Source organism: Microbacterium aurantiacum (genome assembly GCF_021654035.1).
GTDB classification, from domain to species: domain Bacteria; phylum Actinomycetota; class Actinomycetes; order Actinomycetales; family Microbacteriaceae; genus Microbacterium; species Microbacterium aurantiacum.
Genome location: NZ_JAJPDW010000004.1, coordinates 113,336 through 170,383, shown reverse-complemented (window position 1 = coordinate 170,383; position 57,048 = coordinate 113,336). Strand labels below are relative to the sequence as shown.

Below are 57,048 nucleotides of genomic sequence, written 5' to 3'. Positions count from 1 at the left end.
GCGAACTTCAGCCGCATGCCGAGGGGGATGCGCGCGCCCTCCTGAAGCAGGCGAGAGTGCTCGATCGCGGTGTGCGCCGCGGCCCGGAAGATCTTCCCCTTGCCGCCGGCCTCGGCCTTCTGCTCGGCGGAGTTGTAGACCTTCTCGAAGACGCGCGGGACGGCGAGGAGGTAAGTGGGCTTGAAGGAGCCGAGGGCCGGCAGTAGCTGCTTGGTATCGGGCTGGTGTCCGGTCTTCACGCCCGCGTGGACGTTGAGGATCGAGATGAACCGGGCGAACACATGCGCCGTGGTGATGAAGAGCAGCGTGGACGCGTCCGGCTCGGCGACGACCTCCTGCAGGGCCTTCCCGGAGTTGCGGGCGAGCTCGACGAAGTTGCTGTGGGTGAGGACGCAGCCCTTCGGGCGCCCGGTCGACCCGGACGTGTAGATGAGCGTGGCGATGTCGGAGCCGACGGCGATCTTCCGCCGACGTTCGATCTCGGCATCCGTCACGGCCGCACCCTGAGCGACGAGGGCGTCCAGGTCGCCCGCGTGCATCTCCCACACGGAGGTCACGAGGGGAACGTCCGAACGGACCTCGGCGAGCCGCGCGGAGTGGTCCGCGGACTCGGTGATGCAGGCCACGGCACCGGAGTCACTGAGGATCCATCCGATCTGTGCCGCAGAGCTGGTCTCGTAGATGGGGACCATGACCGCGCCGGCGAAGAACAGTGCGAAGTCGACCAGCGTCCAGTCGTACGTGGTGCGGGCGATGAAGCCGACCTTGTCGCCGGGCTGGATTCCCGCGGCGGCGAATCCCTTCGCGAGGGCGATCACCTGCGCGTGGAACTGCGCGGCGCTGATGTCGCGCCAGCCGTCTCCGTCGGGCACGGCGAACAGTGCACGCTGCGGGGTCTGGCTCACGCGGTCGACCAGCAGGTCGCTCACGTTCGCGGTGGGATCGGCGGGGACGATCGCGGGGACGTCGAATTGTGCCACGGCAGCTCCTTCGGTACCGGTACGGAATCTCGGGTTCGTTCGTACTGAGTCTAATCAGAGCATGAGCCGGGCGCACCGACGCCCGCTCGCGCGTGAGCGGGGACCGGCATGCCGCGGGGGCGATCTCGACGCGCCACTAGACTTCAAGGCGCCGTCGCGCGCGCGTCGGCGGAGAGGAGCGCGGTGCTCAAGGTCGGAATCGACATAGGCGGCACGAAGATCGCCGGCGGTGTGGTGGATGCCGAGGGGCGGATCGTGGAGAAGCTGCGCGTCGACACGCCCAAGGACACCGGTGCGCTCGCGCGGGCGGTCATCGACATGGCCGCCCACTTCCGGGCCGCACACGAGATCTCCGCGGTCGGTGTCGCCGCCGCCGGTTTCATCGACCGCGACCGCGCCGTCGTCATCCACGCCCCGAACATCGCCTGGCACAACGAGCCGCTCAAGGCGACCCTCGAGCAGGGCATCGGTCTGCCCGTGACCATCGAGAACGACGCCAACGCCGCGGGGTGGGCCGAGTTCCGGTTCGGGGCTGGACGCGACGTCGACCACATGGTGATGCTCACGATGGGCACCGGGGTCGGTGGAGCGGTCGTCCTCGACGGCGCGCTCTTCCGCGGCGGACACGGAATCGGCGGCGAACTCGGCCACACGCGGTTCGCACGGGACGGACGCGCCTGTGGCTGCGGTCAGAACGGATGCCTCGAACAGTACGCATCCGGGCGCGCGCTCCAGCGGGAGGCGAATGCGATCGCCGACGCCGGCGGCATCGGAGAAGCCCTCGCCCAGCTCCGCGAGGAGAGCGGAGTGATCAGCGGGCCGGCGGTATCGCGTCTGGTCCTCGCGGGTGATGCGGGTGCAATCGAAGCGCTGCGCCGGGTCGCGACGGCCCTCGGTGAGGCGTGCGGCGGCTTCCAAGCGGTCCTCGACCCCGAGCTCTTCGTCATCGGGGGTGGCGTCGCCCAGCTGGGGGATGATCTGCTGGAGCCCGTGCGCATCGCCTACGAGACCTCGCTGCCGGGCTACGGGGATCGCCCGGTGGCGCGCTTCGCCATCGCCCAGCTCGTCAACGACGCCGGCGTCATCGGCGTCGCCGACCTCGCGGGGGAGCAGGTCTAGTCCGATGTTCTATTGGCTGATGAAGTACGTGGTGATCGGGCCGATCGTGAAGGCGATCTTCCGACCCTGGATCGTCGGCCGCCGGAATGTCCCCGCCGAAGGCGGCGCGATCCTCGCCAGCAACCATCTCTCCTTCGTCGACTCGGTCTTCCTGCCACTGATGATCGACAGGCCGGTGGCGTTCCTCGCCAAGAGCGACTACTTCACCGGCAAGGGGCTGAAGGGCTGGGCCACCCGGGTCTTCTTCAAGGCGACCGGTCAGCTTCCGATCGACAGGTCCGGCGGCAAGGCGTCGGAGGCGTCCCTGAACACCGGTCTCCAGGTGCTCGGGAGAGGGGAGCTCCTCGGGATCTACCCGGAGGGCACCCGCAGCCCCGACGGCAAGCTCTACCGCGGCCGCACCGGCATCGCCCGGATGGCGCTCGAAGCGCGCGTCCCCGTCGTCCCCGTCGTGATGGTCGACACCGACACCATGATGCCGATCGGCACCCGCATCCCGCGCGTCGCCCGGGTCGGGGTGGTCATCGGCGAGCCGCTGGACTTCTCTCGCTTCGAGGGGATGGAGGGGGACCGCTACATCCTCCGTTCGATCACCGACGAGATCATGGTCGCGCTGCAGCGGCTCGGTGAGCAGGAGTACGAAGACGTCTACGCGTCGACGGTGAAAGACCGCCTCGTCACCCGCCCGCGCCGCCGCTGAAACGTGCATCTGCCCGCGCGTCTGCGCGGATAGACTGAGCGGATGCTCCAGCAGCTCGATCCCCTCGACCACTGGCGGACCCTGCCCATCAAGCAGCAGCCGTCGTGGCCCGACCCCGAAGCGGTCGCCGCGGTGTCCGCAGAACTGGCGACCCTCCCGCCGCTCGTCTTCGCCGGTGAAGTCGACAACCTTCGCGATCGGCTCGCGCGCGTGGCCTCAGGTCGCGCCTTCCTGCTCCAGGGCGGCGACTGCGCTGAGACGTTCGCCGGCGCGACGGCCGAGAAGATCCGCAACCGCATCAAGACCGTGCTCCAGATGGCCGTCGTGCTCACCTACGGCGCGTCGATGCCGGTCGTGAAGATGGGGCGGATGGCAGGGCAGTTCGCCAAGCCCCGCTCGAGCGATTCCGAAACGCGCGGCGATGTCACCCTGCCGGCCTACCGCGGTGACATCGTCAACGGGTACGACTTCACCGAGAACTCCCGTCAGGCCGACCCCGCCCGCCTGCTCAAGGGCTACCACACCGCGGCATCGACGCTGAACCTCATCCGGGCCTTCACCCAGGGCGGGTTCGCCGACCTCCGCGAGGTTCACTCGTGGAACAAGGGATTCGCGGAGAACCCGGCGAACCAGCGCTACGAGCGTCTCGCCACCGAGATCGACCGCGCCATCAAGTTCATGGAGGCGGCCGGAGCGAACTTCGACGAGCTCCGCGGGGTGGAGTTCTACACCGGCCATGAGGGTCTCCTCATGGATTACGAGCGCCCCATGACGCGCATCGATTCGCGCACCAGCACGCCGTACAACACCTCGGCCCACTTCCTGTGGGTGGGGGAGCGCACGCGCGAGCTCGACGGCGCGCACATCGACTACTTCTCCCGCATCCGCAACCCCATCGGCGTCAAGCTCGGACCGGCGACGTCACCAGACGTCGCTCTTCAGCTGATCGACAAGCTCGACCCGGAGCGCGAGCCCGGTCGTCTGACATTCATCACGCGCATGGGGGCCGGCAAGATCCGCGACGCGCTCCCGCCGCTGCTGGAAGCGGTCAAGGATGCCGGGGCCACGCCGGTCTGGGTCACCGACCCGATGCACGGCAACGGCATCACCACGCCCACCGGCTACAAGACGCGTCGCTTCGACGATGTGGTGGACGAGGTCCGTGGGTTCTTCGAGGCTCACCGCTCCGTCGGGACCTACCCCGGCGGCATCCACGTGGAGCTCACGGGCGACGACGTGACGGAGTGCCTCGGCGGCTCGGAGATGATCGACGAGGCGACCCTCGCCACACGCTACGAGTCGCTGTGCGACCCGCGTCTGAACCACATGCAGTCGCTGGAGCTCGCGTTCCTCGTCGCCGAGGAGCTCGAGAAGCGCTGATCGGCAGCGGCGGCGCCGACCCGGATCGCCGGGGACGGCGCCGTCAGCCGCTGACGGAGATCTCGATGTACACGCGCGTCCCCCGCAACAGCAGGGAGCCCGCGGCGGGGTTCGAGCTCGACACCCGCGTGATCGCGTCGGGGAACGGTGCCCACAGCGCCGAGTAGTCCACCTGGAAACCGGCGTCCTCGAGGGTTCCGATCGCCTGATCGCGCGTCTGCCCGACCACGTCGGGCACCTCGAACAGGGGGGGACCGGTGGAGACGATCAGGGAGATGGAGTCTCCGGGACGCCACCACCCGCCTCCTTCGCGATCGGTCGTTCCGACCACGAGCCCCGCTGCGATGTCCTCGCTGGACTGCTCGAGTGCACCCTCGGCCACCTCGAGCCCCGATGAGGTCAGGGTGGCGCGTGCATCCTCAGCGCTCATGCCACGCACGTTGGGGAGCGTTCCGAGCGAAACCCACAGCGTGGCGGCGTCGCCCTGGGTAGCGGTGCATCCGTCGCCGCACGGCACCTCTTCACCGCCCGCGCTCGGCCTGATCACGACGCCGACGACGCTGTCGCGTGCGGCGTCGGTGTAGAACCCGGACTCGCCGTCCGCGGTGATGTCCTGCTGGGCGAGGGCCTCGATGGCCTCGGTCTTGGACGTGCCGACGAGAGCGGGAACCTGCACCTGCGCGGGGCCGAGCGAGACGATGACCTCCACCGCGGCATCCTGCTCGAGGCGTGTTCCCGCTTCGGGATCTGTCCCGATCGCCTGGCCTGCGGGGACGTCGAGGCTGTGCTCACCTCGTTCCCGGGCTACCAGGCCTTCGTCGGCGAGTCGCTCGCTCGCCGTCTCGAAAGTGAGTCCGGCCACGTCGGGGACGGCGACCAGGCTTCCGGGGCCGGAACCGAACCACCACCCGGCGCCGGCGGCCGCCGTCGCGAGCAGGACGATGAGGAGGAAGACCCACCCGCCCACCGCACGCCGGCGCCGCGAGGCGCGACGCAGGCGCGCGGCGTTGTCGTTCCCCTCGGACGCGGCTGCCGGTGCGGTGCCGGTCGTGGCGGGAAGCACGGCGGTGAGGTCGCCCGAGGCGATTCCGTCGCCACGGGTCACCGAGATCGGGCCGGTCCGGGTGACGACGGGGGTGATGTCGAGGTGGCGCTCGATCTCGCGCAGACGGTCGAGCATCTCCTTCGCATCCGCCGGTCGGTCATCGGGGACCTTCTCGGTCGCCCACAGAACGAGCTCGTCGAGCGGTTCCGGCACGGCCGGGTTCTTCACACTGGGCCGGGGAACCGAGTCCGTCGCGTGCTGGAAGGCGATCTGCATCGGCTGCTCGCCCTTGTATGGCTGCTCGCCGACGAGCATCTCGTAGAGCATGATGCCGAGGGCGTAGATGTCACTGCGCGCATCCGCGGTCCCGCGCGTGACCAGCTCCGGGGCGAGGTAGGCGATGGTTCCGAGCAGTTGCGCCCCGGTCGCGGTGTTGGCCGTGGTCGCGCGCGCGAGGCCGAAGTCGCCGATCTTGATGCGACCGTCCTCGGCGAGCAGGACGTTCTCCGGCTTGACGTCGCGGTGGATGATGCCGGCCCGGTGCGCGGCCGCCAGGCCCGAGAGGATGGCGTCCATGATGGTCACCGCCTGAGGAACGGTCAGGCGTCGCTGGTCCCGGAGCAGGTCGCGCAGGGTGATCCCGGGCAGGTACTCCATGACGAGGTAGGCCATCTCGCCGTCCTGGCCCTGATCGAAGACGTTCACCACATGGGGGTCCGCCAGGCGGGCGGCGGAGCGGGCCTCCTGGATGAACCTGCTCTGGAACACGCTGTCGTCGCTCAGGTGGCCGTGCATCACCTTCAACGCCACGCGCCGTTCCAGCCGCAGGTCGGTCGCGACGTAGACCGTCGCCATGCCGCCACGGGCGATACGAGCACGCACCCGATACCGGCCGTCGACGAGACGGCCGATCAGCGGGTCGGTCTGCTGACTCGTGCTCACGCTCAGAGTCTACGGACGGCGAGCCGTGAGTCCGCGGAGCGGCTCACCCCAGAGCGGCCAGCCATTCGTACGCCGCGTGCTCCCAGGCTCCGTAGCGGTCGGGGTACGCCGAGATCTGCACGGCTTGGGCAGCTTCGGCGAACGACATCTGCTCCCACCCGGGGATGTCGAGCAGACCGCGCGTCGCGGAGCCGTTCGGGTCGGCCGGGCCGCCGTAGAAGACGCGGATCGCGTGATCGGGCGTACGGAGCTGAGCTTCCGTGCCCCAGCCGGTGCTCGGTCTCTGCTGGAAGAGCCCGAGGGAGTCGCGATCGCCCCAGTCGAGGTTCCGGATCCACGATTCCTGCATCGCTGCGCCCAGGGCGATCGCTATGCCGCGGTCGGGAACCCCGAGTTCGCGTCCCACCGCGATGATGTGACGGGCATGGGTGGACTGCTCGTCGTCCAACGGCACCGACAGGGCGATCGGGGCGGGCGTCGTCGCGGCCGCGGGCGTCGCTGCCAGCGGGAGCGCCAGAGTCTGACCCGGATAGATGATGGACGACCACTGGAGTCCGTTCGCCGCCAGGATGCTCTCCACGCTCACTTCGTGTCGCTCGGCGATGCCGCTGATGGTGTCGCCCGCGACGACGGTGTGCGATGCGGCGGGGGCGGGCGCGGGGGCGGTGGTCGGCGCGGCGGCGCGCACGACGAGCTCCTGTCCCGGGTGGATCACGGAGTCCCACGCGAGACCGTTGAGCGCGAGGACGTCCTCGGTGCGTACGCCGAATCGGGAGGCGATGCCGCTGACGGTGTCGCCGGCGACGACCGTGTGGCGGGTCTCGGCACGCGTCTCTGCGCTGCCGATCACCGATACCGCGGCCCGGTGGGCGTCGACGGGATTCGAGGCGCTCTTCGGGGAGGCGTGCGTCCGGAGGGTGTCCGCGTGTGACGGGGGAGCTGCGGAGAGGACGACGGCGAGCGAACCGACGACGGCGAGGGGGAGGGCGGGACCGCGGGTGGGAGCGGTGAGATGACGCATGGGGTCTCCTTCGTCGAGGGCACACGATGCGTGTCGCGCGCGGGCGTCCGGCTCTCCCATGTTAAAGGTGTGGCGAATGAGGTTCGTGAGGGCTGTGTGAGAGTTGGGTATCAGCGGTCGATTGCGGCAGTGAGATAGTTGACGGGTGACTGCCGATGCTTCCCCTCTCGCCACCGAGTGGCTGACGCTCCCTGATCTCGTCGAGGTCCTCGACGAACCGCTGGGTCGGGTGCGGCGCCTGCTCGACGATCACCACCTCGTCGGAACGCGACGCGACGGATCCCTGAAAGTCCCCGCGCTCTTCGTCGTGGACGGTGCACCGCTCCCGTCCCTCCGGGGCACGGTCATCGCCCTGCACGACGCGGGTTTCAGCGACGATGAGGCGATCGATTGGCTGCTCGCGGACGAGGACTCCATCGGCATGGCGCCGATCGAGGCGCTCCGCGCCGGCCGCAAGAGCGAGGTGCGCCGCGTGGCGCGAGCTCTGGCCTGACCGTCTTCTCCATCCGATCAGGCTCATCCCGTCGGGTCAGGTGACCCGGACGGTCGCTGCCCGTGCCAGCTCGCGCAGGTCTCCGACGGCCGCGTTGTCCAGGCGTGCGCCGGACAGCGCGCGCTCCGCCTGTCGGGCGTAGTCGGCGATCAGCTGCTCCACGCGCTCCAGAGCGCCGGCGTCGATGATCGTCTGCTGAAGGGAGGCGATCTGGGTGTCCTCGAGGGAGGGGTCGCCCAGCAGATCGTCCACGACACGCCGTGCGGGGAGGGGCAGAGCCTCGCGCGCGTACGCGATCAGAACGGTGCGCTTCCCCTCGCGCAGGTCGTCGCCGGACGGCTTGCCGGTCTCCTTCTCATCGCCGAAGACGCCGAGGACGTCGTCGCGGAGCTGGAAGGCCATGCCGAGCGGGTGCCCGAATGCCGCCAGCGCGGCGGTCTGCGCCTGGTCGGCCCCCGCGATCGCCGCCCCGATGACGAGCGGCTGCTGGATGCTGTATCGGGCCGACTTGAGTGACGCGACGCGCAGTGCGCGTTCGGCGTGACGCTCGTCCGGTTCGGCGCGGAAGGCGGACTCCTCCGCGACGTCCAGGAACTGGCCGATCGTGACTTCGCTCCGCATCTTGGCGTACTCGGCCCGCGCGGCGCGGGCGCGCGACGCGTCGACCGACCCGACAGCGTCTTCGAGGAGGTCGTCGCTCCACGCGACGAGCAGGTCGCCGAGGAGGATCGCCCCGGAACGACCGAAGGCCTCCGCGTCGCCCTGCCATTGCGCTGCGCGGTGCGCGGCCTCCAGTGCGCGGTGGGCGGAAGGGTGCCCTCGACGGGTGTCGGAGTTGTCGACGACGTCGTCGTGGACGAGGGCTGCGGCGTGGAAGACCTCGAGGGACGCGGCGACGCCGATCAGAGCGTCGGGGAAGTCGTCCACGGGTGAGCGCAGCGCCTCCACGGCACGCCATCCCGCGACGCAGAACCTGCCGCGCAGGCGCTTTCCGCCCGTCAGGGCGGTGACGGCTGCGTCGGTCAGAAGCCGCGCTTCGGGGCCGAACTCGGCCGTCGTCGCGCGCTGGAGACCCAGGAATGTGTCCAGACGCTGGGAAATGGCTTCGATCGGAGCGCGAGAGGGTGACACGGGCCTAGCCTAGTGATCTACGGGCCACGTAGAATCGACGAACCACAGCCTTTAGAGGGGGACGCATGCCACTCTCCGAACAGGAGCAGCGCCTGCTCGATGAGATGGAACGCCATCTCATGCGGAACGACGCCGATGTCGTCAGTGCGCCTCGCGACGGACGCACGCTCAGTTACCGGAACATCGTCTACGGCACGATCCTCGTGCTGCTGGGCCTCGGCGGACTCATCGTCGGCGTCTCGCAGCAGCTGATCGTGGTGGGCGTGATCGGGTTCGTCGTCATGCTGGGCGGCGTGATCTTCGCGGTCACTCCGGGCAAGGCATCCGGCAAGGCTCCGGCCGAGCCCGACGTGTCTCGAGCCCGGGCGCCGAAGCAGAGTTCCGCTTCCTTCATGGATCGCATGAACGACCGTTGGGACAAGCGTCAAGAAGGACGCTGACCCTCCTCTCTCCAACAAAAAGAGCACCGACCTTCGGGTCGGTGCTCTTTTTCGTGCGCCGTGGGGGAGGAGGGGGGATCCGGGGTGCGAATGGGTATCGAAGTGGAGGAAAGTGGAGTAAAGTGGCGTGAAACTTCGGGGCCGGACGAAGGGGGTGGGATGAGCCGATGCTGCTGGGCACGCACACTCCCAAACTCGACGACAAGGGTCGCGTCATCCTTCCGGCGAAGTTCCGCGACGACCTCGGGGACGGCGTCGTGGTGACCCGCGGGCAGGACCGCTGCCTGTACGTCTTCTCCACGGCCGAGTTCGAGCGCGTGCACGAGCGCATCCGCGAGGCCCCCCTCGCGAACAAGCAGGCGCGGGACTTCCTGCGCATGTTCCTCTCCGGCGCCAGCGCGGAGAAGCCGGACGGGCAGAACCGCATCACGATCCCCGTGCCCCTCCGTGCGTACGCGGGTCTCGGAAAGGACCTCGTCGTGACGGGCGTCGGTGCGCACGCGGAGATCTGGGACGCAGAGGCCTGGAACGCCTACGCCGAAGCGAACGAAGAGACGTTCGCCGAGCTGGAGCAGGAGGTGATCCCGGGACTCTTCTGAACCCTCGACCGTGACTCCCAGCCGCTTCGCCCTGACGCACTTCCCCGGCGCCAGGTCAGAGCGGATGGGGATCAGGGCCGAGGAACGGAACCCCCTTCATCATGAATCTCCGCGACATCCACACCCCCGTCCTCCTCGAGCGCTGCATCGAGCTCCTCGGCCCCGCCCTCGCCACCGACGACGCCCTCCTCGTGGACGCCACCCTGGGCATGGGCGGACACGCCGAAGCCTTCCTCGACCGTTTTCCGCGCGCCCGGCTGATCGGACTCGACCGGGACCGCGATGCCCTGCGGATCGCGGGCGAGCGGCTGTCGCGTTTCGGCGACCGGGTGCACTTGGTGCACACGGTGTACGACGGCATCGCGGACGCGGTGGCGTCCGTGGGCCTCGGCGCGCCGACGGCGATCCTCTTCGACCTCGGCGTCTCCTCCCTCCAGCTCGACGTCGCCGACCGCGGCTTCGCCTACTCCCGTGATGCACCGTTGGACATGCGGATGGACCAGAGCGCCGGGATCACCGCCGCCGAGGTGGTCGCCACCTACGGCGAGGGGGATCTTCGCCGCATCTTCGAGCGGTACGGGGAGGAGAAGCTCGCCGGACGGTATGCGCGGGCGATCATCGCCGCGCGGAACGAGCAGCCCATCGAACGGTCCGGTCGACTCGTGGACATCCTCGTCGCCGCGACCCCGCACGCCGTCCAGCGGGCCGGGCATCCCGCCAAGCGCGTCTTCCAGGCGCTGCGGATCGAGGTCAACCGCGAGCTCGCCGTCCTCGAGCATGCGATTCCCGCCGCGCTGGAGATCCTGCCCGTCGACGGCCGGATCGTCGTGCTGTCGTACCAGTCCCTCGAGGACCGCCTCGTCAAGCGCGAGTTCGCGGCGGTCTCGGCGTCCACCGCCCCGCGTGGCCTGCCCGTCGAGCTGCCCGAGCACGCGCCGCGCTTCCGGCTGCTCTCCAAGGGCGCAGAACTCGCGACCGAGGAGGAGCGGGCGGTCAACCCCCGCGCGACTCCCGTGCGCCTGCGCGCCGCCGTCAGAATCCGGGAGGACGCATGAGTGCCGCCGCTCAGCCGTGGGGGTCGGCGCTTCCTCACCGCGCCCCCGACGCACGACCGGACGGCATCCGTCCGCTCCGCGTCGTGGACGCGCCCGCGCGTCGCCGTCGCCCGCGGCGTGCGTTCGGCGTCATCGCCGTCGTCGGCGCCTTCGTGATCGCCGGGGCGCAGATGGCCTTGTCGATCCTCACGACCCAGGGCGCGTACGAAGTGGCCGCCCTCACTCAGCAGCAGCGCGATCTGACCTACCAGTCGCAGATCCTCTACGACGAGGTCGCGGGCCTGTCCTCGCCCCAGTACCTCGCGGCCAATGCGTCGGCACTCGGCATGGTGATCGGCGACGCGCCCAGCTACCTCCGGCTCAGCGACGGCGCCTTCCTCGGGGCGGGGGAGATGGCGGGCGGCTCGGCCTCGATCGATGCCGCCACGCGGGGAAGCGTGCCCAACGCCCTGATCACGGGAACCCCGCTCGTCACCGATCCGGACGCGACGATCGCCGGGGCCCCCGTGCTCGACGCGGTCATGGGTGCCGACGGCACGGTCTCCGACACGCCGCCGCCGATCACCGACGGGTTGCCCACACCGAGCACACACTGATCCCACCGGCCCGCCACGACGATGCGAGAGACATGACCACCCGCACCACCCGCAGCCCGCGCAGGCGCACCGTCGTCGCGCTCGCCGTGGTCCTCGCGGTGCTCGCGGGCTTCATCGTGCGTCTGGTCGACATCCAGATCGTCAACGCCGACGAGCATGTCGCTGATTCGATCGAGAACGCCCTCGGCGGCTCGCAGACGCTCTACGGCGCGCGCGGCGAGATCGTCGACGAGCAGGGAGACACCCTCGCCGGCAGCATCCTCCTCTACGACTGCCAGCTCGACCCGCTGCTCATCACGCAGATCGACACCCAGATCCTCGACGGCACCTCCTCCCGGCGCCCGTGGATCGAGGTCTCCGAGGACGTCGCGGAGATCACCGGGCAGGATGTCGCGGCGGTACGCGCCATCGTCGCCGACGCGCTGGCGGAGAACCCGGACTCGCGCTTCGCCTACCTCGAGCGCCGCGTGACCACCGAGCAGTACCGGTCGCTCGCCGATCTGGCGATGCCGTACATCGTGTGTGTGCCCCACCCGGCCCGCGCTTACCCCGACGGCGCGGTGGCGGGCAACCTCATCGGATTCGTCGGATCCGACGGTACGGCTCTCGAGGGCTACGAGCTCTCCGCCGACTCCTGTCTGGCCCCTACCGAGGGGTCGCGCACCTTCCAGCGGGGCAAGGACGGGGTCTTGATCCCGGGCACCGAGAAGGTGCAGCCCGCCGAGGACGGCGGCACCCTCGCACTCACCATCGACCGCGACCTGCAGTGGTATCTCCAGCAGCTCATCGGCGAGCAGGTGCAGGACATGGGCGCGCAGCGCGGCGGCATCCTCGTCGTGGAGACGAAGACCGGAAAGATCCGCGCGGCGGCGGAGTACCCGAGCGTCGATCCCAACGACCCGCTCGCGAGCGAGCTCGACGATCGAGGCAACTGGATCTTCCGCGGCACGTTCGAGCCGGGGTCGACCTTCAAAGCCCTCACCGCCGCCACGGTCGTGGACGCCGGGGGGCAGAACACCGAGTCGACGGTCGTCGCGTCGAGCCAGGAGACCTTCGCCAACGGGGCCCGGGTGCGCGACGCCTTCGCCCACCCCGCCTACGCCTACACCCTCACCGGCGTCCTCATCGACTCGTCCAACGCGGGCATCTCGAAGTTCAGCGAGAAGGTCGACGCGCAGACGCGGTACGACTACTTCCAGAGGTTCGGCATCGGGGAAGGCAGCGCCGTCTCGTTCTACGGCGAGGAGCAGGGTGTGCTGCGCCCGTCCGACCAGTGGGACAACCAGACGCTCTACAACACCTCGTTCGGACAGGGGCTCACCACGACGATGCCCGAGCTCGCCGGGGCGTACGCGGCGATCGCCAACGACGGCGTGCGGATGCCGCTCTCGCTCGTCGAGTCGTGCACCGCCGCCGACGGCACGGTCACCACGCCCGACCTGCCCGAGCCGGAGCGCGTCATCAGCGAGGATTCCGCGTCGCAGGTGCGGGCGATGCTCGAGAACGTCTTCCTGCAGGCGTCCTACTCGCCGCAGGTGGCGATCCCCGGCTACCGGGTCGCCGGCAAGACCGGAACGGGTGAGAAGGTCGACCCCGTGACCGGCGGCTACAAGTCCGGCGTCTACTACACCTCGATGGTGGGATTCGCCCCCGCCGAGGACCCAGAGTACCTCGTCGTGGTCACCCTCGACGAGCCGACGAAGGTAACATCGTCTGCGGCCAACGCGACGGCGTTCCAGAAGGCCATGACCCAGGTCCTCAAGACCTATCGCGTCATGCCCTCCACGACGTCGCCCGAGGTTCTGCCGAAGTTCGGATGAGCACTCCGACCCGGCCGGAGAACACATGATCCCTCTCACCATCGCCCAGATCGCCCGCGCCACGGCCGGCGACCCACTCCTTTCCGGTGACGACACGCTCGACACCGTCGTGTCGGGGACGGTCGACACCGACTCCCGCCTCATCCGCCCGGGCGACGTCTTCGTCGCCAAGCCCGGGGAGACCACCGACGGGCATCGGTTCGTGGCGACGGCGGCCGAGGCCGGCGCGGCGCTCGCGCTGGTCGAACGTCCCGTGGATGCTCCGCTGACGCAGATCGTCGTCGCGGATGCTGTGACCGCGCTGGCCGATCTCGCCCGCGCCGTCGTGGCCGACGTCCGGGAGCGCGGTGATCTGCGCATCGTCGGGATCACCGGCTCGAATGGCAAGACGACGACGAAGAACCTCCTCGCCCGGATCCTCGAGGGCGAAGGAGAGACCGTGTCGCCCCGGGCCTCGTTCAACAACGAGGTGGGCGCGCCGCTGACGATGCTCCGCGTCGGTGCCGACACCCGGTATCTCGTGAGCGAATTCGGTGCGAGCGCGCCGGGGGAGATCGCGCGCCTTGCGGGTCTCGTCCACCCCGACGTCGGCATCGTGCTCATGGTGGGGATGGCGCACGCCGGCGGGTTCGGCGGCATCGAGGCCACGTTCCACGCCAAGTCCGAACTCGTCCGCGCGGTCCGGGCGGGCGGACTCGCCGTCCTCAACGCGGACGACGCCCGCGTCGCGGCGATGGCACCCATCGCCGCGGAGGGCGAGGTGAACGTGCGGTGGTTCGGCCGCGGCGCCGACGCCGACGTCCGCGCCGAAGCCGTCAAGGTCACCGCGTCCGGCACCCACTGCACGGTGGTGGCGGACGGCGTCTCGGCGCCCCTGCACCTGCGCGTCCTCGGCGAGCATCACGTGATGAACGCCCTCGCCGCGATCGCCGCGGCAACGGCCCTCGGAGTGAGTCTCACCGACGCCGTGGCGCGCGTGGAGACACTGGAGCTCGCCGAGCGCTGGCGCATGCAGGCCCTCGGGTCCGAGCGGGTGCGCATCATCAACGACGCCTACAACGCCAGCCCCGACTCCATGGCCGCCGCGCTGCGGACCCTCGCGCAGATCACCCGCCCCGGCGAGCGCACGGTCGCCGTCCTCGGCGCGATGAGCGAGCTGGGTGAGTACGCGGAGGACGAGCACGACCGGATCGGGCTCCTCGCGGTCCGCCTCGGCATCCAGCGCATCGTCATCGTCGGGCCCGAGGCGCGGCGCATGTACCTCGAAGCGATCGCGCAGGGGTCCTGGGACGGCGAGGCGGTCTTCTTCGCCACGGCGGACGAGGCGTACGACTACCTGCTCGGCGAGCTGCGCGACGGGGATCGCGTGCTGGTGAAGTCCTCCAACTCGGTGGGGCTGCGGTTCCTCGGCGACCGTCTGGGAGAATCCTTCTCGTGAGATCCCTTCTGACCGCGGCGGCGATCTCGCTGGCATTCACCCTCTTCCTCACCCCCGTCTTCCTGAGGCTCTTCCGACGGTGGGGCTGGGGGCAGGTGATCCGGACCCCCGAGAACCTGCACAACCCCAGCCACGGGGAGAAGCGCGGAACGCCCACCATGGGCGGCACGATCTTCATCGTCGGCACGATCGTCGGCTACCTCGTCGGCGGCTACACCGGGAACAACCCGCCCACGATCTCCGGTCTCCTCGTCCTCTGGCTCATGCTCGGCTTCGGCACCGTGGGCTTCATCGACGACTATATGAAGGTGCGGCAGCAGCGGAGCCTGGGCCTCTCGGGCTGGCGGAAGATCGTCGGCCAGATCCTTGTGCTCGTGCCGTTCGCGATCGTGGCGCTGAACTTCCCCAACCAGTGGGGTCAGACGCCGGCATCCCCGTACATCTCGGTCTTCCGCGACGTACCCGTGCTGTCCTTCATGGTCCTCGGACCCATCCTCGGCTGGCTGCTGTATCTCGCCTGGATCTCCTTCATCGGCACGGCGTTCTCGAACTCCGTGAACGTCAGCGACGGCCTGGACGGCCTCGCCGCGGGCGCGGGCATCTTCGTCGCGGGCGCCTACAGCCTCATCGCCTTCTGGCAGTTCAACCAGGCCTGCTGGGGCGGTGAGGCGCTCTCCGCGACCGCGCAGCCCGCGTGCTACGCCGTACGGGATCCCTTCGATCTCGCGATCGTCTCCGCCGCGTTCGTCGGTGCGCTCGTCGGGTTCCTCTGGTGGAACGCGCCCAAGGCGAAGGTCTTCATGGGCGACGTGGGCTCGATGGCGATCGGCGGCGTCCTCGCCGCCATGGCGATCCTCACCCGCACCGAACTCCTCGCGGTCCTCGTCGCCGGCGTCTACGTCATCGCCTCCGGTTCGGTGATCCTTCAGCGCGCGTACTTCAAGGTGACCCGCGGAAAACGCCTCTTCCTCATGAGTCCCCTCCACCACCATCTCGAGATGCGCGGCTGGCCCGAGATCACGATCGTCGTGCGGATGTGGATCATCGCCGGGCTCCTCGCCGTCTCCGGTGTCGGTTTCTTCTACGTCGAATGGCTGACCCGCACGTGAGCGCCGAGCGTCTGCAGGGGCTGACCAGCTGGTACGCGGACTGGACGGGTCTGCGCGTCGCCGTCCTCGGCCTCTCGGTCACCGGCTTCTCCGTCGCCGACACCCTCGCCGAACTCGGCGCCGAGGTGCTGGTCGTCAGCGAGGGCGCCGACGAGCAGTACGCGCGCCTCCTTCCGGTCATCGGCGTCGCGGCATGGACCGGACCGCTCGACGAGGTTCCGGACGATCTGGTGGCGTTCGCCCCCGACGTCGTCGTCGCCTCGCCGGGATTCGCGCCGAACCACCCGCTCGTGCGGTGGGCGGAGGACGCGGGGATCCCGCTCTGGGGAGACATCGAGCTGGCGTGGCGCGTACGCGACAAGGTCGTCCGTCCGGACGGACGTCCGGTGGACTGGGTGCTCATCACCGGCACCAACGGGAAGACGACGACCACGCGGCTCACGGCCACGATGCTCGTGGCGGGCGGCCTGCGCGCCGCTCCGGTCGGCAACATCGGGACGCCCGTCCTCGACGCGATCCGCGACCCCGGGGGCTTCGACGTCCTGGTCGTGGAGCTGTCGAGCCACCAGCTGTGGTACCTCGGCCGCCAGGACTCGCCCGAGCCGGTCTCGCCGCACGCCGCGGTGTGCCTGAACCTCGCCGCCGATCACCTGGAGTGGCACGGTTCCTTCGACGCGTACCGCGACGCCAAAGCCCATGTCTACGACCGGACCCGCGTCGCGTGCGTCTACAACAAGGCCGATGCCGCCACCCGCGCCATGGTGGAGGACGCCGAGGTCGTCGAGGGTGCGCGCGCCATCGGTTTCGACCTGGGCGTCCCCGGCCCGAGCGACCTCGGCGTCGTCGACGGCATCCTGGTCGACCGCGCGTTTCTCGAGGAGCGGCGGACGAGCGCGCTCGAGCTCACCACGGTCGCCGAGCTCGACGAGGCGGGGCTGGCGGCTCCGCACATCGTCTCGAACATCCTGGCCGCGGCGGCGCTGGCGCGATCGCTCGACGTCGAACCCGCCGCCATCCGCGACGCCCTCCGCTCCTTCCGTCTGGATCCTCACCGCATCGAGGTCGTCGCGCGGCATGCCGGGATCACCTGGGTCGACGACTCGAAAGCGACGAATCCTCACGCGGCGGCGTCTTCGCTCGCCGCCTACCCGGGAGCGGTCTGGATCGTGGGGGGACTCCTCAAGGGGGTCGACATCTCCGAGCTGGTGGCCGCACGCGCCTCGTCGATCACCGCGGCGGTCGTCATCGGCGAGGACCGTACCGCCGTGGTCGACGCGTTCATGCGACACGCGCCGGGGGTGCCCCTGTTCGAGGCGGTCGCCGCTCAGACTGAAGACGTCATGGCGAGGGCTGTCGAACTGGCCGCCGGGATCGCGCGTGACGGCGACGTGGTCCTCCTCGCGCCGGCTGCGGCATCCTTCGACCAGTTCTCCTCCTATGCAGACCGCGGGCGCAGATTCGCCGCCGCGGTGCACGATCGGATCCGGACGGGAGCGCAGGGTGAGCACGACGCATCCCCGGAATCTCCCGACCTCGGCCCCTGAGCCCGAGCGTCGGGGGCTCTCCGCCCGGGTCAGCCTCGGCCGCGTGTTCGCGCCCGTTCCGAGCGAGTTCCTCCTCATCGCCTCCACGGCGCTGCTGCTGACCCTGTTCGGGCTCGTGATGGTGCTGTCGGCGACATCGGCGACGACGACGGCGGCGGGGGTGGCGCCGTGGGACGCCGCGGTCAAACAGCTCGTCTTCGCGGCGCTCGGCATCCCGCTGATGTTCATCGCCAGCCGTCTGCCGTTGGCGTTCCTCAAGCGCATGGCATGGCCGGCGCTCATCGGCGCGACCGTGCTGCAGCTCCTCGTGTTCACACCCCTCGGCGTCTCGAACGACGGCAACCGCAACTGGATCAACATCGCCGGCCTCCAGGCGCAGCCGTCGGAGTTCCTCAAGCTCGCCCTCGCGCTGTGGGTGGGGTACGTGCTCTATCGCAAGCAGACGCTCATGGCGCTGTGGCGTCACGTCTACATCCCGCTCGTGCCGGTGGCGGTGCTCGTGATCGCCACCGTTCTCGCCGGTCACGACCTCGGCACGGCGATGATCCTCGCCCTGCTTGTCCTCGGCGCCCTGTTCTTCTCCGGGGTCCGACTGCGCATCTTCGTCCTTCCCGCGCTCGGCGCCGCAGCGGCGGTGGCATACCTCGCCGTCGCGAGCCCCGACCGCATGCGGCGCTTCATGAGCTTCCTCAACACCGATTGCCTCTCGGATTACCTCAACGACTGCTACCAGCCGCTGCACGGCATGTGGGCGCTGGCCGGCGGCGGAGTCTTCGGGCTCGGGCTGGGGAACTCGCGGGAGAAGTACGACTGGCTCCCCGCGGCGGCGAACGACTACATCTTCGCCATCGTCGGCGAAGAGCTCGGCCTGATCGGCTGCGCGGTCGTGCTCGGTCTCTTCGCCCTCTATGCGGTCGGTGCGTTCCACATCATCCGCAAGACCGACGACCCGTTCGTGCGGATCGTCTCAGGGGCGATCACGGTGTGGATCGTCGGACAGGCGCTCATCAACATCGGCGTCGTGCTCCGCGTCTTCCCCGTCCTCGGAGTCCCGTTGCCCTTCATGTCGCAGGGGGGCACGTCTCTCATGTCGGTACTGCTCGCGAGCGGCGTGCTGCTGGCTTTCTCCCGAACGCTGCCGGACGTCGCACGGCGACGGGAAGCCGCGATCGCGGCGGCGCGACGTCCCCGGACGCGCTGAGCTCACAGCGTCCCGCCGGTAGGGTCGATGCGGTGACGACGTATCTTCTGGCCGGCGGCGGGACAGCCGGACATGTCAACCCTCTGCTCGCCTTGGCGGACGGTCTGCGCGAGCGGGAACCCGATGCCCGGATCCTTGTCCTGGGAACGCGGGAGGGTCTTGAATCCCGCCTCGTCCCGGCGCGCGGGTACGAGCTGCTGATCGTCGACAAGGTGCCCTTCCCGCGCCGCCCGGATCGCGCCGCGGTCGGCTTCCCCGCGCGTTTCCGTCGTGCCGTCGCTCAGGTCCGCGAGCACATCCGCGCGCATGGGGTCGACGTCGTCGTCGGGTTCGGCGGCTATGCGGCGGCTCCGGCCTACGTCGCCGCGCGTCGGGCCGGCATCCCCGTCGTCGTGCACGAGGCCAATGCCAAGCCCGGCCTCGCGAACGTGCTCGGTGCCCGCCGGGCCGCCGCCGTCGGGGTGGCCTTCGAGGGGACGCCGCTGCGCGGCGGTCGTTTCGTCGGGATGCCGCTCCGGCGCGAGCTGGTCGACCTCGACGTGGAGTCCGTGCGCCCGCGCGCGGCCATGGATCTCGGGCTCGACCTCGACCGCCCGACGCTGCTCGTCTTCGGCGGTTCGCTCGGCGCGCAGCGATTGAACGAGGCGTTCGGCGAGGGACACGACGCCGCGTGGCGGGATGTCCTGGACGCCGGCTGGCAGCTCGTGCACGTGACGGGGGAGAGGTCCGAGCTCACCGATCCCGGTGTCCGCGGCTACGTCGTCCGCCGCTACATCGACAGGATGGACCACGCCTTCGCGGCGGCCGACTTCGTCGTCTCGCGTTCCGGCGCGGCCACGGTGAGCGAGATCAGTGCACTCGGCCTCCCCGCGGTGTACGTGCCCTACGCCGTCGGGAACGGGGAGCAGGCGCTCAATGCGGCATCAGCAGTGGACGCCGGTGCCGCCGTCCTCGTGGACGACGCGGGGTTCGACGGCGACACGGTTCGGCGTGACATCGTGCCGCTCCTCATGGATTCCCCACGTCGCGCCGCGATGGCCGACGCCGCTGCGCGCGTGGGCACGCGACGCGGCACGGAGAATCTGATCGCGGTGGTCGACGAGGTCCTTGCGGCGCGCGTCACGAGGTGACGGGACCCCCGTCCGCGGCGGGCGATCGCAGCGCGGCGGTCACGAGGTCGACCGTGGTGGCCGCATCCACCCGCAGTGCCCGCATCTGCGCGACGAAGTCGGCGGCTGCGCGTTGCGCACGTCTCTCGGCCTCGTCGCCGCGGGGAGCGACGAAGGTTCCGTTGCGGCCTCGCGTCTCGATGAAGCCCGTCGATTCGAGTTCGCGATAGGCGCGCGCGACGGTGCCGGGAGCGATGCCCAGATCCTCGGCGAGACGACGGACGGTGGGCAGTCGGGATCCGGGCGCCAGCTCGCCCGACACCATCGCGTCGGTCATCTGTGTGCGGAGCTGCTCGAACGGAGGCACCGGGGAGCGCGGGTCGATGACGATCATGCCGGTCTCCCGCCGGCGATCGCACGCGGCGCGCGGGGGAGGAGGTCGGCGCGGAGTCGACCCTGCCCGACGGTCGCGAGTGCCGCGCTCATCCGCAGCGAGCGGAGTGCGTCGGTGCGGAAGAGTTCGACCAGGCCAGCTCGAGCCCGTCGGTCGCCGGCTGCGGATGCGCGAGGATCCGTCGCTCCATGGCGACGGTGGCCACCCGGACGGACAGCGCGAAGGCGAGGGCGAGGAATCCCACGCTGCGCCCGGATCGGGTCGCTGAGATCGATGACCATGCGTCTTTTGTATCATCCATGTATCAATGTGTCGACACACGCGCGGCTCTCCGCGCGCCCACAGGGGAGGCGGAGCGAGCGGACCTAGGATTGTCGGGCCATGATCAGACCCGACCTCAGCCTCCCGATCCCCGATCGCATCGACGCCGCCCACTTCATCGGGATCGGCGGTTCGGGCATGTCCGGACTCGCGCGCATGTTCCTCGCGCGCGGCATCCGCGTCTCCGGGTCCGATCGCGCCGACAGTGCGGTCCTGCGCGAGCTGGCGGCGCTCGGCGCGGACGTCCACATCGGTCACGATGCCGCCCACCTGCCCACGGATGCCGACACGGTCGTCCACACCGGCGCGATCTGGCCGGAGAATCCCGAACTCCTGCTCGCCCGCGAGCGCGGACTCGCCGTGATCCACCGATCCCAGGCGCTGCACTGGCTCATCGGCGGTCGACGCCTGGTCGCGGTCGCGGGGGCGCACGGGAAGACGACGTCGACCGGCATGGTCGTCACCGCCCTCCAGGGCCTCGATGTCCACCCGACCTTCGTCAACGGCGGTGTGATCGCGCAGCTCGGGGTCTCCAGCGGAACGGGATCGGACGACCTGTTCGTGATCGAGGCGGACGAGTCCGACGGGACGTTCCTCCTCTACGACACGGCGGTCGCCCTCGTCACCAACGTCGACCCCGACCACCTCGACCACTGGGGCTCGCGCGAGGCGTTCTTCGACGCCTTCGTGCGCTTCGCCGACCGCGCGTCGGAGGCGGTGGTGATCTCGTCGGATGATCCCGGGGCCCGGGAGGTGCGGACGCGCCTGTCCCATGAGCGAGTGATCACGTTCGGCGAGTCGGAGGACGCCACGGTACGCGTCCATGACGTCGACACCGAGGGCGGGCTCCGCTTCTCCTTGACGGCGGACGGCCGCACCCTCCACACGGAGCTGCCGGTGCCGGGAGTCCACAACGCGATCAACGCCGCGGGCGCGGTGGCGGTCCTCGGCGCGCTCGGCATCGGGCTCGAGGATGCCGTCCGTGCCGTCGGAGGCTTCGCCGGGACGGTGCGGCGGTTCGACCTGCACGGTGTGCGACGCGGTGTCAGCGTGTACGACGATTACGCGCATCACCCGACCGAGGTGGAGGCGGCCCTCGCGGGTGCGCGCAGCGTGGTCGGGACGGGTCGCATCATCGCCATCCAGCAGCCGCACACCTACTCGCGGACGCAGGAGATGTACCGCGAGTTCGCGGACGTGCTCGAGCGCTTCGCCGATCACACGGTCATGCTCGACGTCTACGGTGCCCGCGAAGACCCGGTGCCCGGTGTGACGGGCGAGCTCGTCAGCAGCGCGTTCCGCGACCCTTCGGCTGTGCACTATGTGCCCGATTGGCAGAAGGCGGCCGATTACGCCGCGTCCGTGGCGCGAGAGGGCGACTTCATCATCACCCTCGGCTGCGGCAACGTGAACCTCATCATCCCCCAGGTCTTAGGCGCCCTCGAGGATGTCGGCGACCGAGGCGGGCGCTGAGGAATGCGCCGGCCGACGCCTCTTCCACCGCCGGTCGACGACGGCGGCGCTCGGCGCGATCGGCCTGAGGCTTCCCCGGCTTCGGAGAGCGGCGCCCTCGAGGGCGGCGGCACGCCGACGGAGGAGTCGATCCTCGCCACGGTGATCCCGCTCGAGGCGGCGCCCTCCTCGCCCCCGTCGGCCTCGCCGCCGACATCCTCGGAGGATGAGCAGGCGCCGGCCCCCGGACCGGTGCGCATGAGGGACGTGTGGCGTGCCGCGCGAGCGCGGCGGAAGGCCCTGCGCGCCGAAGTCCGCCGGTTCACGGTGCGGCAGCGCCGGCGGCGCGCGGCGTGGCTGGGCGCGTGCGGCGCGGTTCTCCTCCTGGGCCTCGCCACCCTCGGCGTCGCCTACAGCCCGCTGTTCGCGGTCGAGCAGGTGCGGGTGATCGGTGCCGAACAGCTGGACGTGACACGGGTGGAGGCCGCCCTCGGCGATCAGATCGGGACACCGCTGCCCCTCGTGGACGCGGATGCCGTGCACGAGGTGCTGGCGGAGTTCCCCCTCATCGAGACGTACGCGATCGAAGCGCGTCCGCCGCATGAGCTCGTCGTCCGTGTCGTGGAGCGCACGCCCATCGGCGTTTTCGAGAGCTCCTCCGGGTTCACCCTCGTGGACGCGGCCGGCGTGGTGCTGTCCACGACGGCTGAGACAGGGCCCGGGACCCCGATCCTTCGGATCGACGGGGGTGCGCAGGGGGACGCGTTCGACGCGGCCGGACGGGTCGTCCGCTCCCTTCCGGCGGACATCGCGGCGCAGGTGACCGAGGTGGAGGCTTCCACCGCGGACGACGTCACCCTCGTGCTGGGTGCGACCGCCACGCGGGTGGTGTGGGGGAGTGCCGAGGACTCGGGGCTGAAGGCCGTCGTCCTCGAGGCGGCGATGACCGCCCGCCCGCCGGCGGACGTCCGCGTCTACGACGTCTCGTCCCCATCATCCGTCGTCTTCAGCTGACCCGCGCAAGACATCCGGAGGCGATGTCGCGACACGCCCAGGTCGGTGCGGGCGCGGTGGGGAGCGCGGCCTACCTTCGAGCTAGGAATTGCATACCGGGTAATTCTTTATACCTCAACGAGAAGTTGAAGGTTACGCAGGTTTAGGGCGCTACGGAGGCCGGCATGAGCCAGAACCAGAACTACCTCGCTGTCATCAAGGTGGTCGGCGTGGGTGGAGGCGGCGTCAACGCCGTCAACCGCATGATCGAGCTCGGGTTGCGCGGGGTGGAGTTCATCGCGATCAACACGGACGCTCAGGCACTGCTGATGAGCGACGCGGATGTGAAGCTCGACGTCGGACGCGAGCTCACGCGCGGCCTCGGTGCCGGCGCCGACCCCGAGGTCGGTCGCCGCGCCGCAGAGGACCACACCGAGGAGATCGAGGAGGCCCTGCGCGGAGCCGACATGGTCTTCGTGACCGCGGGCGAGGGCGGCGGAACCGGTACGGGCGGAGCGCCCGTCGTCGCCAAGATCGCCAAGTCGATCGGAGCGCTCACGATCGGTGTCGTGACCAAGCCGTTCTCCTTCGAGGGTCGCCGCCGCCAGAGCCAGGCCGAAGCGGGTGTCTCGCGACTCAAGGAAGAGGTCGACACCCTCATCGTCGTTCCGAACGACCGCCTCCTGGAGATCAGCGACCGCGGGATCTCGATGATCGAGGCCTTCGCCACGGCGGACCAGGTGCTGCTGGCCGGTGTGCAGGGCATCACCGACCTGATCACCACGCCGGGTCTGATCAACCTCGACTTCGCCGACGTCAAATCGGTCATGCAGGGCGCGGGTTCGGCGCTCATGGGCATCGGCTCCGCCCGCGGTGCCGATCGCGCGATCAAGGCTGCCGAGCTGGCGGTCGAGTCGCCCCTGCTCGAGGCCTCGATCGAGGGGGCGCACGGTGTCCTGCTGTCCATCCAGGGCGGGTCGAACCTCGGCATCTTCGAGATCAACGACGCCGCCCAGCTGGTGAAGGAGGCCGCGCATCCCGAGGCCAACATCATCTTCGGAACCGTCATCGACGACACGCTCGGCGACGAGGTGCGCGTGACGGTCATCGCCGCCGGCTTCGACGGCGGCGAGCCCCAGGCGCGGATCGAGCCGATCACCGCGGCCCGCGTCATGACGCCTCCCGCCATGCCGGCGGCCGTCCCCGAGACCCCGGCGCCCGAGCGCGCCGAAGCGGCACCTGTGCCCGTGAGCGTCACCGCGGACACGAGCTACGACTCCGCCTTCGGCGATGACGACCTCGACATCCCCGACTTCCTGAAGTGACGCCGATCCAGCCGTGATCGATGCTTCCGCTCGCGACGGCGCCGAGACCCTGACCGGTCGTCTCGGCGCCGTCGACGCGCGCATCACCGCGGCGGCACGCGTGCACGGCCGGGACCCGGCGGAGATCACCCGGATCGTGGTGACCAAGTTCCACCCCGCCTCTCTCGTACGGGAGCTCTACGCGGCGGGTGTCCGGGACGTCGGCGAGAACCGCCAGCAGGAGCTGAGCGCGAAGGCGGGCGACCTCGCCGACCTCGCCGACTTGCGCTGGCACTTCGTCGGGCAGGCTCAGACGAACAAGGCCCGCGCGATCCGGTCCGCCGCCGCCGCCGTGCACTCGGTGGATCGGCCGCGGATCGCCGACGCTCTGGACGCGGCCGCCGAGACGACGGGGAACGACGTCCTCGACGTCTTCCTCCAGATCAACCTCACCGACGATCCGGGGCGTGGCGGTGTCCATCCCGACGGTCTCCTGGCCCTGGCCGAGCATGTCGTGGGCCTGGGCGCCCTGCGCCTGCGAGGCGTGATGGCGGTGGCGCCTCTAGACGAAGAGCCGGCGCGCGCTTTCGCGCGCCTCGCCCGGATGTCCGAGTCCGTCCGGGGCGTGGCGCCGTCCGCCTCCGCGATCTCGGCGGGGATGACCGGCGATTTCGAAGAGGCGATCGCCGCCGGCGCGACACACCTGCGCATCGGCTCGGCAATCACGGGTCCGCGCCCGCTCCGCGGTTAACCTCAGAACAGATGAGCACAACGGAGGATGCGATGTCGAACCCGCTCAAGAAGACCATGGTGTACCTGGGTCTGGCCGACGAGGAAGAGGTCTACGAGGAGCCGGCTCCGCAGCCGACGAATCGGAACAAGACCGCCACCGTCGAAAAGGCCGCTCCCGTGACACCTCTCCACCGTCCCGCCGTGGTCCGTCAGCCCGCGCCCGCGACCGTCAGCGAAATCCTGACCGTCCACCCGAAGCAGTACCGGGATGCGCAGACGATCGCCGAGAACTTCCGCGACGGCATCCCCGTCATCATCAACCTGTCGCAGATGAGCGACGCCGACGCGCGCCGTCTCATCGACTTCGCCAGTGGGCTGTCTCTCGGCCTGTACGGACGGATCGAGCGCGTCACCAGCAAGGTCTTCCTGCTCTCGCCGGAGAACGTCGCGGTGTCGGGCGACGGCGCCGTCGCGCATGCCGACGCGGACGCCGTGCCCTTCACGCAGCCGTAGTCTGGCTACGTGGCCGTCGTCCAACTCATCGCATCGATACTCAACTTCCTGCTTCTCCTGTACGTCTTCGTGCTGTTCGCCCGACTCGTGCTGGAGTGGATCCCGATCTTCAACCGCGAGTGGCGTCCGCGTGGAGCGGGGCTCGTCGCGGCGGAAGTCGTGTACACCGTCACGGACCCTCCGATCCGGACCTTCCGTCGCTTCATCCCGCCGTTGCGTGTCGGCACTGTCGCGATCGACTTCGGCTTCGCGCTGACGATGTTGCTGTGCTTCATCCTGCTCAGCGTGACGCGGAGCATCGCCGGGGCCTGATCACCACACCGCCGCGGTCGGCGTCTTCGACAGTGTCCGCACCCGGCGACTATGCTTTCCAGATACGACCGGCCGCCCAGGTCGGCCGCCCGGACATCGGCCAGCGACCAGAGCGCTCGAAAGAGGAATCACCATGGCATTGACCCCGGATGACGTCGTCACCAAGCAGTTCCAGCACGTTCGCTTCAAGGAGGGCTTCGACCCGGACGAGGTCGACGACTTCCTCGACGAGATCGTCGTTGAATGGCGTAAGACGATCGCGGAGAACGAGGAGCTGAAGGCCAAGCTCGCCGCGTACGAGTCGGGCTCCGCGCCGGAGGAGGCCGCCGAAGAGGCGTCCGTCCCCGCCGAGGAAGAGAAGCCCGCGCCCGCCGTCGAGGCTGCTCCGGCTCCGGAGGCGACGAGCTCCACTGCTCCGAGCGCCGCCAGCGCCGGCATCATCGAGCTCGCCCAGCGCCTCCACGACGAGCACGTCGCGGAGGGGCGCGCACAGCGCGATCAGCTCATCGCCGACGCGCAGGCGCAGGCTGCGTCGATCATCTCGGAGGCCGAGACCCGCGGACGCGAAGAGGTCGCACGCCTCGACCGCGAGCGCGCCACGCTCGAGAACCGCATCTCCGAGCTTCGTCAGTTCGAGCGCGACTACCGCTCGCAGCTGCGCAGCTACATCGAGGGGAAGCTCCGCGACCTCGAGACGACGGCGACGACGTCCGGCGCGCAGCCGGTGTCTGCCATCGGCCTGTAAGAACTTGGCGGCGAAAAGACCGCTTCGTCGTTCGGCGGCCGGCGCCCTCATCGCGATCCTCGCGGTGACGGTGCTGGCCGCCGATCAGTTCACGAAGCACCTGGCCCTCGAGAACCTCCCGTACGCGGAGACCGTGCCGGTCCTCGGTGACTTCCTGTCGTTCTACCTCATCGGCAATCCCGGTGCCGCCTTCTCCTTCGGCGAGGGGGCCACGTGGGTGTTCACGCTGGCACCCGCCATCGTGGCCGTGATCATCGTCTGGCTCGCGGCGACGCGTGTGTCTTCCCGTCTCTGGGCGGTCGGGCTGGGCCTCCTGCTCGGCGGCGTGCTCGGCAATCTCACCGATCGCCTCATCCGTGAACCGGGCTTCGCCGTGGGGCACGTGATCGACTTCATCAACACCCCGTGGATGTGGCTCGGATTCCCTCCTGCGATCTACAACATCGCCGACATCTTCATCGTCTCCATGATGATCGGTGTCGCCATCCTCGTCGTGTCCGGCCTCCGGATGGACGGCACGAGGGAGAGCCGCGCCGTCGAGGAGGATCCGGCGTCGGACGCCGACCCCGCGGGTCGGGCCGGCTGATATGGAATCCCGGAGTCTTCCGATCCCCGACGGGCTGGACGGCGCGCGCGTCGACGCCGCGCTGGCGAAGATGCTCGGCTTCTCCCGCTCCTTCGCCGCCGAGGTCGCCGACGGCGACGGCGTGCGGATGGACGGCCGAGCGATGTCCAAGTCGGACCGTCTGCGTGCGGGAGCGTGGCTCGAGGTCTCCTGGACCCCGCGCGCCGAACCCCGAATCGTTCCGGTCGCCGTCCCGGACCTCGGCGTCGTGTACGACGACGACGACATCGTGGTCGTCGACAAGCCGACGGGGGTCGCCGCGCACCCGTCCGTCGGCTGGGACGGGCCGACGGTCCTCGGGGCCCTCGCCGCCGGCGGATACCGGATCGCGACGACCGGAGCGGCGGAACGCCAGGGAGTCGTCCACCGCCTCGACGTGGGAACGAGCGGGCTCATGGTGGTCGCCAAGACGGAGTCGGCGTACACCGCCCTGAAGCGCGCATTCAAGGAGCGCGAGGTCGAGAAGATCTACCACGCGGTCGTGCAGGGGCACCCGGACCCGCTGTCCGGCACCATCGACGCACCCATCGGGCGGCATCCGTCGCACTCGTGGAAGTTCGCCGTGACGCCGGACGGCAAGGACTCGGTGACCCACTACGAGACGCTTGAGGCCTTCCGCGGCGCGGCCCTCCTCGAGATCCACCTCGAGACCGGACGCACCCACCAGATCCGGGTGCACATGGCGGCGCACCGCCATCCGTGCGTCGGCGATCCGCTGTACGGAGCAGACCCGACGCAGGCCGCGCGTCTCGGACTGACGCGGCAGTGGCTGCACGCGCACCGGCTGGCCTTCACCCACCCGGCGACGGGGGAGTGGTCCACGTTCGAGTCTCCCTACCCGGCAGACCTCGCCGGCGCGCTGGACATCCTGCGCAACGGATGAGGCCTCAAGGGCGTCAGCGGCCGCCTTCGAAGCGAGCCGGGTCGTCTTCGGCCATCGCGTGCGCGATGCGACGCCGCATCTCCGCGGACACCGCGTCGAGGTCGTGGAGGTCGAACCAGCCGACGTCCGTCATCTCCCCGTCCACCGGCTCGGGCGTCCCGGAGACCCACGTGCATCGGAAGGTCAGATCGAGGTAGTCCGCCTGGTCGCCGTTCCCGTAGGTGATCCGCGGGATCTGGTGCACCCAGGCCAGGCGATCGACGTGGATGACGACGCCCGCCTCCTCCCGCGCCTCGCGTGCGGCCGCATCCGCCGGCTCCTCGCCGGGACCCACGATGCCGGTGATCGGTGTCAGGGCGCCGTTGTCGCTGCGTCGGCCGAGCAACACCTTCTCGTCGCGGAAGATCACCGCCGTGACCCCCACCAGCGGGAGCGGACGGGTTCCGATGTGCCGACGCAGGTCGAGGACGAAGTCAGGGGTCGCCATCCCCTCACCCTAGGGTGCGTGCGTGCCGAGTCTCACCCTCTGGTTGAGCGTCAGGTGACCTGGGCGCGGGATTCCACGGCAGGCGAGGACGGGCCGCGGAGCACGTCGGCGACGTTCGTAGACTCGAGGGGTGGCTGCCGACTCTTTCGTTCACCTGCACGTGCACAGCGAGTACTCGATGCTCGACGGAGCGGCGAAGATCGGAGCGATGACCCAGGCCGCCGCCGACTACGGCATGCCCGCCATCGCCGTCACCGACCACGGAAACACCTTCGCCGCATTCGAGTTCTACAACGCCGCGAAGGCGGCGGGGGTGAAGCCGATCATCGGGCTGGAGGCCTACGTCACGCCGGGGACGCATCGCAGTGACAAGTCCCGCGTCGCGTGGGGGAGTCCGGAGCAGAAGAGCGACGACGTCTCCGGGTCGGGTGCCTACACCCACATGACGATGTGGAGCCACAGTACAGAGGGCATGCACAACCTCTTCCGACTGAGTTCCCTGTCGAGCATCGAGGGGTACTACTTCAAGCCGCGTATGGACCGGGAGCTGCTCCAGACGTACGGGAAGGGTCTCATCGCCACGACGGGCTGCCCGTCGGGCGAGGTGCAGACGCGTCTGCGCCTCGGGCAGTACGACGCGGCGCGCGCGGCCGCGGCGGAGTTCCAGGACATCTTCGGCAAGGAGAACTACTTCGCCGAGATCATGGATCACGGGCTCTCGATCGAGCGGCGGGTGATGAGCGACCTCATCCGCCTGTCGAAAGACCTCGGCATCCCCCTGGTCGCCACGAACGACTCCCACTACACACACCAGCACGAGGCCGACGCGCACGCGGCGCTCCTGTGCGTCCAATCGGGCTCAACGCTGGACGATCCGAACCGGTTCAAGTTCGACGGCGACGGCTACTACATCAAGACGGCGCAGGAGATGCGCCAGATCTTCCGCGAGCATCCCGAAGCGTGCGACAACACCCTGCTGATCGCGGAGCGCTGCGAGGTCGAGTTCAACACCAGCGCCAACTACATGCCCCGCTTCCCCGTGCCCGAGGGGGAGACCGAGGACAGCTGGCTGGTGAAAGAGGTCGAGGCCGGCCTGCACTACCGCTACCCGGACGGCATCCCGGACCGCGTGCGCCGCCAGGCGGAGTACGAGACCGGCATCATCCTGCAGATGGGGTTCCCCGGCTACTTCCTCGTCGTCGCCGACTTCATCAACTGGGCCAAGGACAACGGCATCCGCGTCGGCCCCGGGCGGGGCTCGGGTGCCGGCTCGATGGTCGCCTACGCGATGCGCATCACCGATCTCGATCCGCTCGAGCACGGCCTCATCTTCGAGCGCTTCCTCAACCCCGACCGCGTCTCGATGCCCGACTTCGACGTCGACTTCGACGACCGGCGCCGCGGCGAGGTCATCGACTACGTGACCGAGAAGTACGGCTCCGAGCGCGTGGCGCAGATCGTCACCTACGGCACGATCAAATCGAAGCAGGCGCTCAAAGACGCCGGCCGGGTCCTCGGATTCCCCTTCAGCATGGGGGAACGGCTGACCAAGGCGATGCCGCCGGCCGTGATGGGCAAGGACATGCCCCTGAGCGGCATGTACGACAATCAGCACCCGCGCTTCAAGGAGGCCAGCGAGTTCCGCGCGCTCATCGACGGCGACCCGGAGGCGAAGACCGTCTTCGACCGTGCTCTGGGGCTCGAGGGCCTCAAACGCCAGTGGGGTGTCCACGCGGCGGGCGTCATCATGTCGAGCGAGCCCCTCCTCGACATCATCCCGATCATGCGCCGCGAGCAGGACGGGCAGATCGTCACCCAGTTCGACTATCCGTCGTGCGAATCCCTCGGGCTCATCAAGATGGACTTCCTGGGGTTGCGCAACCTCACGATCATCTCCGACGCCCTCGACAACATCCGCACCAACCGCGGAGAGGAGCTCGATCTCGAGCACCTGGAGCTCGACGACCGCGCCGCCTACGAGCTGTTGGCACGCGGCGATACGCTCGGCGTCTTCCAGCTCGACGGCGGTCCGATGCGATCGCTCCTGCGCCTGCTGAAACCGGACAACTTCGAAGACGTCTCCGCCGTCATCGCGCTGTACCGACCCGGTCCGATGGGCGCGAACTCGCACATCAACTACGCGCTGCGCAAGAACGGGCAGCAGGACGTCACCCCGATCCACCCCGAGCTCGAGGAACCGCTGCGCGAGATCCTCGACATCAGCTACGGCCTGATCATCTACCAGGAGCAGGTGATGGCGATCGCGCAGAAGGTCGCCGGCTTCTCCCTGGGTCAGGCCGACATCCTCCGCCGGGCGATGGGCAAGAAGAAGAAGACCGAACTCGACAAGCAGTACGAAGGCTTCTCCGGGGGGATGAAGGAACGCGGATTCGGGGAAGCTGCCATCAAGGCGCTGTGGGACATCCTCCTGCCGTTCTCGGACTACGCCTTCAACAAGGCCCACTCCGCGGCGTACGGGTTGGTCTCGTACTGGACCGCGTACCTGAAGGCCCACTATCCCGCCGAGTACATGGCGGCGCTGCTCACAAGCGTCGGAGACTCCAAGGACAAGATGGCGGTCTACCTCAACGAGTGCCGCCGTATGGGCATCAAGGTGCTCCCTCCGGATGTCGGTCAGTCGATCCGCTTCTTCGCCGCCGTCGGTGACGACATCCGCTTCGGCCTCGGCGCCGTGCGGAACGTCGGCACCAACGTGGTCGACGGAATCGTCGCGTCGCGGGGGGACGGGGGATTCGCGAGCTTCCACGACTTCCTGGCGAAGGTCCCGGTGCACGTGGCCAACAAGCGCACGGTGGAGTCCCTCATCAAGGCGGGCGCCTTCGATTCCCTCGGGTCGACGCGGCGCGCGCTCATGGAGATCCACGAGGATGCGACCGAAGCCGCCGTGCTGGACAAACGCCGCGAGGCGCACGGCGAGGTCGGCTTCGACTTCGACTCGCTGTGGGGAGACGACGAACCCGCGCAGGCACAGAAGGTGCCCGAACGCCCCGAGTGGACGAAGAAGGACAAGCTGGCGTTCGAACGCGAGATGCTCGGTCTGTACGTCTCCGATCACCCGCTCGCGGGCCTGGAGATCCCGCTGGCCAAGCACGCATCGACCAGCATCCACGATCTCCTCGCGTCGGAGACGATCGACGACGGTGATCAGGTGACCGTCGCCGGGCTCGTCACCAGCGTCCAGCACCGCGTGGCCAAACAGAGCGGCAACCCCTACGGGATGATCACCGTGGAGGACTTCGACGGCGAAGTGACGGTCATGTTCATGGGCAAGACCTACACCGAGTTCTCCTCGATGCTGCAGGCGGACTCGATCCTCGTGGTGCGAGGGCGCGTCTCGCGCCGCGACGACGGGCTGAACCTGCACGCCCAGTCCGCCTTCGTCCCCGACCTCGGCGCCGTCGACATCACGGGGGCGCTGACCCTCCTGATGCCGGAGAACCGTGCCACCGAGCGCGTCGTCGGAGAACTCGCCGCCGTCCTGGGGCGGCATCCGGGAGACACAGAGGTCACGCTCAAGCTCCACAGAGGTCGTGCGGCCAAGGTGTTCGAGGTGCCCCATCCGGTTCGGGTCACCGCTGATCTGTACGGAGAGCTGAAGGGGCTGCTCGGGCCGCAGTGCCTCGGGTGATCTCACGGTGGTCTCATCCGCCGAAGGTAGGATCGGCGACGGCGCGCGCCGCGTCGAAGGAACGCAGAAGGGAACACCGTGACGGACGAACAGAGGGATCTCACGACCACCGAGTCGGAGGACGTGACCGCGAGCACGACCGAGGACCCGCAGTACGGTGTCGGTCCCTTCTCCATCCGCGAGGTCGCGATCGGGGCCGTCTGGCTGGTGGCCTTCATCCTGTCCTTCGTGTCGATCACGACGGTGGGGTTCAATTCGGTCTGGACCTCGGGTCTGCTGTGGGTGCTGACCATCGGGGTTCCGACCGTGGCGGTGTTCCTGATCGCCCTGCGCCGGCTCTCGCCGCAGGGGATCCGTCGTGTCGGCTCGCTCGGCATCGACCAGTTCGCCTCGGTGGCGTTCTCCGTCGCGACCGTGCTGTGGATCCAGCTCCTGTGGGAGACGGTCGCGATCGCGATCGACGGCGGCCCGTGGGTGCGCAACTGGGTCACCTGGATCATGGCCGTCCTGATGCTCGCCGGTGTCGTCCTCACGGTCTTCGCGCCGCTCATCCCGCCGTTGAGCGAGGACTTCCGCGGTCGCCGCGAGATCCCCGCGCACCGCAACGCCCGACCCATCCGTCCCGTCTCGCCCCGACCGGCCCCGGTGCGCCCGGAGCCCGCGGTCGCGACCGAGATCGACGAGGCTCCCGCGGTCACCGCAGATGAGACCGATGCGCGCACCGACGCCGACTTCTCCCAGACCGCCGTGTGGGAGCCCGTCCAGACCCGCGACACCTACGAGCCCGTCACCGTCGTGGACACGATCGAGGAGGAGCCTGTCGCCGAGCCCCTCGAGGACGACGTCGAGGACACCGACACCGCGACGGGCACCCCCGTCAGCAACCAGGCCTTCTGGGCACTGGCGCCGGAGGAGCGGGACGTCGTCGACGAGATCGGCATCCCGCTGTTCCGCATCGGCCCCACCGCGTGGGCGCTGGTGATCGAGGACCGGGGCGAGGTCTTCGTGATCCGGCACGAGGACGGGCGGGTCGGCTACCTGCATGACGTATCGGACGTGACCCGCGGCTGATCCCCGCGCGCGGCCCGAGCCGAATGGGCGCGCTAGCGTAGAAGGATGCTTCGCACCATCGATCTGCGCGGGCGCGCCCTTTCGCCTGCCGACCTGACGGCGCTCGTTCCGCGCGCCACCGTGGCACGTGAGGAAGCCCTCGCTGTCGCCACGGCTGTCGTCCATGACGTCGCCGAACGAGGGGAGACGGCGCTCCGCGAGCAGGCCGCCCGCTTCGACGGAGTGAGCGACCACGCCATCCTGGTGCCCGCCTCCCACTTCGACGAAGCGCTGGCGAACCTCGATCCGGCGGTTCGCGCTGCCCTGGAGGAGGCGGCCGGGCGGGTCCGCCGGGGTTCCGCGGCGCAGGTCCCCACGCCGGTGACCACGGACATCGCGCCGGGCGCACGCGTTCACCAGCGGTGGCAACCCGTCCGCCGCGTGGGACTCTACGTTCCGGGCGGGAAGGCCGTGTACCCCTCGAGCGTGGTCATGAACGTGATCCCCGCCCAAGTGGCCGGTGTGCAGGAGATCGCTCTCGCATCCCCGCCCCAGAGCACGCACGGCGGCCGGGTGCACCCCGTCATCCTCGCCGCCGCGCGTCTGCTGGGCGTGGACGAGGTGTACGCGATGGGCGGTGCCGGCGCGATCGGCGCCTTCGCCTACGGCGTTCCGTCGCTGGGACTCGCGCCCGTGGACGTCGTCACCGGCCCGGGCAACAACTTCGTCGCGTCGGCGAAGCGCGCGGTGGCGGGTCGCGTCGGAACCGACTCGGAAGCGGGGGCGACCGAGATCCTCATCGTCGCCGACGCGGATGCCGACCCTCGGCTGATCGCGGCCGACCTCATCTCCCAGGCCGAACACGACGAACAGGCCTCGGCCGTCCTCGTGACGACGTCGACGGATCTCGCCGACGCGGTCGCCCGGGAGGTGACTGATCGCGTGCCGCGCACGCGGCACTCCGCTCGTGTGGCGGAGGCGCTCCGCGGCGAGCAGTCGGCGATCGTCCTGGTCGACGATCGCGAGACGGCGACGGCATTCAGCAATGCCTACGCCCCCGAGCACCTCGAACTGCACCTCAACGACCCCCGTCCGGAGGATTTCGTGCACGCGGGCGCCGTCTTCGTCGGCGCACACACGCCGGTGAGTCTCGGCGACTACCTCGCCGGAAGCAACCACGTGCTCCCGACCGGGGGACAGGCCCGATACGCGCCCGGGCTCTCGGCGGCGACGTTCCTCCGCCCGCAGCAGGTCGTAGAATACGACCGGGAGGCGCTTCGGGCCGTCCACGGGGCGATCGTGACCTTGGCGGACGCAGAAGCCCTGCCGGCGCACGGGGAAGCGGTCACCGCGCGTTTCGAGGGCGACGCGCAGGCGACGACGTAGGCTCGGGTGTCATGCACTGCCCGTTCTGCCGCCACCCGGACTCGCGCGTCATCGATTCCCGGACCAGTGACGACGGCCTCAGCATCCGTCGCCGTCGTCAGTGTCCGCAGTGCGGAGGACGGTTCACGACGGTCGAGACGGCCAGCCTCAACATCATCAAGCGTTCCGGGGTGATCGAGCCCTTCAGTCGTGAGAAGGTGATGTCGGGGGTGCGCAAAGCTTGTCAGGGGCGCCCCGTGACCGAGGCGGACCTCGCGCTCCTGGCGCAGCGGGTCGAAGAGACGGTCCGCCAGACCGGCGCGTCGCAGATCGATGCGAACGAGATCGGGCTCGCCATCCTGGGACCCCTCCGCGACCTCGACGAGGTCGCGTACCTTCGGTTCGCGAGCGTCTACCAGGCCTTCGATTCGCTGGACGACTTCGAAGCCGCGATCGAGCAGCTGCGGATCGACCATGCCCGGGGCGCGCAGGATCCCGACGTCACGGACGATCGGGAGTAGTCGCACCCGGCGATACTCTGGAGCGGATGTATCCCTTCTTCTTCCGGACCGTTCTCAGCCGCATCGACCCGGAGACCGCGCACCACGGTGCGATGACGGTGATCCGCGTCCTCGGGATCCCGCCGTTCGCATGGATCGTGCGCGGACTGACCGCGCCCGCGCCGGAGCTGGCCACGACGGCCCTCGGCCTGCGGTTCGCCTCGCCCTTCGGCGTCGCCGCCGGGTTCGACAAGGACGTCATCGGTGCCCCGGGGCTCCATGCGCTCGGCTTCGGACACGTCGAGGTGGGGACCATCACCGCGGTGCCGCAGGAGGGCAACCCGCGGCCTCGACTGTTCCGTCTCGTGCCGGATCGCGCCGTGATCAACCGGATGGGCTTCAACAACGGCGGGGCGGAGGCGGCCGCCGCGCGTCTGGAGCGCCTCCGTCGACGTCGTCGTCGTCCTGTGCTGGGTGTGAACATCGGCAAGAGCCGTGTGGTGGACGTCGACGCGGCCACGGACGACTACGTCCGGAGCGCGTCACTGCTCGCACCCCTCGCCGACTATCTCGTCGTCAACGTCTCCTCGCCGAATACGCCGGGCCTTCGTGGCCTCCAAGCGGTGGAGACGCTGCGTCCGCTGCTCGAGGCCGTGCGTGACACGGCGGGCACCACACCGCTGCTGGTGAAGATCGCTCCCGATCTCCCCGACGACGAGGTCGTCGCGGTGGCGCGCCTGGCCGTCGATCTGGGCCTCGCGGGGCTGATCGCGACGAACACGACGCTCTCCCGGGAGGGACTGCGCACGGCCGAGGACGTCGTGTCGGCGGCGGGTGCGGGAGGACTCAGCGGCGCGCCGCTGCGCGCGCGCTCCCTCGAGGTTCTGCGCCTGGTGAGGCAGAACGTCCCCGCCGGGTTCTGTGTGGTCTCCGTGGGCGGTGTCGACACCGCCGAGGACGTGCAGGAGCGACTGGATGCGGGAGCAGACCTCGTCCAGGGCTACACCGCGTTCCTCTACCGAGGCCCCCTGTGGGCCCGGCAGATCAACCGGGGTCTCGCCCGGCTCAGGGCTTCCGGCCGCGCTTGACCTGCGGCTTCGGCAGGCGGAGGAAGCGCATCTGGATGGTCCGCATGGCGGCGTACCAGCCGAGGCCCTTCTCCATCCGATCGGCGCCGAAGCGCTCCTTGACGCCCGCCTTGGCGCGGATCGACGTGATGATCATGTCTCCGATGACGAAGAGGATGAAGATCCAGAGCCCGACGAAGGAGTAGAACTGCACGGCCGGCACCGGAATGAAGGTGGCGAGGATCACGACGATCATCGCGGGCATGACGGCCTCGCCGAGGTGCCAGCCACCGTCGACGAAGTCGCGGACGAACTTCCGCTGCGGCCCCTGGTCACGGGCGGGGAGGTAGCGCGGGTCGCCGTTCGCCATGCCCTGACGGGCCTTCTCCCGCTGGGCCTGGAGCTCGGCGCGCGCACGGGCCTTCGCTTCTTTCGTGTCGGCGACGAGCGGACGCTTGCGGGCCGCTTCGCGCTCAGCGCGGGTGGGCGTGGGGCGGCCCTTTCCCGAGACGGAGTCGCCGGTCTCGCCGCTCGTCGCGTCGTTCGGTGCAGGGGCAGCGGGTGTCTTGGCCACGATCATCCTCGGGGAAGCGGTCAGGGGTGCGCTTAAGATTACCCGCATGGTCTCCGAACACACCCGGGAGTCCGCTGTCCACGAGGCAGTCGACTCCGGCATCCCCTCCGCTCTGGCGGATCTCGGCGCTCTCGTGCGCATCCCCTCCGTCGCCTTCCCGGGGTTCGATCCCGCTCAGCTGGAGCGGAGCGCGGAGGCGGTCGCGGAGCTCGCGCGCGCGGTCGGCCTGTTCGACACGGTGGAGATCCGTCGCGCCGCCGTCCCCGACTCGGACGAGGTCGGAGCGCCCGCCGTCGTGGCCCGCCGCGCCGCGAAGAACGGTCGCCCCACGATCCTCCTCTACGCCCACCACGACGTGCAGCCCGTCGGCGACGACGCACTCTGGGAATCGCCGCCCTTCGAGCCCACCGTGCGGGACGGGCGTCTCTACGGGCGCGGTGCGGCGGACGACAAGGCGGGCATCATGGCCCACATCGCGGCGCTCCGAGCGCTTGCGCAGGTGTCGGAGGACCCGGATCTCGGTGTGGCCCTCTTCTTCGAGGGCGAGGAGGAGGCCGGGTCCCGCTCCTTCGCCGCCTTCCTCGCCGAGAACGCCGACATCCTCCGGGCTGACGTCATCGTGGTGGCGGACTCGGGCAACTGGGATGCGCGGACCCCGGCGCTCACGGTGTCGTTGCGCGGCAACACGCGGTTCACCCTCAAGGTGCGCACGTTGGAGCACGCATCCCACTCCGGCATGTTCGGGGGAGCTGTGCCTGACGCGATGATGGCGGGCGTGACGCTGCTCTCGACCCTGTGGGACGGCGACGGTGCCGTCGCCGTCGAGGGCCTCCGCGCGCGGGATGCCCAGACGCCCCCGTACTCGGAGGAGACGTTGCGGGACGAGGCGGGACTCCCGGCGGGCGTCCAGCCGGTCGGGCGGGGGAGCATCCTCTCGCGCATCTGGAACCAGCCCTCGATCACGATCACCGGGACGGACGCTCCCAGCCTCGCCAACGCGTCCAACACCCTCACCCCCGAGGTGTCCTTCGTCATCAGCGCACGAGTGGCCCCCGGCCAGCCGGCGCGGGAGGCGTACGCGGCCATCGAGCGGCACCTGCGCGAGCGGGCTCCGTGGGGAGCCGAGCTGGAGTTCACGGATGCCGATTTCGGCGACGCGTTCCTGGTGGACACCGGGGGATGGGCGGTCGCCGATGCGCGGGACGCGCTCGCGCGCGGATACGGCGTGGACCCGGTCGACATCGGGGTCGGCGGTTCGATCCCCTTCATCGCGGATCTGGTGAGGGAGTTCCCGTCGGCGCAGATCCTCGTGACGGGAGTGGAGGACCCGCACTCCCGCGCGCACAGTCCGAACGAGTCGCTCCACCTGGAGACGTTCCGCAACGCGGTGCTCTCCGAAGCGCTGCTGCTGGAACGTCTCGACCGGCGTGTCGCGGACTGATCGCGACGTCGCCCGCCCGGCGACCCCCGGACGGAATCGGGACGCGTAGAATCGATCGCATCCGCCATGAACGGCGGCTTCGACGAGGAGTGCCATGACCGACACCGCGCTGACCACCGATCAGACCGCCCGCGAACACGGCGTCCTGTTGACCGACGCCGCCGCGCTCAAGGTGAAGACGCTGCTGGAGCAGGAGGGGCGTGACGACCTCCGTCTGCGCGTCGCCGTCCAGCCCGGCGGCTGCAGCGGTCTCATCTACCAGCTGTACTTCGACGAGCGTTACCTCGACGGAGACAAGACCGTCGACTTCGACGGCGTCGAGGTCATCATCGACGACATGAGCGTCCCGTACCTCGACGGCGCGACGATCGACTTCAAGGACACGATCTCGGAGCAGGGCTTCACGATCGACAACCCCAACGCTGCCGGCAGCTGCGCCTGCGGCGACAGCTTCCACTGACCCATCCGGCCGGAATCCCGGCGTTTCGAAGGGGCTCCGAAAGGATGCCGGACCCGGTACCCGTGTCCCGACCCCCGCGGAACCTGGGCAGATGGCCTGAATACCCTGGGCGCTTGCCCTAGACTGGCGGATGAAATATCCGCGACCCGGAAAGGTGCATCGTGCCCCCGAAACGTCGAATCCGCTGGGCCGTTCTCCCCGTCGGGATCGCAGCGGCAGCAGTCCTCGCCGGTTGCACCCCGACGGAGCTCAACGGCTTCCTCCCCGGCTTCGTCGAGGAAGGCACCCCGGCCACGAACCACACCGAGATGGTGTCGGGTCTGTGGGTGAACTCCTGGATCGTGCTCCTGGCCGTCGGGTTCATCACCTGGGGCCTGATGGGCTGGGCCGTGATCGCATACCGCCGGCGCCGCGGACAGGTCGGCCTGCCCGTGCAGCTGCGCTACAACATGCCGATCGAGATCTTCTACACGATCGTGCCGCTCATCCTCGTGATCGGGTTCTTCGCCTTCACCGCGCGTGACCAGGCGATCCTCGAGACCCAGACCGAGGACCCCGACGTCTCGATCACCGCGATCGGCAAGCAGTGGGCCTGGGACTTCCAGTACGACGGTGAGTCCGAGTCGGACACGGTGTGGAGCATGGGAGTCCAGGCGCAGACCGACGCCCGCGGCGACATCGTCTCCGAGCTGCCGACCCTGTACCTCCCCGTCGACCAGACGGTGAAGATCAAGCTGCAGTCGCGCGACGTGATCCACTCCTTCTGGATCATCGACTTCCTGTACAAGAAGGACATGTACATCGGCAAGGACAACTACTGGTCCTTCACGCCGACCCGTGAGGGCACGTACGCCGGGAAGTGCGCCGAACTCTGCGGCGAGTACCACTCGATGATGCTCTTCAACGTCGAGGTCGTCAGCCAGTCCGAGTACGACAGCTACCTCGCGTCCCTGCGTGCGGCGGGTCAGACCGGCGACATCAACGACGCGTACGACCGACTTCAGAACCTGCCCGGCACGGGCGGTTCCGCTCCCGAGGGACAGGACTGACCATGGCGACGACGCTTCCGCTCCAGGAATCGGGCTCCAGCAGGCCCACCACCCTCCCTCCGCGCCAGGCGGCTCTGCTGAGCCGCAACCGCACGGAGCAGAAGGGGAACATCATCGTCAAGTGGATCACCTCCACTGACCACAAGACCATCGGGTACATGTACCTGATCTCGTCCTTCACGTTCTTCCTGCTCGGCGGAGTGATGGCGCTCATCATCCGTGCCGAACTGTTCGAGCCCGGGATGCAGATCATCCCGACCAAGGACCAGTACAACCAGCTGTTCACGATGCACGGCACGATCATGCTGCTGATGTTCGCGACACCGCTGTTCGCCGGGTTCGCCAATGCGCTGCTTCCGCTGCAGATCGGCGCGCCGGACGTCGCGTTCCCCCGATTGAACGCCTTCGCCTTCTGGCTCTTCCTCTTCGGGTCGACCATCGCGGTCGCCGGATTCCTCACCCCCCAGGGCGCTGCGGCGTTCGGATGGTTCGCCTATCAACCACTGGCGAACGCGAGCTTCTCGCCAGGCGTCGGCGGGAACCTCTGGATGCTCGGTCTGGGTATGAGCGGTTTCGGAACGATTCTCGGTGCCGTCAACTTCATCACCACGATCATCACGATGCGCGCCCCCGGCATGACGATGTGGCGGATGCCGATCTTCACCTGGAACACGCTCGTCACGAGCATCCTGATCCTGATGGCGTTCCCGATCCTCGCGGCCGCGATCTTCGCCGCAGCGGCGGACCGTGTGCTGGGTGCGCACATCTACGACCCGCAGAACGGCGGGGTCCTGCTCTGGCAGCACCTCTTCTGGTTCTTCGGGCACCCAGAGGTGTACATCATCGCGTTGCCGTTCTTCGGCATCGTCTCCGAGATCTTCCCGGTGTTCAGCCGGAAGCCGATCTTCGGGTACAAGACGCTCGTCTACGCGACCATCGCGATCGCCGCGCTCTCTGTCGCGGTCTGGGCGCACCACATGTACGTGACGGGGGCGGTCCTGTTGCCGTTCTTCTCACTGATGACGATGCTCATCGCGGTTCCGACGGGTGTGAAGATCTTCAACTGGATCGGAACGATGTGGCGGGGATCCGTCACCTTCGAGACCCCCATGGTCTTCTCCCTCGGCTTCCTCATCTCCTTCGTCTTCGGTGGTCTCACCGGCGTGATCCTGGCGTCGCCGCCGCTGGACTTCCACCTCTCGGACTCGTACTTCGTCGTGGCGCACTTCCACTACGTGGTCTTCGGCACGGTCGTCTTCGCGATGTTCGCCGGGTTCTACTTCTGGTGGCCGAAGTGGACGGGCAAGATGCTCAACGAGCGTCTGGGCATGGTCCACTTCTGGCTCCTGTTCATCGGCTTCCACATGACATTCCTTGTCCAGCACTGGCTCGGTGTCGACGGTATGCCCCGCCGATACGCGGACTACTCGAGCTTCGACAACTGGACGTGGCAGAACCAGCTGTCGACGATCGGCTCGATCGTCCTGGCGGCCTCGATGATCCCGTTCCTGTTCAACGTCTGGATCACGGCACGCAAGGCCCCGCGCGTGACGGTGAACGACCCGTGGGGCTACGGTGCGTCGCTCGAATGGGCGACGTCCTGCCCGCCTCCCCGTCACAACTTCACCTCGATTCCCCGCATCCGCAGCGAGCGTCCCGCGTTCGACCTGAACCACCCCGAGGCGGGTATCCCGGTCGGTGTGGGGCCGGCGAAGGACGCGCCCGAGGCTCCCGTGGTGGACGTCGCCGAAGGAAAGGTCAAGTAAGTGCGCACCAATACCGGTCTGTGGTGGCTGCTGACCGTCTTCTCGGCCGTCGTCGCCGCCATCTACATCGGCTGGAACCTCATCGCCCACTGGCCGGCGCAGGCCGCCGCCAACCCCGGCGCGAACAACTGGACGATCTTCACCAACTCCGTCGAGTGGGTGGGCAGCGTGGCGTTGGTCTTCCTGGCTTTCATGGCGGCGCTGATCGCCTTCTACATCGGCAAGGTCCACAAAGCACAGGGCGGTGAGCTCCCCGAGGACACCCTGACCGCCGACATCGACGACGGTGACCCGGAGCTCGGCGAGTTCAGCCCCTGGTCCTGGTGGCCCATCGTCCTCGCGGCGTCCGCCGGTGTCGCGATCCTCGGTCTCGCGGTCGGGGTCTGGATGTTCCCGATCGGTGTCGCGATCTTCCTCGTCGCCATCGTCGGCTGGGTGTACGAGTACTACCGCGGGTACTTCGCCCGCTGAGTACCGAGTAGACGACGAGGGCCCCCACTCCGGTGGGGGCATTCGTCGTGCTCTGCGCTGTCTCAGGGCCGCGCGCCCGGCTGGCTCAGCGCCGGACGACGGTGACGAGAGGGTCGAAGGTGCGGGGGAGAGGACCATCGTCGGTGACGGTGGGGAGTCCCTCGCGCGCCCAGTACTCGAAGCCGCCGATCATCTCCTTGACGTCGTAGCCGAGAGAGGAGAGGACGAGGGCACCCCGCACGCCCCCGTTGCAGCCGGGACTCCAGCAATAGACCACCACGGGCACCGTGGCGTCCAGTTCCTTCGGGGCCCGAGAGGGGAGATCGGCGTGGGGGATGTGCACGGCGCCCTGGACGCGTCCCTGCGCCCACGCCGCCGCGTCGCGGACATCGACCAGGGTGAAGCGTTCTCCGGCGCGCTGCGCCGCATAGACGTCCGCGGGATCGGTCTCGTGCTGGAGTCGGCGGTGGAAGTAGGCGATCGCGTCATCTGATGAGGGCATGGCTTCACCGTAGCGATGTAGGGGCCTCGGCCCATGCCTCCGCGCCTGCCACGGAGCGGAGGAAGACTGCCACCCTGACGACGGGCGTACCGCCGCGCAACCGAACATGAGAGCGGCCCCTCTCGGAAGAGGGGCCGCTCTCATGTTCGTCGTCCGTCAGGACTTCTTGCCGTCATCCTCCGGGATGATGACGTTGGAAGGACGCACAGCGGTCTCGGACTGGTGACCGTCGTCGATGGGGACGTGCGGTGCATCCGGGACTCCCGCGCGCTCGTGGGCGGCCTGCAGTTCGCGATCCTCTTCCTCGGCGATGTGCTCGAGCTCGTGGTGCTGGTGAGCCAGAGCGGCGTCGAGCTCGGACTGCGTGACCGGAGTCAGGCGGTCCTCGAAGAACCAGCGAGACACGGCGGCCCGGAGGTTCTGGTGCCAGGGGATGCTTCCCTTGGCGTTGGGGCGCACGACGAGCGGCTCGTAGGTCTCGTAGTCGATGAGCTTCCAGCGCTCGTACTCGTCGACGGGCTGGTGCACCTCGATGTACTCACCACCGGGGAGGCGGACGATGCGTCCGGACTCGTATCCGTGGAGCGCGATCTCGCGGTCCTTCTTCTGGAGCGCGATGCAGATGCGCTTCGTGACGAAGTAGGCGACGATCGGACCCAGGATGAGGGCCGCCTGGAGTCCGTGGATGACTCCCTCCATCGTCAGCCAGAAGTGCGTGGCGATGATGTCGGAGGATGCAGCAGCCCAGAGCACGGCGTAGAAGGTCACACCGGCGGCGCCGATGGCGGTACGCGTCGCGGCGTTGCGCGGACGCTGGGCGATGTGGTGCTCGCGCTTGTCGCCCGTGACCCACGCCTCGATGAAGGGGTAGATCATCACCAGCACGATGAAGACGCCGAGCCCGACGAGCGGGACGAGGATGTTCATCGAGAAGGTGCGGTCGAAGAGGACGAACTCCCAGTGCGGCGGGATGAGGCGCAGAGCACCGTCCGCGAAGCCGATGTACCAGTCAGGCTGCGTTCCCGCGGACACCGGTGAGGGGTCGTAGGGGCCGTAGTTCCAGATCGGGTTGATCGTGAAGAGCGACGCGATCAGCACCAGCACACCGAAGACGATGAAGAAGAAGCCGCCCATCTTCGACATGTACACCGGCATCATCGGGTAGCCCACGACGTTGCTGTTCGTGCGACCGGGACCGGCGAACTGGGTGTGCTTGTTGATGATCATCAGCATCAGGTGCACCGCGAGGAGGGCCACGAGGATCGCCGGCAGGATCAGGATGTGCAGGGCGTAGAGGCGACCGACGATCGCGGTGCCGGGGAACTCGCCGCCGAACAACAGGAACGACGTCCACGTGCCGATGAGCGGGATGCCCTTGATCATGCCGTCGATGATCCGGAGGCCGTTGCCGGAGAGCACGTCGTCCGGAAGCGAGTATCCGGTGAAGCCCTCGGCCATGGCGAGGATGAACAGGACGAATCCGATCACCCAGTTGATCTCGCGCGGCTTGCGGAACGCACCGGTGAAGAACACGCGCAGCATGTGCACGCCGATGCCGGCGACGAAGACCAGTGCGGCCCAGTGGTGCAGCTGACGGACGAGGAGCCCGCCGCGGGTGTCGAAGGAAATCTCCAGCGCCGACGCCATGGCGGCCGACATCTCGATGCCCCGCATCGGCTCGTACGCGCCGGTGTAGTGCACCTCGGCCATGGAGGCCTGGAAGAAGAACGTCAGGAACGTCCCCGACAGGAGGACGACGACGAAGCTCCACAGCGCGATCTCGCCGAGCATGAACGACCAGTGGTCGGGGAAGATCTTGCGACCGAGCTCCTTGACCATGCCGGAGAGGCTGGTGCGCTCGTCGATGTAGTTCGAGGCGGCGCCGACGAAGCGGCCGCCGAGCGGCTTGTCGCGGGTGCCGGCCTCGGCCGGCGTCCCCTGCGGATCAGTGGTTGCGGTACTCAATGACGCTCCCAGAAGCTCGGGCCCACGGGCTCGGTGAAGTCGCTGCGGGCGACGAGGTATCCGTCGGCATCCACGGTGATGGGAAGCTGCGGCAGCGGGCGGGCAGCCGGTCCGAAGATGACCTTGGCCTGATCGGTCACGTCGAACTGGGACTGGTGGCACGGGCAGAGCAGGTGGTGCGTGAGCTGCTCGTACAGGGCCACGGGGCACCCGACGTGGGTGCAGACCTTGGAGTACGCGACGATGCCGTCGTAGGACCAGTCGGCGCGGTCGGCCGGCTCGATGAGATCCTCCGGCTGGAGACGCATCAGGAGGACGATCGCCTTCGCCTTCTCCTCCAAGTAGCCGTCTTCGTGCGACAGGGCGGCCAGCGGCTGCGGGATGACGTGGACCGCCGAGCCGATGGTCACGTCGGCGGCGCGGATCGGCTCACCGGTCGGGTCATGCGCGAGGCGCATCCCCGGCTCCCACATCGTGTGGCTGAGCAGGGCGACCGGGTTTCCCGCGATCGGGTTGGTCGGGGTGTTGAACGGAGCAAGGCCACGGAAGAGGACGACCGCGGGCGCCACGGAAGCGACGAGCGCCGCGATGAGCGAGTTGCGCACCATCGTGCGGCGGCCGAAGCCGGACTCCTCGTTCGCGACCTCGAAGACCTCGATGGCGGCGGCACGCGTCTCGTCCCGACCGCGGGTCGCGTGCCGATCCTCGACGTGCTCCTTGTCGGGCATGACCGCCTTGGACCAGTGGATCGCCGCGATGCCGATGGCGAGGAGGGCCAGGGCGATTCCGAGACCGATGAACAGGTTGTTCGCCCGGATGTCGACGATCTGACCGCTCTCGATGGGGAAGAGCATGTAGGCGGCGATCGCCCAGATACTCCCGGCCACCGAGAGGTAGAACAGCGTGTAGATGGTGCGGACCGCGCGCGTCATCGCCGCCGGGTCCTTGTCCGTCATCCGCTCGCGGTGCGGAGGAAGCTCCGGGTTGCGCACCGGGTCGCTGACGACGACGGCGAGCCCCGACGAGGGCTTCCAGCTCTCCCTCTCGTGCTCGAGGGCGTCAACCTCGTGTGCCATGCTGCTCCTCGTTCGTGCTGGTGTTCATGATTCGGTCAGTTGGATTTCGCCGTGATCCACACGGTGATCGCGATCAGAGATCCGATCCCGAAGATCCAGATGAACAGGCCCTCCGACACGGGACCGAGGGAGCCGAGCGAGAATCCACCGGCGGACTCGTTCTCCTGCAGGTAGAGGAGGTACGAGATGATGTCCCGCTTCTCCTCGAGCGTCAGGTTCAGGTCGTTGAAGACCGGCATGTTCTGCGGGCCGGTCACCATCGCGGCGTACATGTTCAGCGGCGTCGTGGTGTGCAGCGCCGGGGCGTACTTGCCCTCGGTCAGCGCGCCACCGGCGCCGGCGACGTTGTGGCACATCGCGCAGTTGATGCGGAACAGCTCACCGCCGTTGGCGACGTCACCCTCGCCGTCGAGCACGGCGTCCGCGGGGAACGACGGCCCGGGGGAGGTCGACTGGATGTACGCGCCGATGGCGGCGATCTGGTCGTCCGTGAACTGGACCGGCTTCTGCGGAGCCTGGGGACCCTGCATCTGCAGCGGCATGCGACCGGTGCTCATCTGGAAGTGCACGGAGAGCTCGCCGACGCCGTAGAGCGCGGGGCCCTCGAGGCTTCCCTGCAGGTCGAGTCCGTGGCAGGTGGCGCAGTTCGCCTGGAAGAGCTTCTTGCCGTCGTCGATGGTCAGCGCGGAGTTGATCGTCGGCTCGGTCGTCGACGCCATCGCGGCGGATGCCCCCGCGTAGGCCCCGCCCGTGATGAGCAGGCCGATGCCGATCAGCGCGGCGGCTGCCCAGGGGCTGCGACGTCCGTGATTTCGGCGCTGTGTGGTGCGTGCCATGTCGGGAATCAGCTCCTATTTCAGGAAGTAGATGACGAGGAACAGAGCGATCCACACCACGTCGACGAAGTGCCAGTAGTACGAGACGACGATCGAGGAGGTCATCTCCTTGCGGCCGAAGTTCTTCACCGCGTAGGCGCGACCGATCACGAGGAGGAAGGCGACCAGACCGCCGGTGACGTGCAGGGCGTGGAATCCGGTCGTCAGGTAGAAGGCCGACGCGTACGCGTTGGTGTCGATCGCGACGCCCTCGGCGACGAGCTGCGCGTACTCCCAGACCTGGCCGGAGACGAAGATGGCGCCGAGCGCGAAGGTCAGCCAGAACCACTCCACCATTCCCCAGCCGAGGATGCCGCGCTTCTTCGTCGAGTACGGCTGGAAGCGCTCAGCGGCGAAGACGCCCATCTGGCACGTCACGGAGGACATCACCAGGATGATCGTGTTCACGGTCGCGAAAGGGACATTCAGCAGCGCGCTTTCCTGGGCCCAGAGCTCGGGCGAGGTGCTGCGCAGGGTGAAGTAAATCGCGAAGAGACCCGCGAAGAACATCACCTCGCTGCCGAGCCACACGATGGTTCCGACGGCGACCGGATCCGGCCGCTTGACGGACCGCATGGCCTGGGAGTAGGTCGCAGTGGAGGTCGTCACGCTCACCATTATGGCCGATACCCGGCCCGCTGGATCGCACCGACGGAGATACTTTCGCCCGGCATGCACCTCGGACGGGCCTTCGCGTGGGCCGGGAATCGGCTGAGAACCCCCGACGAGAGCGCTGAACACCGGGGAGCGGCATCCGGGTCACGGATCGATCTCGATTCGCCGTCGCCAGTAGGCTCGGTGGAATGGCGGAGCTGTACACCTGGCCGGATGTCCTGACCACCCTTCTCGACCGGCGCGATCTGAGCGTCTCGGAGTCGACCTGGGCGATGCGCGGCATCATGCGCGGCACGGCCACACCGTCTCAGCTCGCCGCGTTCCTGATCGCGTTGCGCGCGAAGGGGGAGACGGTCGACGAGATCGTCGGGTTCCGCGACGCCATCCTGGAGTCGGCTCTCCCGCTCCCGGTCGACCCGGGGGTGCTCGACATCGTCGGGACCGGCGGGGATCGCTTCGGAACGGTCAACGTCTCGACGATGGCCGCGCTGGTGGCCGCGGCCACCGGCGTCCCCGTCGTCAAACACGGCAATCGCGCCGCCAGCTCCTCCTCAGGATCGTCCGACGTCCTCGGCGCCCTCGGCGTGGATCTGAGTCTCTCCCCGGAGGCCGTCGCCGAAGTCCTGCCCCGGGCCGGGATCACCTTCGCCTTCGCCGCAGCCTTCCATCCCGGCTTCCGTCACGCCGCAACCACCCGGAAGGAGCTCGGGGTCCCGACGGTGTTCAACTTCCTCGGGCCGCTGTGCAACCCCGCCCGGGCCGAGGCGAACGCGGTCGGTGTCGCCCATCTCGATCGTGTGCCCCTCATCACCGGTGTCTTCCGCACCCGCGGTGCGACGGCACTCGTCTTCCGAGGCGATGACGGACTCGACGAGCTGACGACCACCGGTCACAGCCGGCTGTGGGAGGTGAGCCGCGGCGACATCCACGAGCATGATCTGGATCCGCGCGATCTCGGCATCCCGCTCGCCGACATCTCCGATCTCCTCGGTGGCGACCCTGCGCACAACGCGGCGGTGGTCCACCGCACGTTCCAGGGCGAGAGCGGTGCCGTCCGCGACATCGTGCTGCTGAACGCCGCGGCGGGACTTGTGGCCTACCGACTGTTCCGCGACGCCGGGCAGGTGCAGCGTCCGATCCTCGAGCGGCTCGCGGAGGCGCGCGACGACGCCGCGTCCGCGATCGACTCCGGCGCGGCGGCGTCCACCCTCCAGCGCTGGGTCGACACCACGCGCGACCTCGCAGGCTGACCGGGCGGACACCATGGACCCGCACGCGGCACTGAGCGAGATCGCGGGTCTGCTCGAACGCGAGCGATCGTCCCGGTACAAGTCGCGCGCGTTCCGGGTGGCGGCGGATGCCGTCGCCGGCCTGACCGAGGCGCAGCTGGACGACGTGGCGGTTCTGCGGCGCACGAAGGGGATCGGGGAGTCGACCCTCGCGGTGATCGTCCAAGCGCGCGCGGGAGTGGTGCCGGACTATCTCGCGGATCTCCGCACGCGTGCCGGCGTCGAGCAGGACTCCCGGGTGCGCGGGCTCCTCCGCGGGGACCTGCACGCCCACAGCGACTGGTCGGACGGACTCACCTCCCCGGCGCTCATGGCCGAGGGGGCGCGGGCGCTCGGACACGAGTACCTCGCGCTCACCGATCACTCTCCGCGACTGCGCGTGGCCCACGGTCTCAGCGCGGATCGGCTGCGCGCCCAGCGCGATGTCGTCCGCGGCCTCGGGACGGACACCTTCACCATGCTGTGGGGGATCGAGGTCGACATCCTCGACGACGGCGACCTGGACCAGGATGCCGAGCTGCTCGCTCAGTTGGACGTCGTGGTGGCATCGGTGCATTCGAAGCTGCGGATGGACGCGGAGGCGATGACGAGGCGGATGGTCGCCGCCGTCGCCGGAGGTCGGGTCGACGTGCTCGGGCACGTCACCGGGCGGTTGGTGGAGGGTGCCCGCGGCACGCGCCCTCCGTCGGTGTTCGACGCGGCGGCGGTCTTCGACGCGTGCGCGGCCCACGGCGTCGCCGTGGAGATCAACTCCCGGCCCGAGCGACAGGATCCGCCGGAGGAGCTGATCGCGACCGCCCTCGCCGCGGGCTGCCTGTTCTCGATCGACTCGGACGCCCACGCGCCGGGTCAGCTCTCGCTCCTGGACCACGGAGCGCGCAGGGCGGAGGACGCGGGGATCCCCGCCGACCGGATCGTGACGACGTGGTCACTTCCGCGCCTGCGGGAGTGGACCGCGGGGCGACGGCCCGGCGGGGCGTGATCCGGACCGCCGCCTAGACTCGGCGCGTGACCGCCGGCAATCGACCGTTCGTCCCCGGAACGGGTATCGCCCTGGTCGTGGTCGGCATCCTCGTCGCCGCGATCAGTCTGCGCGGGCCGATCGTCGCGCCCACGCCCGTGCTCCGTGAGATCGAGAGCGACCTCGGAATCGGCTCCGCCGCGGCGGGACTGATCACCACCGCGCCGGTGCTGATGTTCGCCCTCCTCACTCCGGTGGCGGCGCTGGTCATCCGCCGGGCGGGCGCCGAGATCGCGCTGCTGATCTCGCTCACGGGCGTCCTGTGCGGCACGCTCATCCGCACGGTTCCCGGATTCGAGTGGATGCTCGCGGGGATGCTCGTCATCGGAGCGGCCGTGACGATTGGCAATGTAGTCATTCCGGTGATCATCCGACGGGATGTCCCGGGGCCGAGGGTCGCCGTGGTGACCGCGGCCTACGTGGCGATGCTGAACGTCGGATCGCTCCTGACCTCCCTTGCCACCGCCCCGCTGGCCGCGCTCATCGGGTGGCCGGCGGCTCTGCTGGCCTGGGGGATGCTGACCGTGGCGGGCATCGCGCTGTGGGGCGTGCATCTCCGGCGAGCCCGACGATCCGGGGACCGGTTCTCGGGGCCGGCGACGGCCACTGCGGTCGCATCCGGCGGAGGTGGCGGGGAGGTGGCCCGCCTCACGGGGCCGCTCCCGGTCGTCGTCGCGCGGCGAGAGCGCTCTTTCGCCCGTCGCCCCGTCACCTGGCTCCTCCTGGCTTCCTTCGCCGCCCAGTGCACCATCTACTACGCGTTGACGACCTGGCTGCCCACGCTCGCCGCCGACACCCTCGGCCTCGGCGCCACCGCGGCAGGCGCTCTCGCCTCCGTCTATCAGGGGGTGGGGGTCGCCGGGGCGTTCCTCGTGCCGCTCCTCGCGCGCTACGCCCCACGCGCGGTGGCCCCGATGGTGATCTGCGTGTGCTGGATCCTCGTCACCGGCGGGATGCTCCTCGCGCCCGACCTGCTGTGGGTGTGGCTGATCGCCGGGGCGATCGGGCACTCGGGAGGATTCGTGGTGATCTTCTCGGCGCTGGTCGCCGTCGCCCGCGATGACCGGGAAGCAGCCGGGATGTCGGCGCTCATCCAGGGTGGCGGCTATGCCCTCGGAGCGCTTGGCGGACCGGCCATGGGCCTCATCCACGAGATCACCGGCCGCTGGACCGGCGGACTCGTCCTCCTGCTCGTGCTCGCGATCGTCTACTGCGTCGCGCTGTCGACGGCGGTGGCCGCGGCGGGCCGCGCCCGGCGCTGAGTCAGCCGGCTGCTGCCGAGACCGCCGACAACGCGCGCCCCATCGCCGCCGCCGCGCCCCACCGGCGTCCGAAGGCCTCCGCCTGCGCGCGGGAATCGGCATCCGGCGCGTGCAGGCGCGCGTCGACATCGGGGAGATCCAGGTCGCGGACGACGGCGACCACCCGAGGGGCCACCGCGAGGTAGTCGGCGCCCGCGATGATCTTGGCCCGCACTCCCGCGCTCAGGTCGCTGTCGGGCTGGTCCGCGGCGGCACGGATGCCGGCGATGTCGCCGTGGGCGGCGAGCAGCGCGGCCGCGGTCTTGTCGCCGATGCCGGAGACCCCGGGGAGGCCGTCGGAGGCATCGCCGCGCAGCGTGGCGAAGTCGGCGTACTGCGCGGCGCGCACGCCGTACTTGGCGACCACGACGTGGTCGGTCACGGTCTCGAGGTTGCTCATGCCGCGCGCCGTGTAGACGACGCGCACGTCTCGGGCGTCGTCGATGAGCTGGAAGAGATCGCGGTCGCCGGTGACGATGTCGACGGGCATGCGCGCGTGCGTCGCGAGGGTGCCGATCACGTCATCGGCCTCGTGCTCAGCCGCTCCCACCACGGGAATGCCCAGGAGCCCCAGCGCCGCGCGGATGAGCGGAACCTGCGCCTCGAGGGGATCGGGGACCTCCTCGACGTCGGGTCCGGCCGCCACCTCCGCCACCACGCGATGCGTCTTGTACGTCGGAAGAAGATCCACACGCCACTGCGGACGCCAGTCGTCGTCCCAGCACGCCACGACGTGGGTGGCCTCGGAGAGGGGGATGAGCTTGGCGACCATGTCGAGGAAGCCTCGGAGGGCGTTGACGACCGTGCCGTCGTCTGCGCGCACCGAGTCGGGGACACCGTAGAAGGCCCGGAAATAGAGCGAGGCGGAGTCCAGCAGCAGCAGGCGGTCGGTCACGCCCTCATCCTGTCACGCGCCCCCGACGGCGGGAGTTCACCGAATGGACGCGCGACGGACTCGCCCGCGCCACGCCCCGGTCGCCTTCGGCGCGGAAGGTGGCGCGAACGGCGAGGGCAGGAGGCGACATGGGACGAACCGATGTCATGGCGTGGGTGGAGTCCCCGCTCCAGCTCCTCGGCGCCGCCGAATGGGCCGAGACGCACGGCAAGTCCGTGGGCGTGGCCGGGAGGCTCACGCCGCAGATGTCCGAGACCGCGGAGGAGCTCCTCGCCCGCGGGGCCCGGTTCGGCGTCCTGGAGCCGTACGTCGGCATCCCGTGGGCGATGCTGGCGCGTCACGGACACTGGCTGATCGGCGACGGGTTCTCGGGGCAGTTCCGGCTCGCGGCCACCGTGCTCGGTCCGCGCCGGCTGTCGTTCCTCGACGACGGCGCGGGAGCGCTCGCCTACGCCGCCACGCTCGCCGGCGAGCGCCCGTACGAGCGTCCGCATCAACGCGAGGGGCGCCTGCACCGACTGCTCGGACCGCTCGCGCATGAGCGCGTCGCCCGTCGGGCCGTGGCCGGTCAAGTGGAGATCTTCACCGCCTTCGACCTCGGAGACGCACGCGTCGCGGCGCTGGAGGAACGCGGCTACCGCATCTCCCGCCACCGGTTCGCGGGGATCCGCCGCACCCCTCCGCGCACGTCGACCGGCGCGGTCCGCGAGACCCTCGGCGCGCGCATCATCCTCGGCAGCGCGCGACCCACAGACGGGCGGATGCCGCTGTCCGAGTACCGGGAATGGATCGGTCGTGTCGCGGACCGAGGCCCCGCGGTGTACGTCCCGCATCGTCGCGCGTCGACGGCGCAACGCGCTGCCGTGGCCGCGGTCCCGGGCATCCGGATCGTGGAGCCCGCCCTCCCGATCGAGGTGCTGCTGGCCGGGACCACCCGCGCGCTCGCCCTGTTCACCCTCCCCTCGAGCACGACGACGACCTTGCCGCCGATCCTGGCCGGGTCGGGTTCGCGCCTGCACGTGGGGCCCGCGGATGTCGGTCCGTGCCTCGCCGCGCCCGCGACGATCGGTCGAGACCGGTGAGCGCCGTGGTCGCGGTCATCCCCGCGCGCGGGGGATCGAAGGGTGTGCCGCGGAAGAACCTCCGGCGCGTCGGCGGCGTGCCCCTCGTCGCCCGCGCCGTGGCCGCCGCGCGGCGATGCCCCGAGATCGACCGGGTGATCGTCTCGACCGATGACGCCGACGTCGCCGCGGTGGCGGCGGAGTGGGGCGCGGAGGTCGTCGAGCGGCCCGTTGAGCTGGCCGGCGACGAGGCCAGCTCGGAGAGCGCGGTCCTCCACGTTCTGGAGACTCTGGATCCGGATGCCGACGCGATCGGCGTGGTCGTGCTCCTCCAGGCCACGAGCCCGTTCCTCGACGTCCCGGCCCTGGGGGACGCGGTCCGGCTGGTCCGGTCGCGCCGACGCGACGTGGTCTTCTCGGCTGTGGAGACCTACGGATTCCTGTGGCGCCGCGCGACAGGCGACGCCGCGGAGGCGGTCAACCACGAGGCGTCCGCGCGTCCGCGACGGCAGGATCGCGAACCGCACTTCCTGGAGACGGGGGCGTTCTACGTGCTCCGCGCGAAGGCCTTCCGTGTGACCCGTCACCGCTTCTTCGGCAGCGTCGGGATCACCGAGGTCGCCGCCCGCACGGCGATCGAGATCGACACCGAGGACGAGTTGGCCGTCGCGCGTGCGCTCGCTCCGCTCGTGGACCGACCGGAGCCGCTCGACGTCGACGCGGTCGTCACCGACTTCGACGGCGTCCACACCGACGACACGGCACTGCTCGATCAGCACGGCGTCGAAACGGTCCGTGTGAGCCGCTCGGACGGCATGGGCGTCTCGCTCCTGCGCCGCGCGGGCGTTCCGATGCTGATCCTGTCGACCGAGGCGAATCCGGTCGTCACAGCGCGGGCCCGCAAGCTCGGAGTCGACGTCGTGCAGCACTGCGACGACAAAGCCGCGGCCCTCCGCGCGTGGGCGGCGGAGCACCGCCTCCCGCTGTCCCGCATCGCCTACCTCGGCAACGACGTCAACGACCTGCCGTGCCTGGAGATCGTCGGCTGGCCGGTGGTGGTCCCCGACGCGCACCCGCGCGTGCGGGCAGCCGCCCGGGTCGTCCTGGACACCCCCGGCGGCGACGGGGCGGTTCGCGATCTCGCCGAGCGCGTGCTGTCCGCGCGCGACGCCGCCCCGGCGGCATCCCTCCCCGGCTCCGGCGTCGCCGCAGCCCCGACGAAAGAGAACCCGTGACCGTCACCATCGGAACCCGCGTGATCGGCGGCGGCCGCCCGGCCTACGTCATCGCCGAAATCGGCCTCAACCACAACGGCGACGTCGACCTCGCCAAGCGTCTCATCGACGTCGCGGCGGATGCCGGCGCCGACGCGGTGAAGTTCCAGAAGCGGACGCCTGAGATCGCCACCCCCGAGCACATGCGCGACGTCCCGCGGGAGACGCCGTGGGGGACGATGACCTACCTCGACTACCGCCGGCGCGTGGAGTTCGATCGGGCGCAGTACATCGAGATCTCCGATCACGCGCTGCTCCGGGGCCTCGAGTGGTTCGCGTCGCCGTGGGACGTGCCGAGCGTGGCGTTCCTCGAGGAGCTCGGCGTCGCCGCGCACAAGGTCGCCTCCGCGAGTCTCACCGACCACGCCCTCCTGCGGGCGCTCGCCGACACCGGCAAGCCGGTCATCCTCTCCACGGGGATGTCGACGATGGCCGAGATCGACGCGGCTGTGAGCGTCCTCGGCACTGATCGGCTGGTGCTGATGCACGCGACGTCGACCTATCCGATGGAGCCGGAGGAGGCGAACCTGCGGATGATCCCCGCGCTGCGGGAGCGCTTCCCCGGTGTCCCCGTCGGCTATTCCGGCCACGAGCGCGGACTGCAGATCTCCCTCGCCGCGGTCGCGCTCGGCGCCGTGGCCGTCGAGCGGCACATCACCCTCGACCGCACGATGTGGGGCTCCGATCACGCCGCATCGCTGGAGCCGACCGGGCTGACTCACCTCGTGCGCGACATCCGCGTCATCGAGTCGGCACTCGGCGACGGGGTGAAGCGGGTGTACCCGGGCGAGCTCGCGCCGATGGCGAAGCTCCGCCGCGTCCCCGCGTGAGCGGAGCGGATGCCGCACCCCTGCGGATCGTCGGACTCGCCGACACCGACTCCTACGTGAAGTGGGCGGCGCACCTGCTGGGCGCGCTCGGACCCGCGTGGTCTCCGGTGCTGACGGTGGTGACGACGCCACTGGTCGTGAGCGACGCACAGCTGACCAGTGCGCTCGCGGGGAGCGGTCTCGCCGCACTCGACGTCGAGCGTCGCGACCTCGAGGTCGTCGCGGAGCGTCTTCGTGCGGACCCGCCCGATGTCGTGCTGGTGGCCGGTCGCGGCCCCCTCGTCCGGTTGCTCGCGTCGGTGGTGGCCGACATCGTCCCGCGGCCGGTGATCGTCACGGGTCTCCCCGGGATCTCCATCCCGGCGACGCGCAAGGCCCTGCTCTACCGCGCCCAGTGCGACCTGTTCGTCGTGCACTCGCAGCGCGAACGCCGGGACTTCACCGCCCTCGCGCGGGAGCAGGGTGTTCCGCATCGCTTCGCGCTCGCCACCCTCCCCTTCGCGCGGGGCGGAGTGACGGAAAGGCATACGGCGGTTGTCGGTGAGACCGCGGCGACCGCCGCGGGAGACGATTTGGTCTTCGCCGCGCAGGCGAAGGTTCCGGCACTCGCCGCGGACCGGCGGCACGTCGCGCGGCTCCTCGTGCGGGCGGCGCGCGCGCGTCCGGATCGCCGGGTCGTGGTGAAACTGCGCGCCAAGCCGGGCGAGAGCCAGACGCACCTCGAGGAGACGGACTATCGCGATCTCGTCGCGGAACTCGGGCCGATGCCGGAAAACCTCGTGTTCTCGACGGCGCCGATGGCTCGGGCGCTCGACAGTGCCGGAGGGCTCGTCACGGTCAGCTCCACCGCGGCGATCGAAGCGATCGCGCGCGGTGTCGGGGTGATCGCGCTGGACAGCTTCGGTGTGTCGGCCGAACTGATCAACGAAGTGCTCGCCGACGCCGGTCTCCTCGGATCGGAGGCGGATGTCGAGGCGCGGCGATTCCGGCATCCGGCGCCGCACTGGCTCGCGGAGAACTACTTCCACGACCCGTCCGCGGACGACTGGGAGGAACAGACCGCGAGGCTCGTCCGCGCTCGCCGTCGCGGCGACCTGGTTCCGCGCCCGCCCGTTGCGGGACGCGGGGGGACTCTGCGGGCTGCCTGGGACCGGAAGGTCGTCCTGGGGCCGCTCGACACGTCGGCGGCGGGTCGCCTCGCGACCGTCGTCGGGATCCCCGTCCGCGCGGTCGTGCGTGCGGCGCGCCGGGTGCGCAACCGTTCGGCGGCGCGGGGCGACCGTCAGCAGCCCGCCGCGAGGGGATCCTCGGCGCAGGAGCGGTCGACGAGCGCCGTGCGGACGTCGACGACTTCGACCGGGTAGGCGCCCGAGCGTGCCGTGACGACACCGTCGACCGGACGCCAGGTACCACTGCCGAAGTCGACTGCCGCGGCGTACTCGACGGCGACGACGACCGGGTAGACGCCGCGGGAGCGGTAGACGTGGCTGGTCGAGGTGGGCGTGAACTGTCCCTGCCCGAGGCTCTCCCATGTCGATCCGCCCGAGGTCGAGCGCGCCTGCGTGCCGTCGCCGTAGTCGAACACGTAGCCGGAGGGCGTGAAGCGGACCACGACGTCCCAGCCGAGGATCGTGCCCGGGATGATCTGTTCGGACGCGGCCGCCACCACGTTCGTCGGCATCCCCGTCACGCCGAAGCCGTCGGGCTGCCCGCTGATGCTCGGTGAGGCCGGGCGGAACGAAGCGAGGTCATCGATCGTGACGTCGGGTGGAGTGACGACGGTGTAGTTGCCGCGGCATCCGAGCGGTCCGCAGTCCTCCGGCTCGACCGCGGCGCCGGGCTGCGCCGCGTCCTGTGGGGGAGCACCGCCTCCGGAATTCCCACCACCCCCGCCGCCGCCCGGGGTGGTGATGCCCGCGCTGATGTCGACCTGCGTCCCGTCCGTCGACGTGACGTCGCAGAAGGTCCAGGTGCTTGACCCAGTGCATGAACTTGTGGGGACGGATAGGGGTTGTGGAGCAAGCATGAGCGCCAACACCAGAGCTACGGTCCGCATCTGTCGTCCTCGACAGCGTTGCTGCTGCTTATCTTCAGGCCGAACTCGGCGTCCGGCTCCGGTACGAACGTGACCGACAGCGCGTATACGTCGGGGCGAGCGTCCGGAACAACGGAAGTCCCACCCGAATCAACGACTTCGACGCGGGAGACGTCGCTACACACGACGGCTGCTGTTGGACTGTCGGTCGATGGGGCTGTAGGACGCAAGAAGGAAGCGACTACGGTGTCGCCCTCTACCTGCCATCCGTCCGCTGACATCTGGCTCAATGACTTGCGTTCGTTTGCATTGGCCTCGCCGGTGGTCCAGGCGTAGACGGGCTCGAAGGTGGCGGGGTCGCTGAGATCCACCTGGTTGAGGGCGTCGACGTAGGCGCGATAGGTCGCTTCGGCGGCGGCGAAGGCATCCTCATC

General features: G+C 69.5%; 56 protein-coding genes (2 of these 56 only partly in view). 40 read left to right on the top strand and 16 right to left on the bottom strand.

From position 1 onward, the window contains the following. Positions 1-980 carry the 5' portion of an AMP-dependent synthetase/ligase gene (locus tag LTL01_RS10715; protein WP_236968549.1) on the bottom strand. It extends 847 nt beyond the left edge of the window, so only the first 980 of its 1,827 coding nucleotides appear in the window; it begins with the start codon at positions 978-980; its stop codon lies off the left edge, out of view. Between the two features lie 183 nt (positions 981-1,163). Here LTL01_RS10715 and LTL01_RS10710 point away from each other — a divergent pair, with 183 nt between their 5' ends. Genes LTL01_RS10710 through LTL01_RS10700 form a run of 3 tightly spaced genes read left to right on the top strand, consistent with a single transcriptional unit; the run spans position 1,164 to position 4,179 of the window. Then, positions 1,164-2,099 (top strand): ROK family protein, encoded by a 936-nt coding sequence (locus LTL01_RS10710; protein WP_053547259.1) that lies wholly within the window; start codon positions 1,164-1,166, stop codon positions 2,097-2,099. 4 nt (positions 2,100-2,103) lie between these two features. Next, on the top strand, positions 2,104-2,799 hold the full coding sequence (locus LTL01_RS10705) for a lysophospholipid acyltransferase family protein (RefSeq protein ID WP_236968548.1): 696 nt from the start codon (positions 2,104-2,106) through the stop codon (positions 2,797-2,799). Positions 2,800-2,841: 42 nt separating this feature from the next. Next, entirely contained in the window at positions 2,842-4,179 is a 1,338-nt protein-coding gene (locus LTL01_RS10700) for a class II 3-deoxy-7-phosphoheptulonate synthase (RefSeq protein ID WP_053547261.1), read from the top strand. 43 nt (positions 4,180-4,222) lie between these two features. Here the strand turns inward: LTL01_RS10700 and pknB are convergent, their stop codons facing one another. Further along, a complete protein-coding gene (gene pknB / locus LTL01_RS10695; RefSeq protein ID WP_053547262.1) occupies positions 4,223-6,166 on the bottom strand; it encodes a Stk1 family PASTA domain-containing Ser/Thr kinase in 1,944 nt (647 codons plus the stop codon). Positions 6,167-6,209: 43 nt separating this feature from the next. Continuing rightward, a complete protein-coding gene (locus tag LTL01_RS10690) occupies positions 6,210-7,187 on the bottom strand; it encodes a LysM peptidoglycan-binding domain-containing protein (protein WP_053547263.1) in 978 nt (325 codons plus the stop codon). A gap of 145 nt (positions 7,188-7,332) precedes the next feature. Here LTL01_RS10690 and LTL01_RS10685 point away from each other — a divergent pair, with 145 nt between their 5' ends. After that, positions 7,333-7,680, top strand: a complete 348-nt coding sequence (locus LTL01_RS10685; protein WP_053547264.1) for an Rv2175c family DNA-binding protein — start codon at positions 7,333-7,335, stop codon at positions 7,678-7,680. 36 nt (positions 7,681-7,716) lie between these two features. Here LTL01_RS10685 and LTL01_RS10680 read toward each other — a convergent pair whose 3' ends face one another. Further along, the gene (locus tag LTL01_RS10680; protein ID WP_236968547.1) at positions 7,717-8,811 is read right to left on the bottom strand and encodes a polyprenyl synthetase family protein; all 1,095 of its coding nucleotides are present in this window, start codon (positions 8,809-8,811) and stop codon (positions 7,717-7,719) included. A 65-nt stretch (positions 8,812-8,876) separates the two neighbouring features. Between LTL01_RS10680 and LTL01_RS10675 the strand changes: the two genes are divergently transcribed. The 10 genes from LTL01_RS10675 to LTL01_RS10630 all read left to right on the top strand — a co-directional run bounded on the left by LTL01_RS10675 (position 8,877) and on the right by LTL01_RS10630 (position 19,743). Then, complete coding sequence (locus tag LTL01_RS10675) at positions 8,877-9,251, top strand: SCO2097 family morphological protein (protein WP_053547266.1); 375 nt, start codon at positions 8,877-8,879, stop codon at positions 9,249-9,251. A 167-nt stretch (positions 9,252-9,418) separates the two neighbouring features. Further along, positions 9,419-9,850, top strand: coding sequence for a division/cell wall cluster transcriptional repressor MraZ (gene mraZ, locus LTL01_RS10670; protein WP_053547267.1), 432 nt, complete (start codon positions 9,419-9,421; stop codon positions 9,848-9,850). 101 nt (positions 9,851-9,951) lie between these two features. Next, the gene (gene rsmH / locus LTL01_RS10665; RefSeq protein ID WP_053547268.1) at positions 9,952-10,905 is read left to right on the top strand and encodes a 16S rRNA (cytosine(1402)-N(4))-methyltransferase RsmH; all 954 of its coding nucleotides are present in this window, start codon (positions 9,952-9,954) and stop codon (positions 10,903-10,905) included. Beyond that, positions 10,902-11,501 carry a cell division protein FtsL gene (gene ftsL, locus LTL01_RS10660; RefSeq protein ID WP_053547269.1) on the top strand — a complete coding sequence of 200 codons (600 nt, stop codon included), beginning with the start codon at positions 10,902-10,904 and terminating at the stop codon, positions 11,499-11,501. The genes rsmH and ftsL overlap by 4 nt, the downstream gene beginning before the upstream one ends. 32 nt (positions 11,502-11,533) lie before the next feature. Then, positions 11,534-13,321, top strand: a complete 1,788-nt coding sequence (locus LTL01_RS10655; RefSeq protein ID WP_236968546.1) for a peptidoglycan D,D-transpeptidase FtsI family protein — start codon at positions 11,534-11,536, stop codon at positions 13,319-13,321. Positions 13,322-13,346: 25 nt separating this feature from the next. Continuing rightward, the gene (locus LTL01_RS10650; RefSeq protein WP_236968545.1) at positions 13,347-14,759 is read left to right on the top strand and encodes a UDP-N-acetylmuramoyl-tripeptide--D-alanyl-D-alanine ligase; all 1,413 of its coding nucleotides are present in this window, start codon (positions 13,347-13,349) and stop codon (positions 14,757-14,759) included. After that, positions 14,756-15,868 (top strand): phospho-N-acetylmuramoyl-pentapeptide-transferase, encoded by a 1,113-nt coding sequence (mraY, locus tag LTL01_RS10645; protein ID WP_053547272.1) that lies wholly within the window; start codon positions 14,756-14,758, stop codon positions 15,866-15,868. The genes LTL01_RS10650 and mraY overlap by 4 nt, the downstream gene beginning before the upstream one ends. Beyond that, on the top strand, positions 15,850-17,412 hold the full coding sequence (gene murD, locus LTL01_RS10640) for a UDP-N-acetylmuramoyl-L-alanine--D-glutamate ligase (protein ID WP_236968544.1): 1,563 nt from the start codon (positions 15,850-15,852) through the stop codon (positions 17,410-17,412). Before mraY ends, murD begins: the two co-directional genes overlap by 19 nt. After that, positions 17,369-18,613 (top strand): putative lipid II flippase FtsW, encoded by a 1,245-nt coding sequence (gene ftsW, locus LTL01_RS10635; protein WP_236968543.1) that lies wholly within the window; start codon positions 17,369-17,371, stop codon positions 18,611-18,613. The genes murD and ftsW overlap by 44 nt, the downstream gene beginning before the upstream one ends. A gap of 32 nt (positions 18,614-18,645) precedes the next feature. Then, a complete protein-coding gene (locus LTL01_RS10630; protein ID WP_236968542.1) occupies positions 18,646-19,743 on the top strand; it encodes a UDP-N-acetylglucosamine--N-acetylmuramyl-(pentapeptide) pyrophosphoryl-undecaprenol N-acetylglucosamine transferase in 1,098 nt (365 codons plus the stop codon). On the opposite strand, the gene LTL01_RS10625 is transcribed toward LTL01_RS10630, so the two are convergent. Together LTL01_RS10625 and LTL01_RS10620 are read right to left on the bottom strand one after the other, a co-directional pair. Next, a complete protein-coding gene (locus LTL01_RS10625) occupies positions 19,733-20,116 on the bottom strand; it encodes a GntR family transcriptional regulator (protein WP_236968541.1) in 384 nt (127 codons plus the stop codon). The two genes, LTL01_RS10630 and LTL01_RS10625, sit on opposite strands and share 11 nt — an antisense overlap. An 88-nt stretch (positions 20,117-20,204) precedes the next feature. Beyond that, a complete protein-coding gene (locus tag LTL01_RS10620; RefSeq protein ID WP_236968540.1) occupies positions 20,205-20,417 on the bottom strand; it encodes a hypothetical protein in 213 nt (70 codons plus the stop codon). A gap of 80 nt (positions 20,418-20,497) precedes the next feature. On the opposite strand from LTL01_RS10620, the gene murC reads away from it, so the two are divergent. The 9 genes from murC (at position 20,498) to LTL01_RS10575 (ending at position 27,996) form a co-directional block, all read left to right on the top strand. Beyond that, positions 20,498-21,910 carry a UDP-N-acetylmuramate--L-alanine ligase gene (murC, locus tag LTL01_RS10615; RefSeq protein ID WP_236968539.1) on the top strand — a complete coding sequence of 471 codons (1,413 nt, stop codon included), beginning with the start codon at positions 20,498-20,500 and terminating at the stop codon, positions 21,908-21,910. A 237-nt stretch (positions 21,911-22,147) separates the two neighbouring features. Further along, positions 22,148-22,903 (top strand): FtsQ-type POTRA domain-containing protein, encoded by a 756-nt coding sequence (locus tag LTL01_RS10610; protein ID WP_236968538.1) that lies wholly within the window; start codon positions 22,148-22,150, stop codon positions 22,901-22,903. A 164-nt stretch (positions 22,904-23,067) separates the two neighbouring features. Then, a complete protein-coding gene (ftsZ, locus tag LTL01_RS10605) occupies positions 23,068-24,207 on the top strand; it encodes a cell division protein FtsZ (RefSeq protein ID WP_236968537.1) in 1,140 nt (379 codons plus the stop codon). A 13-nt stretch (positions 24,208-24,220) separates the two neighbouring features. After that, a complete protein-coding gene (locus LTL01_RS10600) occupies positions 24,221-24,937 on the top strand; it encodes a YggS family pyridoxal phosphate-dependent enzyme (protein WP_236968536.1) in 717 nt (238 codons plus the stop codon). A gap of 32 nt (positions 24,938-24,969) precedes the next feature. After that, complete coding sequence (locus tag LTL01_RS10595) at positions 24,970-25,431, top strand: cell division protein SepF (RefSeq protein WP_053547281.1); 462 nt, start codon at positions 24,970-24,972, stop codon at positions 25,429-25,431. A 9-nt stretch (positions 25,432-25,440) separates the two neighbouring features. Then, positions 25,441-25,743: a YggT family protein gene (locus LTL01_RS10590; RefSeq protein WP_053547282.1), complete on the top strand. Its 303-nt coding sequence runs from the start codon at positions 25,441-25,443 to the stop codon at positions 25,741-25,743. A gap of 133 nt (positions 25,744-25,876) precedes the next feature. Next, positions 25,877-26,488, top strand: a complete 612-nt coding sequence (locus LTL01_RS10585) for a DivIVA domain-containing protein (RefSeq protein WP_236968535.1) — start codon at positions 25,877-25,879, stop codon at positions 26,486-26,488. A gap of 4 nt (positions 26,489-26,492) precedes the next feature. Further along, complete coding sequence (lspA, locus tag LTL01_RS10580) at positions 26,493-27,074, top strand: signal peptidase II (RefSeq protein WP_272877976.1); 582 nt, start codon at positions 26,493-26,495, stop codon at positions 27,072-27,074. 1 nt (position 27,075) lies between these two features. Next, entirely contained in the window at positions 27,076-27,996 is a 921-nt protein-coding gene (locus LTL01_RS10575; RefSeq protein ID WP_236968534.1) for an RluA family pseudouridine synthase, read from the top strand. A 13-nt stretch (positions 27,997-28,009) separates the two neighbouring features. On the opposite strand, the gene LTL01_RS10570 is transcribed toward LTL01_RS10575, so the two are convergent. Further along, positions 28,010-28,483: an NUDIX hydrolase gene (locus LTL01_RS10570; protein ID WP_236968533.1), complete on the bottom strand. Its 474-nt coding sequence runs from the start codon at positions 28,481-28,483 to the stop codon at positions 28,010-28,012. 178 nt (positions 28,484-28,661) lie between these two features. Between LTL01_RS10570 and dnaE the strand changes: the two genes are divergently transcribed. From dnaE to LTL01_RS10545, 5 genes are all read left to right on the top strand, one after another. Further along, positions 28,662-32,132, top strand: coding sequence for a DNA polymerase III subunit alpha (gene dnaE, locus LTL01_RS10565; protein WP_236968611.1), 3,471 nt, complete (start codon positions 28,662-28,664; stop codon positions 32,130-32,132). A gap of 78 nt (positions 32,133-32,210) precedes the next feature. Next, the gene (locus tag LTL01_RS10560) at positions 32,211-33,203 is read left to right on the top strand and encodes a hypothetical protein (RefSeq protein WP_236968532.1); all 993 of its coding nucleotides are present in this window, start codon (positions 32,211-32,213) and stop codon (positions 33,201-33,203) included. A 45-nt stretch (positions 33,204-33,248) separates the two neighbouring features. Further along, positions 33,249-34,568, top strand: coding sequence for a histidinol dehydrogenase (gene hisD, locus LTL01_RS10555; RefSeq protein WP_236968531.1), 1,320 nt, complete (start codon positions 33,249-33,251; stop codon positions 34,566-34,568). Positions 34,569-34,579: 11 nt separating this feature from the next. After that, positions 34,580-35,068: a transcriptional regulator NrdR gene (gene nrdR, locus LTL01_RS10550; protein WP_236968530.1), complete on the top strand. Its 489-nt coding sequence runs from the start codon at positions 34,580-34,582 to the stop codon at positions 35,066-35,068. A gap of 26 nt (positions 35,069-35,094) precedes the next feature. Continuing rightward, entirely contained in the window at positions 35,095-36,135 is a 1,041-nt protein-coding gene (locus LTL01_RS10545) for a quinone-dependent dihydroorotate dehydrogenase (protein ID WP_236968529.1), read from the top strand. On the opposite strand, the gene LTL01_RS10540 is transcribed toward LTL01_RS10545, so the two are convergent. Then, entirely contained in the window at positions 36,113-36,688 is a 576-nt protein-coding gene (locus LTL01_RS10540; RefSeq protein WP_236968528.1) for a DUF3043 domain-containing protein, read from the bottom strand. The two genes, LTL01_RS10545 and LTL01_RS10540, sit on opposite strands and share 23 nt — an antisense overlap. A 46-nt stretch (positions 36,689-36,734) precedes the next feature. Here LTL01_RS10540 and LTL01_RS10535 point away from each other — a divergent pair, with 46 nt between their 5' ends. The 5 genes from LTL01_RS10535 to LTL01_RS10515 all read left to right on the top strand — a co-directional run bounded on the left by LTL01_RS10535 (position 36,735) and on the right by LTL01_RS10515 (position 41,875). Further along, the gene (locus LTL01_RS10535) at positions 36,735-38,129 is read left to right on the top strand and encodes a dipeptidase (protein WP_236968527.1); all 1,395 of its coding nucleotides are present in this window, start codon (positions 36,735-36,737) and stop codon (positions 38,127-38,129) included. Between the two features lie 94 nt (positions 38,130-38,223). Next, positions 38,224-38,589: an iron-sulfur cluster insertion protein ErpA gene (gene erpA, locus LTL01_RS10530; RefSeq protein ID WP_053547292.1), complete on the top strand. Its 366-nt coding sequence runs from the start codon at positions 38,224-38,226 to the stop codon at positions 38,587-38,589. A gap of 161 nt (positions 38,590-38,750) precedes the next feature. Then, positions 38,751-39,638 carry an aa3-type cytochrome oxidase subunit II gene (ctaC, locus tag LTL01_RS10525; protein WP_236968526.1) on the top strand — a complete coding sequence of 296 codons (888 nt, stop codon included), beginning with the start codon at positions 38,751-38,753 and terminating at the stop codon, positions 39,636-39,638. 2 nt (positions 39,639-39,640) lie between these two features. Further along, complete coding sequence (gene ctaD / locus LTL01_RS10520) at positions 39,641-41,404, top strand: aa3-type cytochrome oxidase subunit I (RefSeq protein ID WP_236968525.1); 1,764 nt, start codon at positions 39,641-39,643, stop codon at positions 41,402-41,404. Next, positions 41,405-41,875 (top strand): cytochrome c oxidase subunit 4, encoded by a 471-nt coding sequence (locus LTL01_RS10515; RefSeq protein ID WP_236968524.1) that lies wholly within the window; start codon positions 41,405-41,407, stop codon positions 41,873-41,875. It abuts the gene before it with no gap. Positions 41,876-41,960: 85 nt separating this feature from the next. On the opposite strand, the gene LTL01_RS10510 is transcribed toward LTL01_RS10515, so the two are convergent. From LTL01_RS10510 to ctaE, 5 genes are all read right to left on the bottom strand, one after another. Next, positions 41,961-42,377, bottom strand: coding sequence for a rhodanese-like domain-containing protein (locus tag LTL01_RS10510; RefSeq protein ID WP_236968523.1), 417 nt, complete (start codon positions 42,375-42,377; stop codon positions 41,961-41,963). A 156-nt stretch (positions 42,378-42,533) separates the two neighbouring features. Beyond that, positions 42,534-44,342 (bottom strand): cytochrome bc1 complex cytochrome b subunit, encoded by a 1,809-nt coding sequence (gene qcrB, locus LTL01_RS10505; protein WP_236968522.1) that lies wholly within the window; start codon positions 44,340-44,342, stop codon positions 42,534-42,536. Continuing rightward, the gene (qcrA, locus tag LTL01_RS10500) at positions 44,339-45,418 is read right to left on the bottom strand and encodes a cytochrome bc1 complex Rieske iron-sulfur subunit (protein WP_236968521.1); all 1,080 of its coding nucleotides are present in this window, start codon (positions 45,416-45,418) and stop codon (positions 44,339-44,341) included. Before qcrA ends, qcrB begins: the two co-directional genes overlap by 4 nt. A gap of 35 nt (positions 45,419-45,453) precedes the next feature. Further along, a complete protein-coding gene (qcrC, locus tag LTL01_RS10495) occupies positions 45,454-46,254 on the bottom strand; it encodes a cytochrome bc1 complex diheme cytochrome c subunit (RefSeq protein ID WP_236968520.1) in 801 nt (266 codons plus the stop codon). Positions 46,255-46,269: 15 nt separating this feature from the next. Next, positions 46,270-46,911 carry an aa3-type cytochrome oxidase subunit III gene (ctaE, locus tag LTL01_RS10490; RefSeq protein WP_236968519.1) on the bottom strand — a complete coding sequence of 214 codons (642 nt, stop codon included), beginning with the start codon at positions 46,909-46,911 and terminating at the stop codon, positions 46,270-46,272. A gap of 185 nt (positions 46,912-47,096) precedes the next feature. Between ctaE and trpD the strand changes: the two genes are divergently transcribed. The 3 genes from trpD to LTL01_RS10475 are packed head-to-tail and all read left to right on the top strand — an operon-like array spanning position 47,097 to position 50,480. Continuing rightward, the gene (gene trpD / locus LTL01_RS10485; protein ID WP_236968518.1) at positions 47,097-48,158 is read left to right on the top strand and encodes an anthranilate phosphoribosyltransferase; all 1,062 of its coding nucleotides are present in this window, start codon (positions 47,097-47,099) and stop codon (positions 48,156-48,158) included. A 13-nt stretch (positions 48,159-48,171) separates the two neighbouring features. Further along, positions 48,172-49,179, top strand: coding sequence for a PHP domain-containing protein (locus tag LTL01_RS10480; RefSeq protein WP_236968517.1), 1,008 nt, complete (start codon positions 48,172-48,174; stop codon positions 49,177-49,179). Positions 49,180-49,205: 26 nt separating this feature from the next. Beyond that, complete coding sequence (locus LTL01_RS10475) at positions 49,206-50,480, top strand: MFS transporter (protein ID WP_236968516.1); 1,275 nt, start codon at positions 49,206-49,208, stop codon at positions 50,478-50,480. A 1-nt stretch (position 50,481) separates the two neighbouring features. On the opposite strand, the gene LTL01_RS10470 is transcribed toward LTL01_RS10475, so the two are convergent. Next, on the bottom strand, positions 50,482-51,414 hold the full coding sequence (locus tag LTL01_RS10470) for a 5'-3' exonuclease (protein WP_236968515.1): 933 nt from the start codon (positions 51,412-51,414) through the stop codon (positions 50,482-50,484). 128 nt (positions 51,415-51,542) lie between these two features. Here LTL01_RS10470 and LTL01_RS10465 point away from each other — a divergent pair, with 128 nt between their 5' ends. Genes LTL01_RS10465 through LTL01_RS10450 form a run of 4 tightly spaced genes read left to right on the top strand, consistent with a single transcriptional unit; the run spans position 51,543 to position 55,943 of the window. Further along, complete coding sequence (locus LTL01_RS10465; RefSeq protein WP_236968514.1) at positions 51,543-52,496, top strand: hypothetical protein; 954 nt, start codon at positions 51,543-51,545, stop codon at positions 52,494-52,496. Further along, positions 52,493-53,710 (top strand): acylneuraminate cytidylyltransferase, encoded by a 1,218-nt coding sequence (locus tag LTL01_RS10460; RefSeq protein ID WP_236968513.1) that lies wholly within the window; start codon positions 52,493-52,495, stop codon positions 53,708-53,710. The genes LTL01_RS10465 and LTL01_RS10460 overlap by 4 nt, the downstream gene beginning before the upstream one ends. Then, positions 53,707-54,579, top strand: coding sequence for an N-acetylneuraminate synthase family protein (locus LTL01_RS10455; RefSeq protein ID WP_236968512.1), 873 nt, complete (start codon positions 53,707-53,709; stop codon positions 54,577-54,579). The genes LTL01_RS10460 and LTL01_RS10455 overlap by 4 nt, the downstream gene beginning before the upstream one ends. Then, a complete protein-coding gene (locus tag LTL01_RS10450) occupies positions 54,576-55,943 on the top strand; it encodes a DUF6716 putative glycosyltransferase (protein ID WP_236968511.1) in 1,368 nt (455 codons plus the stop codon). The genes LTL01_RS10455 and LTL01_RS10450 overlap by 4 nt, the downstream gene beginning before the upstream one ends. On the opposite strand, the gene LTL01_RS10445 is transcribed toward LTL01_RS10450, so the two are convergent. Together LTL01_RS10445 and LTL01_RS10440 are read right to left on the bottom strand one after the other, a co-directional pair. Continuing rightward, positions 55,862-56,635, bottom strand: a complete 774-nt coding sequence (locus LTL01_RS10445; RefSeq protein WP_236968510.1) for a hypothetical protein — start codon at positions 56,633-56,635, stop codon at positions 55,862-55,864. The genes LTL01_RS10450 and LTL01_RS10445 overlap by 82 nt on opposite strands. Next, positions 56,623-57,048: the 3' portion of a hypothetical protein gene (locus LTL01_RS10440; RefSeq protein WP_236968509.1), read on the bottom strand. It continues 108 nt past the right edge of the window; 426 of the gene's 534 nt are visible here — the last part of the coding sequence; its start codon lies beyond the right edge, outside the window; it ends in the stop codon at positions 56,623-56,625. Before LTL01_RS10440 ends, LTL01_RS10445 begins: the two co-directional genes overlap by 13 nt.

Coding starts and splice junctions, on each gene's coding strand:
- LTL01_RS10575 (WP_236968534.1), top strand. CDS start 27,076: ATGGAATCCCGGAGTCTTCCGATCCCCGACGGGCTGGACGGCGCGCGC.
- LTL01_RS10480 (WP_236968517.1), top strand. CDS start 48,172: ATGGACCCGCACGCGGCACTGAGCGAGATCGCGGGTCTGCTCGAACGC.
- rsmH (WP_053547268.1), top strand. CDS start 9,952: ATGAATCTCCGCGACATCCACACCCCCGTCCTCCTCGAGCGCTGCATC.
- murD (WP_236968544.1), top strand. CDS start 15,850: ATGGCTGACCCGCACGTGAGCGCCGAGCGTCTGCAGGGGCTGACCAGC.
- LTL01_RS10545 (WP_236968529.1), top strand. CDS start 35,095: ATGTATCCCTTCTTCTTCCGGACCGTTCTCAGCCGCATCGACCCGGAG.
- LTL01_RS10690 (WP_053547263.1), bottom strand. CDS start 7,187: ATGCGTCATCTCACCGCTCCCACCCGCGGTCCCGCCCTCCCCCTCGCC.
- LTL01_RS10705 (WP_236968548.1), top strand. CDS start 2,104: ATGTTCTATTGGCTGATGAAGTACGTGGTGATCGGGCCGATCGTGAAG.
- murC (WP_236968539.1), top strand. CDS start 20,498: ATGATCAGACCCGACCTCAGCCTCCCGATCCCCGATCGCATCGACGCC.
- LTL01_RS10510 (WP_236968523.1), bottom strand. CDS start 42,377: ATGCCCTCATCAGATGACGCGATCGCCTACTTCCACCGCCGACTCCAG.
- ftsL (WP_053547269.1), top strand. CDS start 10,902: ATGAGTGCCGCCGCTCAGCCGTGGGGGTCGGCGCTTCCTCACCGCGCC.
- LTL01_RS10585 (WP_236968535.1), top strand. CDS start 25,877: ATGGCATTGACCCCGGATGACGTCGTCACCAAGCAGTTCCAGCACGTT.
- LTL01_RS10650 (WP_236968545.1), top strand. CDS start 13,347: ATGATCCCTCTCACCATCGCCCAGATCGCCCGCGCCACGGCCGGCGAC.
- qcrA (WP_236968521.1), bottom strand. CDS start 45,418: ATGGCACACGAGGTTGACGCCCTCGAGCACGAGAGGGAGAGCTGGAAG.
- nrdR (WP_236968530.1), top strand. CDS start 34,580: ATGCACTGCCCGTTCTGCCGCCACCCGGACTCGCGCGTCATCGATTCC.
- LTL01_RS10620 (WP_236968540.1), bottom strand. CDS start 20,417: ATGGATGATACAAAAGACGCATGGTCATCGATCTCAGCGACCCGATCC.
- LTL01_RS10625 (WP_236968541.1), bottom strand. CDS start 20,116: ATGATCGTCATCGACCCGCGCTCCCCGGTGCCTCCGTTCGAGCAGCTC.
- LTL01_RS10595 (WP_053547281.1), top strand. CDS start 24,970: ATGTCGAACCCGCTCAAGAAGACCATGGTGTACCTGGGTCTGGCCGAC.
- LTL01_RS10675 (WP_053547266.1), top strand. CDS start 8,877: ATGCCACTCTCCGAACAGGAGCAGCGCCTGCTCGATGAGATGGAACGC.
- erpA (WP_053547292.1), top strand. CDS start 38,224: ATGACCGACACCGCGCTGACCACCGATCAGACCGCCCGCGAACACGGC.
- hisD (WP_236968531.1), top strand. CDS start 33,249: ATGCTTCGCACCATCGATCTGCGCGGGCGCGCCCTTTCGCCTGCCGAC.
- ftsZ (WP_236968537.1), top strand. CDS start 23,068: ATGAGCCAGAACCAGAACTACCTCGCTGTCATCAAGGTGGTCGGCGTG.
- LTL01_RS10535 (WP_236968527.1), top strand. CDS start 36,735: ATGGTCTCCGAACACACCCGGGAGTCCGCTGTCCACGAGGCAGTCGAC.
- dnaE (WP_236968611.1), top strand. CDS start 28,662: ATGCTCGACGGAGCGGCGAAGATCGGAGCGATGACCCAGGCCGCCGCC.
- LTL01_RS10465 (WP_236968514.1), top strand. CDS start 51,543: ATGGGACGAACCGATGTCATGGCGTGGGTGGAGTCCCCGCTCCAGCTC.
- LTL01_RS10610 (WP_236968538.1), top strand. CDS start 22,148: ATGAGGGACGTGTGGCGTGCCGCGCGAGCGCGGCGGAAGGCCCTGCGC.
- trpD (WP_236968518.1), top strand. CDS start 47,097: ATGGCGGAGCTGTACACCTGGCCGGATGTCCTGACCACCCTTCTCGAC.
- LTL01_RS10570 (WP_236968533.1), bottom strand. CDS start 28,483: ATGGCGACCCCTGACTTCGTCCTCGACCTGCGTCGGCACATCGGAACC.
- LTL01_RS10445 (WP_236968510.1), bottom strand. CDS start 56,635: ATGCGGACCGTAGCTCTGGTGTTGGCGCTCATGCTTGCTCCACAACCC.
- ctaE (WP_236968519.1), bottom strand. CDS start 46,911: ATGGTGAGCGTGACGACCTCCACTGCGACCTACTCCCAGGCCATGCGG.
- mraZ (WP_053547267.1), top strand. CDS start 9,419: ATGCTGCTGGGCACGCACACTCCCAAACTCGACGACAAGGGTCGCGTC.
- qcrC (WP_236968520.1), bottom strand. CDS start 46,254: ATGGCACGCACCACACAGCGCCGAAATCACGGACGTCGCAGCCCCTGG.
- LTL01_RS10655 (WP_236968546.1), top strand. CDS start 11,534: ATGACCACCCGCACCACCCGCAGCCCGCGCAGGCGCACCGTCGTCGCG.
- LTL01_RS10700 (WP_053547261.1), top strand. CDS start 2,842: ATGCTCCAGCAGCTCGATCCCCTCGACCACTGGCGGACCCTGCCCATC.
- ctaD (WP_236968525.1), top strand. CDS start 39,641: ATGGCGACGACGCTTCCGCTCCAGGAATCGGGCTCCAGCAGGCCCACC.